The organism is Pseudomonas sp. PA1(2017) (assembly GCF_001945375.1).
GTDB lineage: Bacteria > Pseudomonadota > Gammaproteobacteria > Pseudomonadales > Pseudomonadaceae > Aquipseudomonas.
On sequence record NZ_MSXU01000009.1, the window covers coordinates 834,998 to 892,114 of the forward strand.

50 protein-coding genes, 3 tRNA genes and 1 pseudogene (1 of these 54 running past the window's edge) are annotated in these 57,117 nt (G+C 62.7%); 21 read left to right on the plus strand and 33 right to left on the minus strand.

Annotation, left to right across the window (positions count from 1 at the left end; genetic code table 11):
* Nucleotides 1–80: 80 nt before the first annotated feature.
* A complete protein-coding gene (locus BVH01_RS10960) occupies nt 81–728 on the minus strand; it encodes a hypothetical protein (RefSeq protein WP_075930345.1) in 648 nt (215 codons plus the stop codon).
* A gap of 98 nt (nt 729–826) precedes the next feature.
* Between BVH01_RS10960 and BVH01_RS10965 the strand changes: the two genes are divergently transcribed.
* Nucleotides 827–1,612 (plus strand): TSUP family transporter, encoded by a 786-nt coding sequence (locus BVH01_RS10965; protein WP_075930346.1) that lies wholly within the window; start codon nt 827–829, stop codon nt 1,610–1,612.
* A 215-nt stretch (nt 1,613–1,827) separates the two neighbouring features.
* Here BVH01_RS10965 and nudC read toward each other — a convergent pair whose 3' ends face one another.
* The 7 genes from nudC to BVH01_RS11000 all read right to left on the minus strand — a co-directional run bounded on the left by nudC (nt 1,828) and on the right by BVH01_RS11000 (nt 9,666).
* Nucleotides 1,828–2,640, minus strand: coding sequence for an NAD(+) diphosphatase (gene nudC, locus BVH01_RS10970; RefSeq protein ID WP_075930347.1), 813 nt, complete (start codon nt 2,638–2,640; stop codon nt 1,828–1,830).
* On the minus strand, nt 2,640–4,298 hold the full coding sequence (locus tag BVH01_RS10975) for a ferrous iron transporter B (RefSeq protein ID WP_075930348.1): 1,659 nt from the start codon (nt 4,296–4,298) through the stop codon (nt 2,640–2,642). The genes nudC and BVH01_RS10975 overlap by 1 nt, the downstream gene beginning before the upstream one ends.
* 38 nt (nt 4,299–4,336) lie before the next feature.
* Complete coding sequence (locus BVH01_RS10980; protein WP_075930349.1) at nt 4,337–5,149, minus strand: crotonase/enoyl-CoA hydratase family protein; 813 nt, start codon at nt 5,147–5,149, stop codon at nt 4,337–4,339.
* 133 nt (nt 5,150–5,282) lie between these two features.
* A complete protein-coding gene (locus BVH01_RS10985) occupies nt 5,283–7,547 on the minus strand; it encodes an arginine/lysine/ornithine decarboxylase (protein ID WP_075930350.1) in 2,265 nt (754 codons plus the stop codon).
* A gap of 115 nt (nt 7,548–7,662) precedes the next feature.
* Nucleotides 7,663–8,415: a DNA polymerase III subunit epsilon gene (gene dnaQ, locus BVH01_RS10990; protein WP_075930351.1), complete on the minus strand. Its 753-nt coding sequence runs from the start codon at nt 8,413–8,415 to the stop codon at nt 7,663–7,665.
* Nucleotides 8,408–8,860 carry a ribonuclease HI gene (gene rnhA, locus BVH01_RS10995; protein WP_075930352.1) on the minus strand — a complete coding sequence of 151 codons (453 nt, stop codon included), beginning with the start codon at nt 8,858–8,860 and terminating at the stop codon, nt 8,408–8,410. Before rnhA ends, dnaQ begins: the two co-directional genes overlap by 8 nt.
* Nucleotides 8,861–8,904: 44 nt before the next feature.
* A complete protein-coding gene (locus BVH01_RS11000) occupies nt 8,905–9,666 on the minus strand; it encodes a class I SAM-dependent methyltransferase (RefSeq protein ID WP_075930353.1) in 762 nt (253 codons plus the stop codon).
* A 419-nt stretch (nt 9,667–10,085) separates the two neighbouring features.
* Between BVH01_RS11000 and gloB the strand changes: the two genes are divergently transcribed.
* From gloB to BVH01_RS11035, 7 genes are all read left to right on the plus strand, one after another.
* Nucleotides 10,086–10,859 carry a hydroxyacylglutathione hydrolase gene (gene gloB, locus BVH01_RS11005; protein ID WP_075930354.1) on the plus strand — a complete coding sequence of 258 codons (774 nt, stop codon included), beginning with the start codon at nt 10,086–10,088 and terminating at the stop codon, nt 10,857–10,859.
* Nucleotides 10,860–10,958: 99 nt separating this feature from the next.
* The gene (locus BVH01_RS11010) at nt 10,959–12,500 is read left to right on the plus strand and encodes a LysM peptidoglycan-binding domain-containing protein (RefSeq protein WP_075930355.1); all 1,542 of its coding nucleotides are present in this window, start codon (nt 10,959–10,961) and stop codon (nt 12,498–12,500) included.
* Between the two features lie 106 nt (nt 12,501–12,606).
* On the plus strand, nt 12,607–14,439 hold the full coding sequence (locus BVH01_RS11015; protein WP_075930356.1) for an extracellular solute-binding protein: 1,833 nt from the start codon (nt 12,607–12,609) through the stop codon (nt 14,437–14,439).
* A complete protein-coding gene (locus BVH01_RS11020; RefSeq protein WP_075930357.1) occupies nt 14,436–16,286 on the plus strand; it encodes an extracellular solute-binding protein in 1,851 nt (616 codons plus the stop codon). Before BVH01_RS11015 ends, BVH01_RS11020 begins: the two co-directional genes overlap by 4 nt.
* Nucleotides 16,287–17,372 (plus strand): microcin C ABC transporter permease YejB, encoded by a 1,086-nt coding sequence (locus tag BVH01_RS11025; protein WP_075930358.1) that lies wholly within the window; start codon nt 16,287–16,289, stop codon nt 17,370–17,372.
* Nucleotides 17,373–17,375: 3 nt separating this feature from the next.
* Nucleotides 17,376–18,395 (plus strand): ABC transporter permease, encoded by a 1,020-nt coding sequence (locus BVH01_RS11030; protein ID WP_075930359.1) that lies wholly within the window; start codon nt 17,376–17,378, stop codon nt 18,393–18,395.
* A gap of 1 nt (nt 18,396) precedes the next feature.
* Nucleotides 18,397–20,016 (plus strand): ABC transporter ATP-binding protein, encoded by a 1,620-nt coding sequence (locus tag BVH01_RS11035; RefSeq protein WP_075930360.1) that lies wholly within the window; start codon nt 18,397–18,399, stop codon nt 20,014–20,016.
* A gap of 126 nt (nt 20,017–20,142) precedes the next feature.
* Here the strand turns inward: BVH01_RS11035 and BVH01_RS11040 are convergent, their stop codons facing one another.
* The 9 genes from BVH01_RS11040 to BVH01_RS11080 all read right to left on the minus strand — a co-directional run bounded on the left by BVH01_RS11040 (nt 20,143) and on the right by BVH01_RS11080 (nt 29,075).
* Nucleotides 20,143–22,002 (minus strand): SurA N-terminal domain-containing protein, encoded by a 1,860-nt coding sequence (locus BVH01_RS11040; protein WP_075930361.1) that lies wholly within the window; start codon nt 22,000–22,002, stop codon nt 20,143–20,145.
* Nucleotides 22,003–22,219: 217 nt separating this feature from the next.
* Nucleotides 22,220–22,492: a nucleoid-associated protein HU-beta gene (gene hupB, locus BVH01_RS11045; RefSeq protein ID WP_003239952.1), complete on the minus strand. Its 273-nt coding sequence runs from the start codon at nt 22,490–22,492 to the stop codon at nt 22,220–22,222.
* A 135-nt stretch (nt 22,493–22,627) separates the two neighbouring features.
* On the minus strand, nt 22,628–25,024 hold the full coding sequence (gene lon / locus BVH01_RS11050) for an endopeptidase La (protein WP_075930362.1): 2,397 nt from the start codon (nt 25,022–25,024) through the stop codon (nt 22,628–22,630).
* Nucleotides 25,025–25,173: 149 nt separating this feature from the next.
* Entirely contained in the window at nt 25,174–26,454 is a 1,281-nt protein-coding gene (gene clpX / locus BVH01_RS11055; RefSeq protein ID WP_075930363.1) for an ATP-dependent Clp protease ATP-binding subunit ClpX, read from the minus strand.
* Nucleotides 26,455–26,563: 109 nt separating this feature from the next.
* On the minus strand, nt 26,564–27,205 hold the full coding sequence (gene clpP / locus BVH01_RS11060; RefSeq protein ID WP_070887516.1) for an ATP-dependent Clp endopeptidase proteolytic subunit ClpP: 642 nt from the start codon (nt 27,203–27,205) through the stop codon (nt 26,564–26,566).
* Between the two features lie 94 nt (nt 27,206–27,299).
* Nucleotides 27,300–28,610, minus strand: coding sequence for a trigger factor (gene tig / locus BVH01_RS11065; RefSeq protein WP_075930364.1), 1,311 nt, complete (start codon nt 28,608–28,610; stop codon nt 27,300–27,302).
* Between the two features lie 125 nt (nt 28,611–28,735).
* A tRNA-Leu gene (locus BVH01_RS11070) sits at nt 28,736–28,820 on the minus strand.
* Nucleotides 28,821–28,881: 61 nt separating this feature from the next.
* A tRNA-His gene (locus BVH01_RS11075) sits at nt 28,882–28,957 on the minus strand.
* Between the two features lie 41 nt (nt 28,958–28,998).
* Nucleotides 28,999–29,075: transfer RNA gene (locus BVH01_RS11080), tRNA-Arg, on the minus strand.
* A 267-nt stretch (nt 29,076–29,342) separates the two neighbouring features.
* Between BVH01_RS11080 and folD the strand changes: the two genes are divergently transcribed.
* Complete coding sequence (folD, locus tag BVH01_RS11085; RefSeq protein WP_075930365.1) at nt 29,343–30,197, plus strand: bifunctional methylenetetrahydrofolate dehydrogenase/methenyltetrahydrofolate cyclohydrolase FolD; 855 nt, start codon at nt 29,343–29,345, stop codon at nt 30,195–30,197.
* A 48-nt stretch (nt 30,198–30,245) separates the two neighbouring features.
* Here folD and BVH01_RS11090 read toward each other — a convergent pair whose 3' ends face one another.
* The 3 genes from BVH01_RS11090 to BVH01_RS11100 all read right to left on the minus strand — a co-directional run bounded on the left by BVH01_RS11090 (nt 30,246) and on the right by BVH01_RS11100 (nt 35,435).
* Complete coding sequence (locus BVH01_RS11090) at nt 30,246–32,171, minus strand: UvrD-helicase domain-containing protein (protein WP_075930366.1); 1,926 nt, start codon at nt 32,169–32,171, stop codon at nt 30,246–30,248.
* 68 nt (nt 32,172–32,239) lie between these two features.
* Nucleotides 32,240–33,622, minus strand: a complete 1,383-nt coding sequence (gene cysS / locus BVH01_RS11095; protein ID WP_075930367.1) for a cysteine--tRNA ligase — start codon at nt 33,620–33,622, stop codon at nt 32,240–32,242.
* A 148-nt stretch (nt 33,623–33,770) separates the two neighbouring features.
* Nucleotides 33,771–35,435 (minus strand): glutamine--tRNA ligase/YqeY domain fusion protein, encoded by a 1,665-nt coding sequence (locus tag BVH01_RS11100; protein ID WP_075930368.1) that lies wholly within the window; start codon nt 35,433–35,435, stop codon nt 33,771–33,773.
* A gap of 179 nt (nt 35,436–35,614) precedes the next feature.
* Here BVH01_RS11100 and BVH01_RS11105 point away from each other — a divergent pair, with 179 nt between their 5' ends.
* Nucleotides 35,615–36,109 carry a peptidylprolyl isomerase gene (locus tag BVH01_RS11105; protein ID WP_075930369.1) on the plus strand — a complete coding sequence of 165 codons (495 nt, stop codon included), beginning with the start codon at nt 35,615–35,617 and terminating at the stop codon, nt 36,107–36,109.
* Nucleotides 36,106–36,828, plus strand: a complete 723-nt coding sequence (gene lpxH, locus BVH01_RS11110) for a UDP-2,3-diacylglucosamine diphosphatase (RefSeq protein ID WP_075930370.1) — start codon at nt 36,106–36,108, stop codon at nt 36,826–36,828. The genes BVH01_RS11105 and lpxH overlap by 4 nt, the downstream gene beginning before the upstream one ends.
* A gap of 46 nt (nt 36,829–36,874) precedes the next feature.
* On the opposite strand, the gene BVH01_RS11115 is transcribed toward lpxH, so the two are convergent.
* On the minus strand, nt 36,875–37,546 hold the full coding sequence (locus BVH01_RS11115) for a tRNA-(ms[2]io[6]A)-hydroxylase (protein ID WP_256562755.1): 672 nt from the start codon (nt 37,544–37,546) through the stop codon (nt 36,875–36,877).
* A 197-nt stretch (nt 37,547–37,743) separates the two neighbouring features.
* Here BVH01_RS11115 and BVH01_RS11120 point away from each other — a divergent pair, with 197 nt between their 5' ends.
* Nucleotides 37,744–38,607, plus strand: a complete 864-nt coding sequence (locus BVH01_RS11120; RefSeq protein ID WP_075930371.1) for a universal stress protein — start codon at nt 37,744–37,746, stop codon at nt 38,605–38,607.
* On the opposite strand, the gene BVH01_RS11125 is transcribed toward BVH01_RS11120, so the two are convergent.
* Nucleotides 38,608–38,841, minus strand: coding sequence for a DUF3820 family protein (locus BVH01_RS11125; protein ID WP_013791334.1), 234 nt, complete (start codon nt 38,839–38,841; stop codon nt 38,608–38,610).
* A 165-nt stretch (nt 38,842–39,006) separates the two neighbouring features.
* On the opposite strand from BVH01_RS11125, the gene BVH01_RS11130 reads away from it, so the two are divergent.
* Entirely contained in the window at nt 39,007–39,375 is a 369-nt protein-coding gene (locus tag BVH01_RS11130) for a glutaredoxin (RefSeq protein ID WP_013791333.1), read from the plus strand.
* A gap of 119 nt (nt 39,376–39,494) precedes the next feature.
* Here BVH01_RS11130 and BVH01_RS11135 read toward each other — a convergent pair whose 3' ends face one another.
* From BVH01_RS11135 to cadR, 3 genes are all read right to left on the minus strand, one after another.
* Nucleotides 39,495–39,995, minus strand: a complete 501-nt coding sequence (locus BVH01_RS11135; RefSeq protein WP_075931009.1) for a cupredoxin domain-containing protein — start codon at nt 39,993–39,995, stop codon at nt 39,495–39,497.
* A 103-nt stretch (nt 39,996–40,098) separates the two neighbouring features.
* Complete coding sequence (locus BVH01_RS24375; RefSeq protein WP_139315557.1) at nt 40,099–40,449, minus strand: hypothetical protein; 351 nt, start codon at nt 40,447–40,449, stop codon at nt 40,099–40,101.
* A 136-nt stretch (nt 40,450–40,585) separates the two neighbouring features.
* Nucleotides 40,586–41,032 (minus strand): Cd(II)/Pb(II)-responsive transcriptional regulator, encoded by a 447-nt coding sequence (gene cadR / locus BVH01_RS11145; RefSeq protein WP_075930373.1) that lies wholly within the window; start codon nt 41,030–41,032, stop codon nt 40,586–40,588.
* A gap of 418 nt (nt 41,033–41,450) precedes the next feature.
* Between cadR and BVH01_RS11150 the strand changes: the two genes are divergently transcribed.
* The gene (locus tag BVH01_RS11150) at nt 41,451–43,562 is read left to right on the plus strand and encodes a heavy metal translocating P-type ATPase (protein ID WP_256562770.1); all 2,112 of its coding nucleotides are present in this window, start codon (nt 41,451–41,453) and stop codon (nt 43,560–43,562) included.
* A 136-nt stretch (nt 43,563–43,698) separates the two neighbouring features.
* Here BVH01_RS11150 and BVH01_RS11155 read toward each other — a convergent pair whose 3' ends face one another.
* Together BVH01_RS11155 and BVH01_RS11160 are read right to left on the minus strand one after the other, a co-directional pair.
* A complete protein-coding gene (locus BVH01_RS11155; protein ID WP_075930374.1) occupies nt 43,699–44,301 on the minus strand; it encodes a glutathione S-transferase family protein in 603 nt (200 codons plus the stop codon).
* 23 nt (nt 44,302–44,324) lie between these two features.
* Nucleotides 44,325–45,491, minus strand: a complete 1,167-nt coding sequence (locus BVH01_RS11160; RefSeq protein ID WP_075930375.1) for a PLP-dependent aminotransferase family protein — start codon at nt 45,489–45,491, stop codon at nt 44,325–44,327.
* Nucleotides 45,492–45,836: 345 nt separating this feature from the next.
* Here BVH01_RS11160 and BVH01_RS11165 point away from each other — a divergent pair, with 345 nt between their 5' ends.
* The gene (locus tag BVH01_RS11165) at nt 45,837–46,283 is read left to right on the plus strand and encodes a MarR family winged helix-turn-helix transcriptional regulator (protein WP_075930376.1); all 447 of its coding nucleotides are present in this window, start codon (nt 45,837–45,839) and stop codon (nt 46,281–46,283) included.
* Between the two features lie 14 nt (nt 46,284–46,297).
* On the opposite strand, the gene BVH01_RS11170 is transcribed toward BVH01_RS11165, so the two are convergent.
* Complete coding sequence (locus tag BVH01_RS11170; protein WP_083659459.1) at nt 46,298–46,933, minus strand: hypothetical protein; 636 nt, start codon at nt 46,931–46,933, stop codon at nt 46,298–46,300.
* 169 nt (nt 46,934–47,102) lie between these two features.
* Here BVH01_RS11170 and BVH01_RS11175 point away from each other — a divergent pair, with 169 nt between their 5' ends.
* From BVH01_RS11175 to dapF, 3 genes and pseudogenes are all read left to right on the plus strand, one after another.
* Nucleotides 47,103–47,717 carry a LysE family translocator gene (locus BVH01_RS11175; protein WP_075930377.1) on the plus strand — a complete coding sequence of 205 codons (615 nt, stop codon included), beginning with the start codon at nt 47,103–47,105 and terminating at the stop codon, nt 47,715–47,717.
* The gene (locus BVH01_RS11180) at nt 47,717–48,910 is read left to right on the plus strand and encodes a benzoate/H(+) symporter BenE family transporter (protein WP_075930378.1); all 1,194 of its coding nucleotides are present in this window, start codon (nt 47,717–47,719) and stop codon (nt 48,908–48,910) included. Before BVH01_RS11175 ends, BVH01_RS11180 begins: the two co-directional genes overlap by 1 nt.
* Nucleotides 48,891–49,713: pseudogene (dapF, locus tag BVH01_RS11185) on the plus strand (diaminopimelate epimerase). Before BVH01_RS11180 ends, dapF begins: the two are co-directional and overlap by 20 nt.
* Nucleotides 49,714–49,746: 33 nt before the next feature.
* On the opposite strand, the gene BVH01_RS11190 reads toward dapF, so the two are convergent.
* A complete protein-coding gene (locus tag BVH01_RS11190; RefSeq protein WP_075930379.1) occupies nt 49,747–50,643 on the minus strand; it encodes a bile acid:sodium symporter family protein in 897 nt (298 codons plus the stop codon).
* 183 nt (nt 50,644–50,826) lie between these two features.
* Between BVH01_RS11190 and BVH01_RS11195 the strand changes: the two genes are divergently transcribed.
* The 3 genes from BVH01_RS11195 (at nt 50,827) to BVH01_RS11205 (ending at nt 54,226) form a co-directional block, all read left to right on the plus strand.
* On the plus strand, nt 50,827–51,831 hold the full coding sequence (locus tag BVH01_RS11195; protein WP_075930380.1) for an NADP-dependent oxidoreductase: 1,005 nt from the start codon (nt 50,827–50,829) through the stop codon (nt 51,829–51,831).
* Between the two features lie 183 nt (nt 51,832–52,014).
* On the plus strand, nt 52,015–52,422 hold the full coding sequence (locus BVH01_RS11200) for a hypothetical protein (RefSeq protein ID WP_075930381.1): 408 nt from the start codon (nt 52,015–52,017) through the stop codon (nt 52,420–52,422).
* A 667-nt stretch (nt 52,423–53,089) separates the two neighbouring features.
* On the plus strand, nt 53,090–54,226 hold the full coding sequence (locus BVH01_RS11205; protein WP_075930382.1) for a mechanosensitive ion channel family protein: 1,137 nt from the start codon (nt 53,090–53,092) through the stop codon (nt 54,224–54,226).
* Between the two features lie 18 nt (nt 54,227–54,244).
* On the opposite strand, the gene BVH01_RS11210 is transcribed toward BVH01_RS11205, so the two are convergent.
* The 4 genes in view from BVH01_RS11210 to BVH01_RS11225 are tightly spaced (at most 41 nt apart) and all read right to left on the minus strand, a layout consistent with a single transcriptional unit that may run on beyond the window.
* Entirely contained in the window at nt 54,245–54,658 is a 414-nt protein-coding gene (locus tag BVH01_RS11210; protein ID WP_075930383.1) for a hypothetical protein, read from the minus strand.
* Complete coding sequence (locus BVH01_RS11215) at nt 54,655–55,878, minus strand: MFS transporter (RefSeq protein ID WP_075930384.1); 1,224 nt, start codon at nt 55,876–55,878, stop codon at nt 54,655–54,657. Before BVH01_RS11215 ends, BVH01_RS11210 begins: the two co-directional genes overlap by 4 nt.
* Nucleotides 55,879–55,919: 41 nt before the next feature.
* Nucleotides 55,920–56,348, minus strand: a complete 429-nt coding sequence (locus tag BVH01_RS11220) for a pseudoazurin (protein WP_075930385.1) — start codon at nt 56,346–56,348, stop codon at nt 55,920–55,922.
* A gap of 14 nt (nt 56,349–56,362) precedes the next feature.
* Nucleotides 56,363–57,117 carry the 3' portion of an ABC transporter ATP-binding protein gene (locus tag BVH01_RS11225; protein ID WP_075930386.1) on the minus strand. It continues 13 nt past the right edge of the window, so the window shows 755 of its 768 coding nt (coding positions 14–768); its start codon lies off the right edge, out of view; it ends in the stop codon at nt 56,363–56,365.

Consider the following 57,117-nt stretch of genomic DNA (forward strand, 5'->3'; position numbering starts at 1 on the left):
ACTCCCACAGCGGATCGGCTAATGACCGCTCCCACCGCACTCCGGTCATTGCAGATGGGCCACATCCGAGCTGCAGCAACTCATTGCCAATCCTTGAGCGCCTGATGAGCCGCTTCGTTCATCGGCTCGGCCAGCAACCCGGTAGGCGTCAGGCTGACGTTGAACACCGCCTTATCAGCCATCGGCAGGTAGGTCACGCGGCGCGCCTGGGCGTCGAACATGAACAGATCGTGCTGGCCCAGGCGCAGCCAGCGCCACAGGTCCACGCCATACAGGCTGTGGGTCAGCTCGGCCTGGGTGTAACGCGCCTGGCTCTGCTGTTCGATGGACAGGAATCGACTGTTGAGTTTCTCCAGCCGGTAGCCCGGCTCCAGGCCGATCAGCGCGGCCAGCCCCTTCCATTGCAGCAGACGCACGTCGAGCTGCCACAGATCGCCCTCCAGATTGGCGCTGCGCTGCACGCCATCTTCGAGAATGTCGACCTGGTAGACGTTGGCCGTACGATGAAAGCTCAGGGTCAGCAGCGGCTTGTTGGCGGGCAACGGCTCGTAGCGACTCAGGTCGTAGGCCACCAGCCCCACCAGCACCGCGGCGGCGAAAAATACCAGGCCGCTGGTGCCACGCAACCAGGCGAGAAACCAGCGCCCGCCGAACAGAATGCGCAGGGCGATGAACAACACCAGCAATGCCAGCAGAGCCGTTGCCCAGGCGAGCGCGTTGTACTGCATCGAATCGATTCCTTGTAAGTGAAAATGTCGGCATTATGCGCAGCGCATTCGCCTGCGAATAGCGCCGTTGCCGCACAATCGGATACAGGTCGCCTTTTATGTCCCTCTCGCTCGAAATGGCCGTCGATCCCACGACGCTGCTGTTGCTCGCCCTGGTCGCCTTCATCGCCGGGTTCATCGATGCCATCGCCGGCGGCGGCGGTCTGCTGACCATCCCCGCCCTGCTCACCACCGGCCTGCCGCCGCACCTGGTGCTGGGCACCAGCAAGCTGTGCGCGACCTTCGGCTCGGGCACCGCGAGCTACACCTTCTACCGGCGCAAGCTGTTCAGCCCCGGCAAGTGGAAGAACGCGATGGCAGCCACTGCCATCGGCGCGATTGGTGGTGCGGTGCTGGTGCACTGGATGCCGGCCGAGTGGATCAACAAGATGCTGCCGGTGGTGGTGTTCGCCTGCGGCATTTACCTGCTGTTCGGCAAGACGCCCGACGCGCCGCTGGACGCCGACCTGCCCATCGCCAAACGGCGGCAATGGCCACAAGGCATCGGCCTGGGGCTCTATGACGGCGTGGCGGGCCCGGGAACCGGCGCATTCTGGACGGTCAGCACCCTGCTCATGTACCCACTGGACCTGGTACGAGCCAGCGGCGTGGCGCGTTCGATGAATTTCATCAGCAACGCCTGCGCCCTGGCGGTGTTCATCGTTGCCGGTCAGGTGGCCTGGGTGCTGGGGCTGTGCATGGGGTTCTCGCTGATGGCAGGCGCCTTTCTCGGCGCGCGTACGGCGATTGGCGGTGGCTCGAAGTTCATCCGCCCGGTGTTCATTCTGGTGGTGCTGGGGCTGACGACGCGCCTAGTCTGGCAGCACTGGTTCAGCGGTGCCTAACAGGCCTTTGAAAAACGTAGGCGAGGAAGTCAGTGCAAGGCCTGGGCGGCCCCACAAAAACAGCCTAAACGTAGCGCAGCGGAGTAACAGCCGAAGGCTGGCCCGCAGGGTGAACGAAGTGAGTCAGAAAGCACTGGGCCCGCACTCGGGTTTACGTGCTGTAAATGAGCATTTTTAGGCTGTTTTTAACGCAGCAATGGCAACGTAGGTAGTTTTCAAGGGCCTGCCAGGCGGCTGGCCACGTAGGAATCGATCAGGTAACGGGCGATCGAGCGCGAAGCCGGCAGGGGCGGCAGCGCATGGATCGAGAACCAGCGGGCGTCCTCGATCTCCTCTTCCTGCATGACGATCTCGCCACCGGCGTAGTCGGCATGAAAGCCGAGCATCAGCGAGTGCGGAAACGGCCAGTTCTGGCTGCCCTGGTAGCGAATGTTGCAGACTTCGACGCCCACCTCTTCGCGCACCTCGCGGGCGACGCACTGCTCTACCGATTCGCCCGCTTCGACGAAACCGGCCAGGGTGCTGTACACCCCGCTGACGAAGCGCGGTGACCGCGCCAGCAGCACGTCGTCACCGCGGGTGACCAACACGATCATGCTCGGCGACAGGCGCGGATAGTGGCGCAAACTACACGCCGGGCACTGCATGGCACGCTCGCCAGGCACCTGCAGCATCGCCGTGGCACAACTGCCACAGAAGCGGTTGTCGCTGGCCCAGGTGCCGATCTGCGCGGCAAAACCGAGCATCTGGAACAGCTCGGCGTCGCCTTCGAGCATCGCCTGGCGCAATGATTGCCAATGGCAGCCCGGCAGCTCGGCCTTGCCCTGCAACTCGAGCAGGTAGACCGGCTCCCCGCGAAAATGCCCGAGGCCATGCTCGGCGATTACCGGCAGCTCCTGCTTCTTCAACCATTCGCGGGGAAACAACAGGCCATTGGCGTCACCCAGAAAATGCTGGCGATGGTGGGCCAGCGCCAGGCCACCAGGCTGCTCGCGGTCGAGCAGTTCGGGTTGCCAGTGCGCGACCATCAGGCGGCCACCTCTTGGCCCAAAGCGCGCACACTTTCTTCAGCCAGATCCAGCACGCTCGGCTGGGCGAGGCCAGCGTCGGCTTCCAGGTAGTATTCCAGGCTGCTCAGGGCATCGGCGAGCACTTCCAGGCGCGCTTCGGCGGGCATCTGCTCGGTGTCGAGCATCTGCGTCTGGATGTAATCGGCGCAGGCGCCCACCAGCGTTGCCGCGCGCTCTTGCCCGAGAAACCACAGGCCACCGCGCACGGCCTGCAGGCTGAACGGCACGTTGGACAGGTGCATGCGGTCGCCGGACGACTCCAGGTACGCGGTAATCGCCCGCTTGGCCAGCGCCAGGCCAGCACGGGCTTCGTCGAGCACCACGATGCGCGCTTCGAACAGCTGGTGCTGGGCGAAAGTGCAGACCTCCGGCTCGACCCGCGGCGTGGTCACGCGCTCACCGCGCTCGAGAGTCGCCACCATGCCTTCGACATACAGCACGGCGTCGGCCAGGGCGATCAGTTGCTCGGACTCCACCGGTGCGCCTTCGCACCAGGCACTGACGACCGGCAACTGATTGGCCAGCGAATTGCCTGCAGAGCTCAGGCCGACCATGGCCAACGTCTTGCTCAGCTTGCCGAGCAGCGCATGCAGGCTGGTCAGGCCGTCGTCCTGAAGAGTGCCGCGCTCGCTCAGGTCGAGCAGGTCCTTGACGCTGGCCAGCTCCTCGCGAATCGCCGAGCTCAGCGAACGCATCACCGCCTTGCCGGGGCCGGAGAGTCGTTGGTATTCCTCTTCGAGCAGGTGATCGGTAAAGGGCAGCGCGGTGATACCGAACAGTTCGCGCACCTCGCCGGCCAGCGGGCCGCGGCCGGCGGACAGCGCGACCAGATACAACAACTCCTTGAGCAGGCTGCGCGGCGGCTCGTAGGAGCCGTTGACCAGCATCTGCCGCAGCTCGCGGTCGATGCGCGAGAACAGCTGCTTGCGAGACTTGCGCGGCAGCAGCTGGCCATCGTTCAGCGCCTCCACGGCCGCCGCGCCGAGCCAGCACAGGCGCCCGCGAGGCTCGTTGGCGAACAGGCCGTCGAGGCGGCTCATGGCCCGCCCCATCAGTTTCATGCTGGCCGCCGGGTTCTGCTCGCGGATGTAACCCAGCAGGCCGACCTGATACATCTGCCGCAAACGGCGGCCTTCGCTTTCCTTGGCGGCGGCGTCCAGTGCCGGCGGCACCATGCGCGGGCGGGCCTGGTCGAGGCGCACACTGAAGAAGAAGCTCTCGGGCAACGGCGGCTGCTTGCACGCCTGGCGCAGGTCGTTGATCGCCGGCAGCAGCAGTTCGGGCATTTCCTGGCGATGGGCATCCAGCCCTTCGAGGTAGCGGCGCAGCACGTGCAGCGCATTGCTGAGCGCCGCCAGCTGCGCATCGCGTTCGTTGCCGACGCCAGCAGGGATATCGGTGGCCTGGTCGAGCACTTCCTGGGCGAGCAATTCGGCGCCGGTCAGTTCGATCAGGTTGAGCGTGCCGCGCACCTGCTGCAGGTTATCGACGGCCTGCTGCAGCAGGCTGCCGTTATTGCGCTCGACGATGAACTGCTCCAGGCTCGCCTCGGCCTCTTCGATCGTGGCGAACAGTTCGTCGCGAACCAGCCCCAGTGACGATGCTCCAGAAACCATTCGCTAGTGTGCCTCCCGCACAGGTGATGAAACCGCGCTCAATCAGCGAACTCGGGATTCTGCTTGTTCATATGGGCCATCATCGCGACACGCAGGTCGGCCGACTGCAGCATGGCGGCGTTCCAGGTGGCGACGTATTCGAGGCCGTCGTCGACCCGATGATCGCGCATGTAGCGGATCATTTCCTTGGTGCCACGCACGGCAACCGGCGATTTTGCGGCGATCGCTCGCGCAATGTCCATCACACCGGCCAGCAATGTGTCGTAAGTCTCGAATACGCGGTTCACCAGGCCGATTTCTCTTGCTTCGGCCGCCTCCACGACGCGGCCCGTATAGGCCAGCTCGCGCAGCATGCCGTCGCCGATCAGGCGCGGCAGCCGCTGCAGGGTGCCAACGTCGGCGGCCATGCCAATGTCGATTTCCTTGATGGCGAACTGCACGTCTGCACTGCAGTAACGCATGTCGCAGGCGCTGATCAGGTCGATGGCGCCGCCCAGGCAGTAACCCTGGATAGCGGCCAGCACTGGCTTGCTGCAGTGATCCACGGCGTTGAACGAGGCCTGCAGCTCGAGAATCTTGCGGCGCAGCGTTTGCGCATTGCGGCCGACATCCTTGCCCAGCTGGGTGCTGACCTGAGCCAGCAGGTTGAGGTCGATACCGGAAGAAAAGTGCTTGCCGGCGCCCGAGAGCACCACGACGCGCACTTCATCGGTCTCGTCGGCCCAGCGGAAGATATCGATGATTTCCGTCCAGAAGGCGGCGTTCATCGCATTGATCTTGTCGGGCCGGTCAATCACCACATGGGCGATTTTTTCCTGCAGTTCAACGCGAAAAGCCTGATATTGCCCCATGAAAGTCATCCTTTTTGAGGGAGGCCGGACGGCCTTCGACACATGCCGAAAAATAACCGCGCCACTATAGCAAGCGGCGCTGGAAAGTCGATCATGGCCGGCGTGACGCGCCGCAGGTCACGCCGACGGTGGCTTATCTCTCGACGATGCAATCCACCGTGTAGTAGCTGCCCTGCTCGCCTTCATGGCGTTGCAGGCCGTGCACGTCGGCGTCGAAACCCGGGAAGCGCTGCTCGAAGGCCTGGGCGAAACGCAGGTAATCGATGATCGAGCGCGTCGCGGCGGTGAAACGCTCGCCCGGCATGATCAGCGGAATGCCCGGCGGATACGGCACCAGCATCACCGCGGCGATGCGCCCCTCGACCTCATCGACCAAAACCTCCTCCACTTCACCGCGCACCAACTGATCGTAGGCATCGGCTGGCTTCAGGGCGATTTCCGGCAGTACCGTGTACATGCGCTTGAGGGACTTGGCCGTGGCGTTCTCGCGGTAGCAGTCGTGCAGCGCATCGCACAGGTCGCGCAGGCCCATGCCCTGGTAGCGCAGCGCGCCTTCGCGGGCCACCGAAGGCAGCACCGAACTCAACGGCAGGTTGGCGTCGTAGCTGCGCTTGAATTCCAAGAGTTCGGTAAGCAGCGTGCTCCACTTGCCCTTGGTGATGCCCATGGAGAACAGCACCAGGAACGAATACAGGCCGGTCTTCTCGACCACCAGGCCGCGCTCCCAGAGAAACTTGCTGACCACCGCAGCGGGAATGCCGCGCTCGTCGAGTCGGCCGCCGGCGGTCAGGCCGGGCATCACCAGGGTCACTTTGATCGGGTCGAGCAGCACGTAGTCTTCGGCGACGTCACCGAAACCGTGCCAGTCGGCCTCCGGCTGCAGCAGCCAGTCCGGCGTGGCCACGTCGTCGGCGCCCTCGGTCTGTGGCGGCTGCCAGATGCTGAACCACCAGTCCTCGCTGCTCAGGCTCTGCCCCAGGTTAGCCAGGGCGCGGCGGAAACTCAGCGCTTCGTCGAAGGTTTCCTGAATCAGCGAGCGCCCGGCCGGGCCTTCCATCATCGCCGAGGCCACGTCCAGCGAGGCGATGATGCCGTACTGAGGCGAGGTGGAAATGTGCATCATGAAAGCTTCATTGAAGCGGTCGCGATCAAGCTGACGCCCGCCGTTGCCCCCATCCTGCACATGGATCATCGATGCCTGGCTGAAGGCGGCGAGCAGCTTGTGGGTCGAATGGGTGGTAAACACCATCGGGCCGCCGGCCTCGCGGCTGGTGCCCATGCCGTAGCGGCCGGCGTAGAACTCGTGGAACGCGGCGTAGGCGTACCAGGCTTCGTCGAAGTGCAGCACCTCGACCGAATCACCGAGGGTGCGTTTGATCAGCTCGGCGTTGTAGCACAGCCCGTCGTAGGTGGAGTTGGTCACCACCGCCAGCTTGACCTTGGGCTCGCGGCCACGGGCCAGCGGGCTAGCGTCGATCTTGGCTTGGATCGACTCGCGGGTGAATTCACTCAGCGGAATAGGCCCGATGATGCCCAGTTCGTTGCGCTCCGGCGACAGGTACAGGGGAATCGCGCCGGTCATGATGATGGCGTGGAGGATCGACTTGTGGCAGTTGCGATCGACCAGCACCAGGTCGTCACGGGCGACCATCGAATGCCAGACGATCTTGTTGGCGGTCGAGGTGCCGTTGATCACGAAGTAGGTATGGTCGGCGCCGAAATTGCGCGCGGCGCGCTCCTCGGCAGCGGCCAGTGGGCCGGTGTGGTCGAGCAGCGAGCCGAGTTCCGGTACCGAGACCGACAGGTCGGAGCGCAGCGTGTTCTCACCGAAGAATTGGTGGAACGCCTGGCCCACGGGGCTTTTGCGGTAAGCCACGCCGCCGCCGTGGCCCGGTGTGTGCCAGGAGTAGTTGGATTGCGCGGTGTGCTGCACCAGCGCCTTGAAGAACGGCGGCAGCAGGCCATCGAGATAATTACGTGCAGCGCGGGCCACCTGGCGGGCCAGGAACGGCACGGTATCTTCGAACAGGTAGAGAATGCCGCGCAGCTGATTGAGGTCAGCCATGGCCTCGGCTGGGGCGTTCTCGATGGTAACCTGCTCGCCGAGGGCGAAGATCGGCAGCTGCGGCGCGCGGCGTCGGGCAATGCGGATCAGCTCGACCATGTCTTGCAGCAGGTGGCGGTTTTCACCGGCGCCCTCGGCAGCGACCAGGATGCAGGCCAGCCCGTGATGGGTCGAGGCGACGATATGGCCTTCCGCAGAACTCGCGGTGGACAGAATGGTGAAACCATCCTGCTCCAGCTCGGCAGCGATGGCCCGCACCCGCTCGCCGGCCACGGTATCGGCCTTGATGTCACGATGAACGATGAGAACCGGGAACTTGAGGTCTTTGTACATCAGCTACACCTGAGGTCATGCGGGATGAACCCGCTATGCCCTCAGGGTAGAGACTCGCCGCAAAGGACGGAACCCCTCACGCAGAGCGCTATACGAAAAGGTCGCAATTGACCGATCAGGAGGCCGATGTGCCCTGCTCGGCCGCGTCCATCTGCACCCACAGGGCCGGCGCACCGGCGGCCTTTTCGATCACCGCCAGACGCGCGGCATGGGCGGCCAGCTCGTCGGCGCTGGCGGTGATCACCACGCCGCGTGGGCGGTCGGCCGGCAGGCGGCGAATCGGCGTAGCCTGCTGGCGACCGCTGCCATCGCCATCGGCGCCTTCACCGGCCAGCGACAGGTTGGTCTGCCCACCGGTCATCGCCAGGTAAACGTCGGCGAGGATCTCGGAGTCGAGCAAGGCGCCGTGCAGCTCACGGCCGGAGTTGTCGACACCGTAGCGTTTGCAAAGGGCATCGAGGCTGTTGCGCTGGCCCGGGTGACGCTCGCGCGCCATCTGCAGGGTGTCGAGTACGTCGCAATAGGCCGCGATGTCCGCACGCTCGTGCTGGCCGATCAGGGCGAATTCGTTGTTCAGGAAGCCGATGTCGAACGGCGCGTTGTGGATGATCAGCTGCGCGCCCTTGACGAACTCGTAGAACTCGTCGGCGACGTCCTTGAAGCGCGGCTTGTCCTTGAGATCCTCGTTGGTGATGCCGTGCACCGCGATGGCGCCTTCATCGATCTCACGATCCGGCTGCAGGTAGATGTGGAAATGCCGCCCGGTCAGGCGCCGCCCCTCGACCTCTACGCAACCGATCTCGATGACCCGGTGGCCATCGTTTACCGGCATACCGGTCGTTTCAGTATCGAGTACGACTCTACGCACGCTTCATGCTCCTGATATCTTCGACGCCACGGTTGGCCAACTGGTCGGCCCGTTCGTTGCCGGGGTGGCCGATATGGCCGCGCACCCATTGCCAGGTCACGTTGTGGCGGTTGACCTGCTCGTCCAGCTGCTGCCAGAGGTCGGCATTCTTCACCGGCTCCTTCGCGGCGGTCTTCCAGCCGCGCTTCTTCCAGTTGGGCATCCATTCCTTGATGCCCTTCATGACGTATTGCGAATCGGTGACCAGGCGCACGTCGCACGGACGCTTGAGCTCGGCCAGGCCACGAATCGCGCCCATCAGCTCCATGCGGTTGTTGGTGGTCACGGCTTCGCCGCCCCACAATTCCTTCTCGACACCCTGGAACACCAGCAATGCACCCCAGCCACCGACGCCCGGATTGCCCTTGCAGGCACCGTCGGTGTAAAGCTCAACTTGATCGGACATGCAGCGCCTTTATCTATGGTCTGATTTCGATGTGCGGGGCCAGCTCAGACGCCGTCGCGGTCGCGGCGACTGATCTTGGCAACCGGCATGGGCACCAACTTGCCCATCGGCTCGCGACGGGACTGGCGCAGCGGGCGCAGGCCGACCACCAGCTTGCGCGCCACCAATACGTAAAACCCGCCACCCGGCGACTGCCAGGCGCCGCCCCAGCGTTCCAGCGCAGCCAACCGAGCCTGCCAGGCCGCCGAAGCAAGCGGCGGACGATAACATCCGAAGCGCCGTTTCTCCAGCGCGAAGCCCAGCAGGTTGAGCCAATCACCGAGGCGCCCCGGGGCGATGCAACGAGCATCGTGCAACACGTCGTGGGCGAACAGGTGGCGCACGCCCCAGGCGCTCATCGGGTTGATACCGACGATCAACAGGTGCCCGCCCGGGCGCACGCTGCGCGCCGCCTCCCGCAGCAATCCGTGGGGCGACTGGCTGAAGTCCAGGCCATGCTGCAGCACCACCACGTCGGCCGCGTGCTCGACCAACGGCCAGGACTGCTCCTCGCAGACGATCTCCACGCCTGCGAACGGCGCGCCCAGGCGCACGCTGCGCTGGATCTGCTGGGTTTCGAGCGAGGTTTCGGCGCAAGGGCCGTAATGCACCAGGTAGCCGCCGAAGAACCGCGCCAATTCCTCGTCGAGCAGGCGCTGCTCCTGCTCGAGCAACAGGCGGCCCAAGGGGCTGGTGAACCACTGGCGGGCTGCACCGATCAGTTGCAACCAGTCGGCATCGGCCTGGGCGAAGGGATTGTCGGTCATGGACGCGTGCTCATTGAAAGTACCTGCATAGCCATCTCTAAGAGCCTGTTCAAAGTCTTATATGCGCATGAAGCGGCAACTACAAGGCAGAGGCGGACATCGTTGCGTCACCTGTGGGAACGGGCGGGGGCGCCCAGTCCATGCCCGTGATTTTTCGCGGGCATGGCCCGCTCCCACAGATAATCACCAGTCCATCCTACGAGAACGATCGACCGCTCCCGCCGGCGCGACTCCGACCGGTCCTCGCCTGTTTTTGCGGGGCCGCCTAGGCCTTGCATTGCTCTAGCTCGCGATACTTTGAACAGGCTCTAACAATGACACCCGGAGCCCGTTGACGTTGCAAAGACGGGAACACGGCTCGCGCTGCAGCGTCAACAGACCCTAAGATGCACTTTTGTCCCCAGCTTGGCGACCACCTGATGATCAAGATCGAAGCCCTCAGCGCATTCTCCGACAACTACATCTGGCTGCTGCAGGACGCGCAGCACAAACGCGTCGCGGTGGTCGACCCCGGCGACGCCGCGCCAGTGCAGGCCTGGCTGCAGGAGCATGGCGACTGGACGCTGAGCGACATTCTGATCACCCATCACCACAACGACCACGTCGGCGGCGTCGAGCAGCTGCGTCACGACACCGGCGCACGGGTTTATGGCCCGGCCAACGAAAAGATTCCAGGCCGTGACCAGGCGCTGGTCGATGGTGATCGTATAAACGTACTGGGCCTGGCCCTGCAGGTCTTCGAGGTGCCCGGCCATACCCTGGGGCATATCGCCTTCTATCAACCCGATCAACACTGGCTGTTCTGCGGCGACACCCTGTTCGCCGCTGGCTGCGGTCGCCTGTTCGAAGGCACGCCCCTGCAGATGCACCAGTCGCTGCAACGCCTGGCGGCCCTGCCGGACGACACGCTGATATATTGCGCCCACGAATACACCCTGAGCAACCTGCGCTTCGCCAAGGCCGTCGAGCCGGGTAACGCGGACATCGCCAGACGTTTCGAGCAGGTCCAGAGATGGCGGCAGAATGGGCAGATCAGCCTGCCATCCAACCTGAAACTCGAGCGGGCTACCAACCCGTTTCTGCGCGCCGCTGAAACATCGGTTAAAGAAATGATCGCCAACCGTGAGGGTCGCACCCTGGCCAGCGAGAGCGAGATTTTTGCCGCACTGCGCGCCTGGAAAGATCGCTTCTGAAGCGCCGACTGGCCCGCAAAATTCTGGTCAAAACTTGACCACCCCTGGATCGGTTTCTAGAATCGCCCGACTTTCGATCCAGGATACCCCCCATCACCAATGCCTTCCTCCCTACCTAACTCATTGAATTCCAAGGCATTGGCTCTGCGCTATCCAGCGCTTGCCCTGGCTGTTTGTGCCGTGCTCAGCGGCTGCCAGAGCCTCGATCAACAGCAGGTGGGGAACGGCCCGACGGTGGACTTGAGCGGCAGAACGCCGCATCAGCCGTTGTGGATCGAGAGCACGACCAAGGCCGAGCATCCCAAGGACATCTGGGAGCGCGTGCGCGCTGGCTACAAACTGCAGGACGCCATCGGCGTCAACCCGCGCATCGAGCAGCAGCGCCTGTGGTTCTCCAGCAACCCGTCGTTCGTCGAGAAGGCCGGGGAACGCAGCAACCCCTACATTCATTACATCGTCGAGCGTCTCGAAGAGCGCAACATGCCGATGGAGCTGGCGCTCCTGCCGATGATCGAGAGTGCCTACAATCCCTTCGCCTACTCGCCGGCCGATGCCGTAGGCCTGTGGCAGTTCATCCCGTCCACGGGGCGCAACTTCAACCTGCGCCAGACCCGCTGGTACGACGGCCGCCGCGATGTCACGGCATCCACTCAGGCGGCAATGGATTACCTGGCGCGCCTGCATGAGATGTTCAACGGCGACTGGCTGCTGGCCCTGGCGGCCTACAACGCCGGCGAAGGTCGGGTCAGCCGCGCCATCGAACGCAACCAGAAGCTCGGCCTGCCGACCGACTACTGGAACCTGTCGCTGCCCCAGGAAACCCAGAACTACGTGCCCAAGCTGCTGGCCTTGTCCCAGGTGGTCATGGCCCCGGACGCCTACGGCGTGAGCCTGGCACCGATCGCCAACGAGCCCTACTTCGAGGAAGTGGAGCTCAAGCAGCGCATGGATCTGGCCCGCGTTGCCGCCCTGGCCGAGGTCGACGAAGACGAGCTGTACCTGCTCAACCCCGCATTCAAGAAGCGCGTGACCATGGACGGCCCCCAGCATCTGCTGGTACCGACCCAGAAAGTGGAGCTGCTGACAGCCAACCTGTCGACGCTCAAGCCCGAAGATCGCGGCATGCAGGAATACGTGGTGCGTGCCGGTGACAACCTGCACGGCATCGCCAATCGCTACGAACTAAGCGTTGCCAGCATCAAGGAGCTCAACCAGCTCACCGGCAACACCCTGGCCGTGGGCCAGCACCTGAGTCTGCCGACCAGCCTGCAAGCGGTGCCCGACGAGACGCCGCAGCGCGCCGTCAACACCGCCGTGGCCTCGCGCAATTACACCATTCGCAATGGCGACAACCTCTGGCAGATCGCCAAGGCACACAATGTGTCGGTCAACGATATCCAGCGCTGGAACGCCCTGAAGGGCAACTCGTTGCGCGCTGGGCAGACCATCAAGCTGCAAGGCAGCAACGCCAGCGCGAAAGCCGTCGCCGACGTCACCTACTACAAGGTGCGCAAGGGCGATTCCCTGCACCTGATCGCCAAGCGTTTCAACGTGCAGATGAAGAACCTGCAGAGCTGGAACCCGCGTACCGGCAAGGCGCTGAAACCGGGCCAGGTACTGACCCTGCGCCTGCCCAACTGACGCGCACTGCAATACTCTTGACGCGTGCCGCCGGGGCCGCTCTTTTTCCTGTACAGACAAGCTGTTACTGTACGGAAACCTTGCTGCCCCGGATCGGATATTGCTCTTGAGACGCCCCCTCCTCTCGCTGTTTTTTGGCCTGGCCACCAGCTCCCCGGCCTTGGCAACGCTCAGCGAAAGCCACGGCTATGCGCAGTTCGGTGCGCTCAAGTATCCCGCCAGCTTCACCCACTTCGACTGGGTCAACCCCGAAGCCCCCAAGGGCGGCACTCTGCGCATCATGGCCGCTGGCAGCTTCGACACGCTCAATCCCTATACCTTGAAGGGCACCAGCCCGGTGGCCACCGCCAACTTCCTGCAATATGGCGTGACCGAGCTGAACGAGCCATTGATGGTCGGCACCGGCCAGTACGACCCCTCCGGCGACGAGCCGGCGTCCAGCTACGGGCTGATCGCCAGCTCCGTGGAATACATCGAAGACCGCAGCTGGGTGGTGTTCAACCTGCGCCCCGAGGCGCGCTTCCACGATGGCAAGCCCATCACCGCCTACGACGTGGCGTTTTCCTACCGGCTGCTGCTCAAGGAAGGCCACCCGCAGTACCGCACCAGCCTGCAGGAAGTGAAACGGGTCGATATTCTCAACAGGCACCGCGTGCGTTTCGTCCTCAAGCGCGCCGACAACCCGTTGCTGATCCTGCGCCTGGGCGAGCTGCCGGTATTGCCGCAGCACTACTGGAAAGGTCGTGATTTCAAGGCCACCACCTTCGAGCCGCCGCTGGGCAGCGGCCCCTATCGCATCACCCAGGTCAACCCCGGGCGCAGCCTGAGCTTCGAGCGGGTCAAGGACTGGTGGGGCGCATCCCTGCCGGCCAACCGCGGCAAGTACAACTTCGACCGGGTCGAGGTGGACTTCTACCGCGACAGCCATGTCGCCTTCGAGGCTTTCAAGGCCGGCGAATTCGATTTCTATATCGAGCAGCAGGCCAAGAACTGGGCCAATAACTACCGTTTTCCGGCGGCTACACGCGGTGAGGTGGTGCGGGCGGAAATCCCTCATCAGATTCCCACCCAGACCCAGGCGCTGTTCATGAACACCCGCCGCGCCACCTTCGAAGATGCACGCGTGCGCGAAGCGCTGGGCCTGATGTTCGACTTCGAGTGGACCAACCGCACGCTGTTCAACAGCTCCTACACCCGCGCCGCCAGCTACTATCCGAACAGCGAGTTCTCTGCCAAGGGTAAACCCGAAGGCGCCGAGTGGCTGCTGCTGTCGCCGTTTCGTGGGCAATTGCCGGCAAAGCTGTTTACCGAACCGTTCAAGATGCCGGTGACCGACGGGCGCGGCATTCCACGCGAAACCATGCGCCGTGCACTCGGTCTACTCGCCGAGGCCGGCTGGAAACCCTCGGGCCAGCGCCTTACCAACGGCCAAGGCCAGCCGCTGAGTTTCGAAATCCTGCTGGTCAACCCCAATCTGGAGCGCATTCTCCAGCCATTCACCGAGAACCTGGCCAGCATCGGCATCCAGGCCAACCTGAGAACCGTGGATCGCGCCCAATACAAGCAACGTCTGGACCGCTTCGAGTTCGATATGATCCTGCTGACCCTGCCGCAAACCCTCAGTCCAGGCCTGGAGCAATCGCTGTACTTTCACTCCAGCCAGGCCAGCGTGAAAGGCGGCAAGAATTACGCCGGCATCAACGACCCGGTCGTCGATGCCCTGCTCGAAAAGCTGCTCTCTGCCCGCACCCGTGATGAACAAGTGGCCGCGACCCGCGCCCTGGACCGCGTGATGCTCTGGCAGTACTACACCATTCCCAACTGGTACATCGACTATCACCGCCTGGCGTACCGCAACCGCTTTGCCTTCGTCGCCACGCCGCCCTACACGCTGGGGCTGCGCAGTTGGTGGCTGAAACCCACGGAGACCGCACGATGACGCACCCACTGCGTGCATTTCTCATGCACGGCAGCGCCTTGCTGCTGCTTGGCCTCGCCAGCCTCGCCCAGGCCGCGCCGCAACACGCCCTGACGCTGTACGGCGAAGCGCCCAAATACCCGGCCAACTTCAAGCACTTCGATTACGTGAACCCGGACGCGCCCAAGGGCGGCGTGCTGCGCCTGCCAGGTCTCAACGGTTTCGACAGCTTCAACCCGTTCATTCCCAAGGGCAACGCGGCCGACCGCATCGGGCTGATCTACGACACCCTCACCTATCATTCGCCGGATGAACCCTTCACCGAATACGGCTTGCTCGCCGAAAAGGTCGAGAAAGGCTCCGACGACAGTTACGTACGCTTTTACCTCAACCCCAAGGCGCGTTTTCACGACGGCGAACCGGTTACCGCCGAGGACGTGATCTTCACCTTCAATGCTTTGCTCGAGCACGGCGACCCGCTGTACCGCCACTACTACGCCGACGTCGCCGAGGTGGTCGCCGAAAACGAGCGCACCGTGCGTTTCAACTTCAAGCATGCCGGCAATCGCGAGCTGCCGTTGATTCTCGGCCAATTGCAGGTGCTGCCCAAGCACTGGTGGCAAGGCCGCGATTTCTCCCGCGGCAGCCTGGAGCCGCCCCTGGGTAGCGGCCCCTACCGGATCGCCGACTTCTCGCCGAACAGCTCGATCCGTTTCGAGCGCGTCAAGGACTGGTGGGCCAAGGACCTGCCGGTGGCACGCGGTATGTACAACTTCGACCAGATCCGCATTGAGTACTTTCGCGACATGGCCGTCGCCCTGGAGGCCTTCAAGGCCGGCCAGTTCGACGTCAACCTCGAGTACTCGGCCAAGGACTGGGCAACTGGTTATAACTCGCCGGCGCTGCGCGCTGGCCGATTCGTCCAGGAAGCGTTCCCCAACCGCAACCCGGCCGGCATGCAGGGCTTCGTGTTCAACACCCGCAAGCCGATGTTCCAGGACCCACGGGTACGTGAGGCGATCGCCCAGCTGTTCGATTTCGAGTGGGCCAACAAGCAGTTGTTCTACGGCGCCTACAAGCGCACCCACAGCTACTTCGAGAACTCGGAAATGGCCGCCAAGGGCCTGCCCAGCCCAGCCGAGCTGAAGCTGTTGGAGCCGCTGCGCGGGCAGATTCCCGACCGTGTGTTCACCGAAGCCTTCGCACCACCAGTCAGCGACGGCAGCGGCATCATCCGCGACCAGGCCCGCCGCGCTTACCAGTTGCTCACCGAGGCCGGCTACCGGATCGAGAACGACAAGATGGTCGACGCCAACGGCAATCAACTGGCCTTCGAATTCCTCAACACCCAGGCCAATCTGGAGCGGGTGATCCTGCCGTTCAAACGCAACCTGGCCGAGTTGGGCATCGACCTGCAGATCCGCCGTGTCGACGTTTCCCAGTACATCAACCGCGTGCGTTCGCGGGACTTCGACATGACGTCGTCGATCTGGCCGCAATCGAGCTCGCCCGGCAACGAACAGCGCGAGTTCTGGCACTCCAGCAGCGCCGACAATCCGGGCAGCCGCAACCTCATCGGCCTGCGCGATCCGGCGATCGACAAGCTGGTCGAGGGGTTGATCCAGGCCGATTCCCGAGAATCGCTGATCACCCACACCCGCGCCCTGGATCGTGTGCTGTTGTGGGGCAACTACGTGGTGCCCAATTACTACGTGGATGCCTACCGCGTCGCTTACTGGAAGCGCTTCGGCCATCCCGAGAAGTCGCCGCTGTACGACTACGGCCTGATGACCTGGTGGCAGGAAAAGCCGGTTGGCGAAGTAGTCAGCAGCGAAGACGCCCAATCCGCCGATCAGGAAGAACGCTAGATGCTGGCCTATATCCTGCGGCGCTTGCTGCTGATCATTCCGACCGTATTCGGCATTCTGGTCATCAACTTCGCGATCATCCAGGCCGCGCCCGGCGGCCCGGTCGAACAGATGATCGCCAAGCTCGAAGGCTTCGACGCGGCGGCCGGTGGCGCCACGGGGCGCATCTCCGGTGGCGGCGGCGAAGTGTCCACTGCCGGCTCCAATTACCGCGGCGCCCAGGGCCTGGATCCGGAGCTGATCGCCGAGATCGAGAAGATGTACGGTTTCGACAAATCGGCCCCCGAACGCTTCTGGATCATGGTCAAGAACTACGCCCAGCTGGACTTCGGCGAAAGCTTCTTTCGCGATGCCAAGGTCATCGACCTGATCATGGAAAAGATGCCGGTGTCCATCTCCCTCGGGCTGTGGAGCACGCTGATCATGTACCTGGTGTCCATTCCGCTGGGGATCGCCAAGGCCACCCGGCACGGCAGCGCCTTCGACGTATGGACCAGCTCGGCGATCATCGTCGGCTACGCCATTCCCGCGTTCCTGTTCGCCATCCTGCTGATCGTGCTGTTCGCCGGTGGCAGCTATTGGGACTTCTTCCCACTACGCGGCCTGACGTCCAGCAACTTCGACGAGTTGAGCCTGGGCGGCAAGATTCTCGACTACTTCTGGCACCTGGCCCTGCCGGTTACCGCCCTGGTGATCGGCAACTTCGCCACCCTCACCTTGCTGACCAAGAACAGCTTTCTCGACGAGATCAACAAGCAGTACGTGACCACCGCCCGTGCCAAGGGCCTGAGCAACGCCCGCGTGCTCTACGGCCACGTGTTCCGCAACGCCATGCTGCTGATCATCGCCGGCTTCCCGGCGGCCTTCATCGGCATCTTCTTCACCGGTTCCTTGCTCATCGAAGTGATCTTCTCCCTCGACGGCCTGGGCCTGTTGAGTTTCGAGGCGGCGATCAACCGCGATTACCCGGTGGTCTTCGGCACCCTGTTCATCTTCACCTTGCTGGGGCTGGTCGTGAAACTGATCGGTGACATCACCTACACCCTGGTCGATCCACGCATCGACTTCGAAAGCAGGGAGGCCTGAACCATGGCACTTTCCCCGCTCAATCAACGCCGTTTCGAACGCTTCAAGGCCCACAAGCGCGGCTGGTGGTCGCTGTGGATTTTTCTCGCTCTGTTCTTCGTGACCCTGGGCGCCGAGTTGATCGCCAACGACAAGCCGCTGGTGGTCAGCTATGACGGCGAGCTTTACTACCCCGTACTCAAGCGCTACCCGGAAACCACCTTTGGCGGTGAATTTCCCCTGCAAGCCAACTACAAGAGCCCGTATATCCGCGAGCTGATCGAGCAGAAGGACGGCTGGATGGTCTGGCCGCCGATCCCGTTCAGCTATTCGAGCATCAACTACGACCTCAAGGTGCCCGCCCCGGCACCGCCCTCGGCGGCCAACTGGCTGGGCACCGACGATCAGGGCCGCGACGTACTGGCGCGGGTCATCTACGGCTTCCGGATTTCCGTACTGTTCGCCCTGGCGCTGACCCTGGCCAGCTCGGTGATCGGCGTTGCCGCCGGCGCGCTGCAGGGCTTCTACGGCGGCTGGGTGGATCTCGCCGGGCAGCGTTTCCTGGAGATCTGGTCGGGTTTGCCGGTGCTCTACCTGCTGATCATCCTGGCCAGTTTCGTGCAGCCCAATTTCTGGTGGCTGCTCGGCCTGATGCTGCTGTTTTCCTGGATGAGCCTGGTCGACGTGGTGCGCGCCGAGTTCCTGCGTGGCCGCAACCTCGAATACGTGCGTGCAGCCCGAGCCCTGGGAATGCGTAACGGCGCGATCATGTTTCGCCACATCCTGCCCAACGCCATGGTCTCGACCATGACCTTCCTGCCGTTCATCGTCACTGGCGCCATCGGCACTCTCACCGCCCTGGATTTCCTGGGTTTTGGCCTACCGGCAGGTTCACCGTCGCTCGGCGAGCTGGTAGCCCAGGGCAAGTCCAACCTGCAGGCGCCATGGCTGGGTATCAGCGCTTTTGCCGTACTGGCCATCATGCTGAGCCTGCTGGTGTTCATCGGCGAAGCGGCCCGCGATGCCTTCGACCCGAGGAAGTAAGATGAGCCATCCTGATAACCTCGTCGAAATCCGCGACCTCTCCGTCGCCTTCGTCAACGGCGACAGCAGCCGAAGTGTGGTCAACCACATCAGCTTTGACATTCGCCGTAGCGAGACCCTGGCCCTGGTCGGCGAAAGCGGCTCCGGCAAATCGGTCACCGCCCACTCGATCCTGCGCCTGTTGCCCTACCCGCTCGCCCAGCATCCCAGCGGCAGCATCAACTATGCAGGCGAAGACCTGCTCAAGCTGCCCGAACGCAAGTTGCGCGGCATCCGTGGCAACCGTATCGCCATGGTGTTCCAGGAGCCGATGACTTCGCTGAACCCGCTGCACAGCATCGAAAAACAGATCAACGAGGTGCTTGCCCTGCACAAGGGGCTGCGCGGCAAGGCCGCCACCCAGCGCACTCTGGAGCTGCTGGAACTGGTCGGCATTCCCGAGCCGCACAAGCGCCTCAAGGCCCTGCCCCACGAGCTGTCGGGTGGCCAACGCCAGCGCGTGATGATCGCCATGGCCCTGGCCAACGAGCCTGAGCTGCTGATCGCCGACGAGCCGACCACGGCCCTGGACGTAACTGTACAGCTGAAGATCCTCGAGCTGCTCAAGGACCTGCAGGCGCGCCTGGGCATGGCCATGCTGATCATCACCCACGACCTCAAGCTGGTGCGGCGCATCGCCCAGCGCGTATGCGTGATGCAGAACGGTGAGCTGGTCGAGCAGGCGGATTGCGAAACGCTGTTCACCACGCCGCAGCATCCCTACACCTGTGAATTGCTGGCGGCCGAGCCGGACGGCGACCCTGTCGCCAGCGAAGATGCCGACACCTTGCTGCAGGTGGAAGATCTGCGGGTCTGGTTCCCGATCAAGAAGGGCCTGCTGCGCCGCACGGTCGATCACGTCAAGGCCGTTGACGGCATCAACTTCAGCCTGCAGCGCGGCCAGACCCTGGGCATCGTCGGCGAGAGCGGCTCGGGCAAATCGACCCTGGGCCTGGCGATCCTGCGCCTGATCGGCAGCCAGGGCGGCATTCGTGTCGGCGAGCATCACCTGGGCGGTTTGTCGCAGCGCGAGGTACGGCCGCTGCGCCGGGAAATGCAGGTGGTGTTCCAGGACCCGTTCGGCAGCCTCAGCCCGCGTATGACGGTGGGTATGATCATCGGTGAAGGGCTGCGCATCCATCGCATCGGCACGCCAGCCGAACAGGAACAGGCAATCATCGATGCCCTGCTGGAGGTCGGCCTGGATCCCGAAAGCCGGCACCGCTACCCCCACGAGTTTTCCGGTGGGCAACGTCAGCGCATCGCCATCGCCCGCGCCCTGGTGCTCAAACCGGCATTGATTCTGCTCGACGAGCCGACATCGGCGTTGGATCGCACCGTGCAACGCCAGGTGATCGACCTGCTGCGCTCGCTGCAGGCCAAGTACAACCTGAGCTACCTGTTCATCAGCCATGACCTGGCGGTGGTACGCGCGATCAGCCATCAACTGATGGTGGTGAAACAGGGCCAGGTCGTCGAGCAAGGCGACGCCAGGCAAGTCTTCCAGGCGCCTCAGCATCCCTATACCCAGCAGCTCCTGGAAGCGGCGTTCCTGACCAAGGTCAAACCCGAGACAGCTTGAGCCTGTCCTGAATCTGCAGTGCCTGTCGCTGCAGACTCGCCATGACGCTGCCGCACCAAAGCCTGCAAAACCTGCAGATACACAAAGGCCCCGAAATCGGGGCCTTTGTCTTTGTGGCGGCAAGCCTTAGAAGCGCTCGATATCCGCCTTGCTTTCCAGCAGCTTGCGATACGCCGCGAAGTCTTCCTGGCCACTGCGCGAAGCGAGGAAGCGGCGGTACATGGCCTTCTCCTCGTCACTCAGCGCCTGCTCGGGCTCGCTGACGCCCTTCAGGCGGATCACCACGAAGTCGCCGTTGCCCAGGGCAATACCACTGAACTCGGACTTCTCACCGGCCGGCTTGGGCATACGGAACAGCGCCTGCAGCACGGCCGGATCGACGCCATCCTGATTGCGGGTGGCCGCCTCGACGACTTGCCACTCGGCACCTTCAGGCTTGACCTTGCCATCATGCAGGTCGGTAACCATCTGCTCACCAGCAGCCTTGGCCGCCTCACTGGCGCGGGTTTTGGTCAGCTGAGCACGAATGCTGTCGCTTACCTGATCGAGCTCCAGTTGCTGTGGCTTGCGGTGCTCCTTGACGCGGATGACCACCAGGGTATTCGGGTCGAGTTCAATGGCACTGCTGTTGCTGCCATCTTCCATCACTTCCTGGCTGAAAGCGGCCTGCAGAACCTGACGGTTCGCGGCGATGCCTTCACCGCCCTGGCGACCGAACGGCTCGCTGGTCTGCACCTTCAGGCCCAGTTCCTGGGCAGGCTGCGCCAGGTCCGAGGATTCGAAGGCCGCGTCTTCGAGCTGCTTGGTGGCCTCGACGAAACGCTGCTCGACACGCTGGGTCTTCAGGTCGGTCTCGAGCTTTTCCTTCAGGCTGGCGAACGTCGGCACTTCAGGTGCCTGGACACCCAGCAGCTTGATCAGATGCCAGCCGAACTCGGTGCGCACCGGAGCCGATACTTCATCCTGCTTCAGGGCGTAGAGCGCGTCCTCGAAGGCCGGGTCGTAAACGCCCTTGCCCGCATAGCCCAGGTCACCGCCCTCGCTGGCAGAACCTGGATCCTGGGAGAACTCCTTGGCCAGCGCGGCGAAGTCTTCGCCGGCCTGCAGACGCTTCTGAACCTCGTCGATCTTGGCCTTGGCCTGCTCGTCACTGACGTCGCCGCCTACTTCGATCAGGATGTGAGCAGCCTGACGCTGCTCGGCCAGATTGGCGATTTCCGACTCGTAGGCGACTTTCATTTCATCGTCGCTGACGGAAACCTGCGAGAAGAATGCGTCCTTCTTCAGCTCGACGTATTCGATGACCACCTGTTCGGGGCTCATGAACTGGGACTGCTGAGCGTCGTAATAGGCCTTCACGTCGTCATCGCTGACCTTAACCGCGGCGCTGTCAGCCTTGATGGTGCGGGTCGCGAAATCGCGGGTCTGCTTTTCGAGGCGCGCGAAGGCGGCCACTTCTTCATCGGTGACGAAACCGCTACCGGAGAGACCTGCGCGTAGCTGGCCGATCAGCATTTCCTGCTCGAGCATCTGACGGAACTGCATACGGGTGTAGCCGAGCTGACGAATCACCTGGTCGAAGCGGTCGGCATTGAAGCGACCTTCCACCTGGAACTCGGGCGTCTGCACGATCACTTGGTCGAGAGCGGCTTGAGAAAAGGCGAAATTGGAATCCTTGGCGCCCTGCAGCAGCAGCGAGCGCTCGATCAGCCCTTTGAGAGAGGCTTCGCGCAGCAGGCGCTCATCGAGCATGGAAGCGTCGAAATCCTTGCCCAGTTGCTGCAGCAACTGGCGGCGCTGCATCTCCACAGCCTGGTTGAGCTCGTTCTGGCTGATTTTCTCGCCATTCACGTCGGCAGCGTTCTGGCTGTTGCCCGTACCGGTAATGATCGCGTCAACGCCCGTCAGCGCCATGAGAACGACGATCAGGCCGATGATGGTTTTGGCAATCCAACCCTGTGAATTGTCCCTGATATTTTGCAGCATGCTTCCCCCAGAACGGCCACATACAAAGAATGGCCGCGCAGCGTGGGTAAAATCCGGATAGAAGAAAGGCGCATCCTGGGATGCGCCTTCTCGTAACGTGCGAAGCGGATCGGGATCAGAACTCTACAATCCCCGGCGTGACAGACCGCTTGGTCTTATTGCCGCCCCACAACCGAGCCGGGATTAGCCGACCCGGCGGGCAAAGGCCCGAAGACGCTTAGTTGACGGCGTCTTTCAGCGCTTTACCAGCTTTGAAACCTGGGATCTTGGCAGCAGCGATGCTGATCGGCTTGCCAGTCTGCGGGTTGCGGCCAGTGCGAGCAGCGCGCTCTTTGACAGCGAAAGTACCGAAACCAACCAGTACAACGGAATCACCAGCCTTCAGAGCGCCAGTAACGGATTCAATCACTGCGTCCAGCGCACGGCCAGCAACAGCTTTCGGGATATCAGCAGATGCGGCGATGGCATCGATCAGTTCCGACTTGTTCACTCTAAGTCCCCTTAATTTCGGTTTAGGTTGTTTCTTGATTTTAATGGAAGCGAATCGGGTGCTGGATGGCCTACCGACACGGTAAGAGCCGCTTTATATCAAGGGCTCCAAAAAAGTGTCAAGGAAGGCATCCGGCTAATGCGTGCTGATTCGCTCCTTGGAATCAGACTCGCGTTTTTCATCCTTTGCAACCAACTCCGGAGCCGCGTCTGGCAAGGGCTCCGGCGCGTATTGCAGCGCAATTTGCAGGACCTCGTCAATCCATTTAACCGGTTTAATCTGCAGGTCCTGCTTGATGTTCTCGGGAATTTCCTTGAGATCGCGAACATTCTCCTGGGGAATGATCACGGTTTTGATTCCACCACGATGCGCCGCCAGCAGTTTTTCCTTGAGACCGCCAATGGCCAGCACCTGACCACGCAGGGTGATTTCCCCGGTCATGGCAACATCGGCACGCACCGGAATCTGCGTCAGCGCCGACACCAGCGCGGTGCACATACCGACGCCAGCACTTGGGCCATCCTTGGGCGTAGCGCCCTCTGGCATATGGATGTGGATATCGCGTTTTTCATAGAAATCCGGGGCCACGCCAAGGCTCTGGGCACGGCTGCGGACCACGGTTTGCGCGGCGGTGATCGATTCGACCATGACATCGCCCAGCGAGCCGGTCTTGATCAGATTGCCCTTGCCAGGCACTACGGCCGCCTCGATGGTAAGCAATTCGCCGCCCACCTGGGTCCAGGCCAAACCGGTCACCTGACCGATCTGATCCTGCTGTTCGGCAAGGCCATAACGGTGCTTGCGTACGCCCAGGAAATCTTCGAGCGAATCGGCGGTGACAACGACATGGAAGCGTTTGTCCTTGGCGTGCTTCTTCACCGCGCGCCGGCAGACCTTGGCGATTTGCCGCTCGAGACTACGTACACCCGCCTCCCGCGTGTAGTAACGAATGATGTCACGGATCGCCGCTTCCTCGAATTCCAGCTCGGTTTTCTTCAAACCGTTGGCCTGAATCTGCTTCGGCGCGAGGTATTTGGTGGCGATATTGACCTTTTCGTCCTCGGTGTAGCCCGGCAGGCGAATCACCTCCATGCGATCCAGCAGCGCGGCCGGGATATTCATGGAGTTGGCGGTGCACAGGAACATCACGTCGGACAGGTCGTAGTCGACTTCCAGGTAGTGATCGTTGAAGTTGTGATTCTGCTCCGGGTCGAGCACCTCGAGCAGCGCCGAGGCGGGATCACCGCGCATGTCCTGGCCCATCTTGTCGATTTCATCGAGCAGGAACAGCGGGTTGCGCACGCCGACCTTGGTCATCTTCTGGATCAGGCGACCGGGCATGGAACCGATATAGGTACGACGGTGACCGCGGATCTCCGCTTCGTCACGCACGCCGCCGAGCGCCATGCGCACGAACTTGCGATTGGTCGCGCTGGCGATCGACTCTGCCAGCGAGGTCTTGCCCACGCCAGGCGGGCCGACCAGGCACAGTACCGGGCCCTTGAGCTTCTTCACGCGCTTCTGCACGGCGAGGTACTCGAGGATGCGCTCCTTGACCTCCTCGAGGCCATAGTGATCGGCATCGAGGATGTTCTCGGCACGCGCCAGGTCCAGGCGCACCTTGCTCTGGGCCTTCCACGGCACGTTCACCAGCCAGTCGATATAGGAGCGCACCACGGTGGCCTCGGCGGACATCGGCGACATCTGCTTGAGCTTGTTCAGCTCGGCCTGGGCCTTGCCGTAGGCTTCCTTGGTCAGCCCGGCGTTCTCGATGCGGCGCTTGAGTTCGTCGAGCTCGTTATGGCCCTCTTCGCTGTCGCCGAGTTCTTTCTGAATAGCCTTCATCTGCTCATTCAGGTAGTACTCACGCTGGCTGCGCTCCATCTGCTTCTTGACGCGGCCACGAATGCGTTTCTCGACCTGCAGCAGGTCGATCTCCGCGTCCAGCAGGGCAAGCACGTGCTCGACCCGGGTCGGCAGATCGACGATTTCAAGAATTTCCTGCTTCTGTTCGATCTTGAGCACCATGTGTGCGGCCATGGTATCGACCAGGCGGCTAGGCTCATCGATGCTGTTCAGCGAGGACAGCACCTCGGCCGGCACTTTCTTGCCCAACTGCACGTACTGCTCGAACTGGCTGAGCAGGCTGCGAGTGAACACTTCGCTCTCGCGCTCGGGCGCTTCGATTTCGTCGAGCAGTTGCACTTCAGCAGCGCTGTAGCCGTCGGCTTCGATGAACTGCTCGATCTCGCCGCGCTGCTCGCCCTCGACCAGCACCTTGACAGTGCCATCGGGCAACTTGAGCAGTTGCAGCACCGTGGCGACGGTGCCGACGCGGTAGAGCCCTTCTTCACTCGGTTCATCGTCCGCAGGGTCTTTCTGGGCGAGCAGCAGAATCTGCTTCTCACCATTCATCGCTGCTTCGAGCGCTTCGATGGATTTCTCCCGACCCACGAAAAGCGGGATGACCATGTGCGGATAGACCACGACATCGCGCAAAGGCAGGAGAGGCAATTCGATGGTTGTCTTCATGATTTTGAGCTCTACGGCGGCCTTGCGGCCGTAAACGGTGGGATTACCCTTGGCCCTAAGATGGGGGCAGCCCCACGAAAAAACAAGCTTTGCCGGCTGTAAAAGCAAAGGGGCCCGCAGGCCCCTTGCTTACAACAGATGACAACGCGTTACGCGTCTGGCGCCGCCTTGGCAGGCGGTTCGCTGTTTTCGTAGATCAGTAGCGGCTTGGAGCTGCCATCGATCACGCTTTCATCGATGACCACCTTGCTGACGTCCGATTGCGACGGTATGTCGTACATGGTGTCGAGCAGCACGCCCTCGAGAATCGAACGCAGGCCGCGTGCACCGGTTTTGCGCTCCAACGCCTTCTGGGCAACCGCCTTGAGCGCGTCGGGGCGGAACTCGAGGTCCACGCCTTCCATCTCGAACAGCTTGCCGTACTGCTTGGTCAGCGCGTTCTTCGGCTCGGTGAGGATCTGTACCAGCGCAGCCTCGTCGAGCTCCTCCAGGGTCGCGATGACCGGCAGGCGGCCCACGAACTCCGGAATCAGGCCGAATTTGACCAGATCATCCGGCTCGATTTCACGCAGCGACTCGCCGATCTTCTTCTCGACGTCCTTGGTGCGTACCTCGGCGCTGAAGCCGATGCCGCCCTTGGTAGAACGGCCCTGAATCACCTTCTCGATGCCCGCGAACGCGCCACCGCAGATGAACAGAATGTTGCGCGTATCGACCTGCAGAAATTCCTGCTGCGGGTGCTTGCGACCACCTTGAGGCGGAACGGAGGCAACGGTGCCTTCGATCAGTTTCAGCAGCGCCTGCTGAACACCCTCGCCCGACACGTCACGGGTAATCGACGGGTTGTCGGACTTGCGGGAGATCTTGTCGATCTCGTCGATGTAGACGATGCCCATCTGGGCTTTCTCGACATCGTAATCGCACTTCTGCAGCAGCTTCTGGATGATGTTCTCGACGTCTTCACCCACGTAGCCAGCCTCGGTAAGGGTGGTCGCATCGGCGATGGTGAACGGGACGTTGAGCAGGCGCGCCAGAGTTTCGGCCAAAAGCGTCTTACCCGAACCCGTCGGCCCGAGCAGCAGGATGTTGCTCTTGCCGAGCTCGACGTCATCCTTCTTCTCGCGCTGGTTGAGGCGCTTGTAGTGGTTATAGACCGCGACCGCCAGGATCTTCTTGGCGCGTTCCTGCCCGATCACGTACTGATCGAGGATCGCGCTGATCTCCCGGGGAGCCGGCAGCTTGTGCGCGCTGCTCTCGGCCTGGGCTTCCTGCACCTCCTCACGGATGATGTCGTTGCACAGGTCGACGCACTCGTCGCAGATAAATACCGAGGGGCCAGCAATCAATTTGCGTACTTCATGCTGGCTTTTGCCGCAGAAGGAGCAATAGAGCAGCTTGCCGTTGTCCTCGCCGTTGCGGGTGTCAGTCATTCGATCAATCCAATACCGTAGGCTTAAAACACAAGATGGAGCCAAACCGGGGCATTTTCAAGCCCGATGTGCCGCTGACCGACTATCGTCGGCCAGCGAGCGTGATGCTTCAGCCGATTTGCTCGCGACGGCTGTGTACCTTGTCGATCAGGCCGTAGTTGACCGCTTCTTCACCGCTCATGAAACGGTCACGGTCGGTATCACGGGCGATCACTTCGATCGGCTGGCCAGTGTGGTTGGCCAGAACCTGATTCAGACGCTCGCGAATGAACAGGATTTCCTTGGCATGGATCTCGATGTCCGAAGCCTGACCCTGGAAACCGCCCAGCGGCTGGTGGATCATCATGCGCGAATGCGGCAGGCAGTAACGCTTGCCCGCAGCGCCGCCAGCCAGCAGCAATGCACCCATGCTGCACGCCTGACCTATACAGGTGGTCGACACGTCCGGCTTGATGAACTGCATGGTGTCGTAGATCGACATGCCGGCAGTTACCGAACCACCTGGCGAGTTGATGTACAGGTGGATGTCCTTGTCCGGGTTCTCGGCCTCGAGGAACAGGAGCTGCGCGGCAACCAGATTGGCCATGTAGTCTTCGACCGGGCCGATCAGGAAGATCACGCGCTCTTTGAGCAGACGCGAATAGATGTCGTAGGCGCGCTCGCCACGAGCGGACTGCTCGACGACCATGGGAACCAGACCGCCAGCGGCCTGGATATCGGACATTTGCTGCATGAAAGGATTGTGCGACATTTCCAGCATTCGCTCCCTAATAAAAGTCATGTCTCGAATACGCATAAGCCAGCACTGAGGCTGGCTTATGGTGTTCTCGAACGAGGCGAAGAAATCAGGCGGCTTGTGGAGCTTCTGCCGGCTTGACTGCTTCTTCGTAAGAGACCGATTTGTCAGTCACATTGGCCTTCTGCAAAACAGTATCTACAACTTGCTCTTCCAGTACAACCGAACGAACTTCGTTCAGCTGCTGGTCGTTCTTGTAGTACCACGCCACGACCTGCTCAGGCTCCTGGTAGGCCGAGGCCATTTCCTGGATCAGCTCGCGCACGCGGGCGTCGTCTGGCTTGAGCTCGAACTGCTTGACCACTTCGGCGACGATCAGGCCCAGGGACACACGGCGCTTAGCCTGCTCTTCGAACAGTTCGGCCGGCAGTTGATCCGGCTTGATGTTGCCGCCGAACTGCTGAACGGCCTGCACACGCAGGTTGTTCACTTCGCTGGCGATCAGGGCCTTGGGCACTTCGACCGGGTTGGCGGCCAGCAGACCTTCCATGACCTGGTTCTTGATCTTGGATTTGATGGCCTGACGCAGTTCGCGCTCCATGTTCTTGCGAACTTCGGCGCGGAAACCTTCCAGACCACCTTCCTTGATGCCGAACAGGGCGAAGAACTCGTCGTTCAGCTCCGGCAGTTGCGGGGCGGAAACGCTGTTGACCTTGACGGTGAATTCAGCGGTTTTGCCAGCTAGGTCGAGGTTCTGGTAGTCCTCGGGGAAGGTCGGGTTGATCACGCGCTCTTCGCCGGCCTTGGCGCCGATCAGGGCATCTTCGAAGCCCGGGATCATGCGGCCGGAGCCCAGTACGAGTTGAGTGCCGGTGGCCGAACCGCCCGCGAAGGCTTCGCCGTCGATCTTGCCGACGAAGTCGATGTTCAGCTGGTCGTCTTTCTCGGCAGCACGCTCTACGGCTTCGAAACGGGTGTTCTGCTTGCGCAGGATGTCCAGCATGTTGTCGACGTCGGAGTCGGCCACTTCAGCCTGCTGACGCTCGATGGCGATGCCCTCGAGGCCGCTGACCTTGATTTCCGGGAACACTTCGAAGGTCGCGACGAACTCCAGGTCCTTGCCCTTCTCCAGTACTTTCGGCTCTACCGAAGGCTGACCGGCAGGGGCGAGTTTCTGTTCGGCCACCGCCTCATAGAAGGAAGACTGAATGACGTCGCCTACCGCTTCCTGGCGTGCGTCGGCTTCGAAACGCTGGCGAATCACGCTCATCGGCACCTTGCCGGGACGGAAACCAGGGATCTTGGCTTTCTGGGCAGTCTGCTGCAGACGCTTGTTGACCTGGGTCTCGATGCGCTCGGCCGGCACAGTGATGCTCATGCGGCGCTCGAGAGCGGAAGTGCTTTCAACAGAAACTTGCATGGATATTCCTCGTTGCACAGACGTATGCCGGCCGCTTACCGGCCCCATTCAAGGGCATGCATTCTAGAGGGAGGTGTTGCAGAAGTCACCCTAGATGCAGGTGGCAAACGGGAGGGGCGTAAAGATGGTGCGGACGGAGAGACTCGAACTCTCACGCCTTGCGGCGCTGGAACCTAAATCCAGTGTGTCTACCAATTCCACCACGTCCGCGTGGTAATACTTTTTACAAACAAAAACGCCAGGCTTTTAAGGGCCTGGCGCTTTCAGAATATGGGGTGGACGAAGGGGATCGAACCCTCGACACCAGGAGCCACAATCCTGTGCTCTACCAACTGAGCTACGCCCACCATATTGCTTTGCTGCTATTCACTTGTGCCGACACACCTAGTGGCGCACCCGGCAGGACTCGAACCTGCGACCATCCGCTTAGAAGGCGGATGCTCTATCCAGCTGAGCTACGGGCACTTATCCATCCACCAGAGCAGACTTCAAGCTTCGGCTAGAGCGGCTACTTTCGTTGCTGCCGTTGCCGCTTTACCCTGTCACTTGCTGTGCTCGCCAAGTGGTGCGCATCTTATAGAGGCGCCCTTGGGGCGTCAACACCCAAATCGAAAAAAATTCAGTTAGATAAAGGAGTTACACCAAATCTGCGTTCTGCCGCCTTTGCCCTTCCTTAATGCCATGCGAGAATGCGCGTCCTTTTTTCTCCCTTTCGATGGTTAACCAAGCGCAATGACCGCACAACTGATAGATGGCAAAGCGATTGCCGCCAATATCCGCCAGCAGATCGCCCAGCGCGTCGCCGAACGACGCGAGCAGGGGCAGCGCGCCCCCGGCCTGGCAGTGATCCTGGTCGGCAGCGACCCCGCCTCTCAGGTTTACGTCGCGCACAAGCGCAAGGACTGCGAAGAAGTCGGTTTCATTTCCCGTGCTTATGACCTGGGCGCCGAAACCAATCAGGACGAGCTGCGCGACCTGATCGACACGCTCAACGAAGACGCCGGCATCGATGGCATCTTGCTGCAACTGCCACTGCCAGCTCACCTGGACGCGTCGCTGCTGCTCGAGCGCATTCGCCCGGACAAGGACGTGGACGGCTTCCACCCTTACAACATCGGTCGCCTGGCGCAGCGCATGCCACTGCTGCGCCCCTGCACCCCGAAGGGCATCATGACCCTGCTGGCCAGTACCGGCCAGGATCTGTACGGCATGCACGCCGTGGTGGTCGGCGCCTCGAACATCGTCGGCCGGCCGATGGCACTGGAACTGCTGCTCGGCGGCTGTACCGTGACCATCACCCACCGTTTCACCAAGGATCTGGCTGGCCATGTGGCGCAAGCCGATATCGTCGTGGTCGCCGCCGGCAAGCCGGGCCTGGTCAAGGGCGAGTGGGTCAAGGAAGGCGCGATCGTCATCGACGTTGGCATCAACCGTCAGGCCGATGGCAAGCTGATCGGCGACGTGGTCTATGAAACCGCCCTGCCCCGCGCCGGCTGGATCACCCCGGTGCCCGGCGGCGTTGGCCCGATGACCCGCGCCTGCCTGCTGGAGAACACCCTGCACGCCGCGGAGCACCTGCACGCCTGACGCTTTGCCAGCGGCAGGAACGGCGCCCAGGTGGCGCCGTTTTTCGTTTCAGCCCAGCGAACGCGTGGCACCCTGGGGTTTGCGCACGAACCACAGCACCCGACTGACGCCTCGGGTGACGGCCACATAGCCCAGGCGCAGGCTTTCGTCCGCCATCGCCTGGTCGTAGCTGTTGGCGAAGAAGCCACAGTAGGCGTACAGCGCATTACGCAGTGGATGAGGCGTAGGCGGCAGGCAGTCGTCGACGATGATCGCCACCTCGGCCTGCAACCCCTTGGCGCGGTGAATGGTATAGGCCTTTACCGGCAACGTGCGGTCCAGCCCGGCCTGAACGTCCTTCAGGGTGTCGTTGCGGCGCCCCAGCAGCAGCACCGCGGTGCGCTCCCTGGAACCGATGTCACGCGCATAGTCGCACTGCGCTGCGATGGCCTGCTGCAGCTCACCCATGTCACGGGCCAGGTCGAACGGCGTCATCAACTTCACGCCATGGCCGCCCGCCGGCGTGGGGCGAATCGGCGTGGTCATCTTGTCCTGCTTGAAGGCCACGGCGTCGAGTATGGACTCGGCGTCGCGAATCACCGGCTCGATGGAGCGATAGTTGGCTTGCAGCATCAGCACCGCGCTCTTGCCCTTGCCTTTGCTCGGAAAGTGCCGATCGAAGGCCATGAACAGCTCCGGGGAACTGCCCCGCCAACCATAGATCGACTGCCAGTCATCGCCGATGGCCATCAGGCTGACAGCCGTGGCCGTGCCGGCCAGGCGCCGGTGCAGTGCCTGCAGCCATTGCACGATCTGCGGCGAGATGTCCTGGAACTCATCGATCAGTAGATGGGAAAAACCCTGCAGCGCATCCGCACTCAAACGCCCATCAGCCTTATCGAGCATGTGCGTCAGTTGCTGGAAGGCGTCATTGAAGGTCATCAGACCTTGCTGGCTCAGTTGCTGGCCAAAGGCCTTCCAGAATGCCTGCAACGCCAAAAGAAAGGTTCGCTCGGCGGGCGAGCAGGCCAGCGCGGCTGCAGCCATCCGCTCGATGGGAATGCCGATGCTCTCGATGAAACCGGCTTGGGCGTAGAACACCTCGAACAGCGGCGCGGCATGCAGCTCACCCGCCAGCCGAAACGGCTGCATGGGCGCCTTCGGCAACGCCTTTTGCGGATCGGGCAGTGGGGAGCCGAGCAGCTCGTGAACCCGGCCGCGAAACGCTGGGTCATCGGTATAACAGGCCTGATAAGCATCCTTGAGCAGGCGTGTTTGTGCAGACCCCAGACGCCCTCCCCCCAATGGGTTGTCCGGCTCGCTCGCCGACGCGCGTTTATCACCCAACTGCTCGAACCAGGCTGGATTGCCCAGAACCTGGCGCGCCAGCACGCCCATCGCGGAATGAAAGGTACGCACGCACGGACCAACATCCGCCGAGAACTGCCAGAAGCCGAGCACGCTCGCCAGTCGTTCACGCAGCTCGGCGCAGGAAGCATTGGTAAAGGAAATCACCGTCAATCGTTCAGGCTCGACGTTCAGGTGACAGAGCATGAACACCACGCGCAGCACCAGGGTGGTCGACTTGCCTGAGCCCGCTCCAGCGAAGATGCGGGCCAACGGTTGGCGACAGAGAATCATCGCCCACTGCTCGTCGGAAGGCGCACCGATGACACCAGCCGCGACGGCCCGCGCCACGGTTTCGCGCATCGCCTGCTCCTGGGCTGCGGTTACCTTGGTTGCCGCTGACGAGTAGATGCCGGCGCTAGCGCGCCTTACCGGCTTTTTTGTGGCCGGCTCTCCTTTGCCTTTGCCGGCATTCGGGCCCTTGGCAGCGCGCTTTGTGGCGGCGGTCTTGTTCTGCGCCAGCGGTTTCTTCGCCGCGACCTTTGCGCGCTCGGCAGCAGCCTGCTTCTCGGCTTCGAGGTAGGCGGCGGTACGCGGGAAGTAGCGAGTCAGGGCATTGGAGAGCAGCAGCTTGTAGCGGGTCAGCATGGGGTTTCCGTGGCGAGTGTCTAGAAATGAAAAGGCCGCGTTAGCGGCCTTTTGGGTACATCGGGCGATTACTCGGCGAGGCGCCAGGTGGTGCCGCCCTTGCTATCTTCGAGCACTACGCCAAGCGCAGTGATCTGGTCACGGATGCGGTCACTCTCTGCCCAGTTCTTGTCGGCACGGGCCTGCAGGCGCGCGGCGATCAGCGCCTCGACCTCGGCGGCGTCGACCTTGCCTTCGGCGCCGGCCTTGAGGAAAGCATCCGGCTCCAGTTGCAACACACCGAGCAGACCAGCCAGCGCCTTGAGCTGCGCCGCCAAGCCAGCAGCGGCCTGCACATCCGATTCGCGTAGGCGATTGACCTCGCGAATCATCTCGAACAGCACGGCGCAGGCTTCGGGCGAGTTGAAATCATCGTCCATTGCCGCGACAAAGCGCTCGACGAAGGCCTCGCCACCGGCAGGCTGAGCCTGCGGCAGACCCTTGAGGCCATTGTAGAAACGCTCCAGGGCGCCCTTGGCTTCGCGCAGGCTCTCTTCCGAATAGTTGATCGGGCTGCGGTAGTGGCTGGATACCAGCAGGTAGCGCACCACTTCGGGGTGGTACTTCTCCAGCACCTCGCGGATGGTGAAGAAGTTGCCCAGACTCTTGGACATCTTCTCGCCGTCCACGCGCACCGCACCGGCGTGCATCCAGGCATTGGCGTATTGCTTGCCGGTGGCCGCCTCGCTCTGGGCGATTTCGTTCTCATGGTGCGGGAACACCAGGTCAGGACCGCCGCCGTGAATGTCGAAGGTGTCACCCAGGCAGCAGGTGGACATCACCGAGCACTCGATGTGCCAGCCCGGCCGGCCCTTGCCCCACGGCGACTCCCAGCTCGGCTCGCCCGGTTTGGCGGCTTTCCACAGCACGAAGTCCAGCGGGTCTTCCTTGACTTCGTCGACCTCGATGCGCGCACCGATCTTCAGTTCGTCGATCTTGCGACGCGACAGTTTGCCGTAGGTTTCGAACTTGGTGACGCGGTAATACACGTCGCCATTGCCCGGCGCGTAGGCGTAGCCCTTGTCGATCAGGGTCTGGATCATCTGGTGCATGCCGGCTATATGCCCGGTGGCGCGCGGCTCGATGTCCGGGCGCAGCACGTTCAGGCGGCCTTCGTCCTCGTGCATCGCCGCGATCATGCGTTCAACCAGCGCCTCGAACGGTTCACCGTTCTCATTGGCGCGTTTGATGATCTTGTCGTCGATGTCGGTGATGTTGCGCACGTAGGTCACGTCATAGCCGCGATGGCGCAGCCAGCGAGTGACCACGTCAAAGGCGACCATCACCCGGGCGTGGCCGATGTGGCAGAAGTCGTACACGGTCATGCCGCACACGTACATGCGCACGCTGTTGCCTTCAAGCGGCTTGAAGGGTTCCTTGGCCTTGCTGAGCGTGTTGTAGATTGACAGCATCTTAAAATTCCTCAAGAACGGCTTTCAAAGCAGCGAGCGAAGATCAGGCAAGGCGGAGCGAGGGGAGGACGCGGAGTGTACTCGAGTACATGAGCAGTCCGATCCACGCTCCAACGCAGCCTGATCGAGCGCAGCAATTTGACAGTCGTTATTGCCCCCACGAGTCGCGCAGCGTGACGGTCCGGTTGAACACCAGCGCATCGGCGGTCGAATCCTTGTCGAGGCAGAAGTAGCCCTCACGCTCGAACTGGAAACGGTCGTCAGCGGCGGCCTTGGCCAGCGACGGCTCGGCGCGGCAGCCGCTGAGCACCACCAGCGAATCCGGGTTGATGTTGTCGAGGAAGCTACCGCCCTCTTCGGCCTTCTCAGGGTTGGCCGAGCGGAACAGACGATCGTAAAGGCGCACTTCGCACTCCACGCTTTCGGCCGCCGGCACCCAGTGGATCACGCCCTTGACCTTGCGGCCTTCCGGGTTCTTGCCCAGGGTGTTCTCGTCATAGGAGCAACGCAGCTCGACGATGTTGCCGGCTGCGTCCTTGATGGCTTCGTCGGCGCGGATCACGTAACTGCCGCGCAGGCGCACTTCACCACCAGGGATCAGGCGCTTGTAGCCATCCGGCGGGGTTTCTTCGAAGTCGCTGGCGTCGATGTAGATCTCACGGGAGAACGGCAGCACGCGGGTGCCCATGTCCTGCTTGGGATGGCGCGGCAATTCGAGACTCTCGACCTGGCCTTGCGGATAGTTGCTGATCACCACCTTGAGCGGTTTGAGCACGCACATGGCGCGCGAGGCGTTGGCATCCAGGTCTTCGCGGATAGCGAATTCCAGCATGCCGATATCCACCAGGCCGCCGGCGCGGTTGACGCCGATCATGTCGCAGAAGGTGCGGATCGATGCCGGCGTATAGCCGCGGCGGCGGTAGCCCGAGAGCGTCGACATGCGCGGGTCGTCCCAGCCGTTGACGTGCTTCTCGTCGACCAGCTGCTTGAGCTTGCGCTTGCTGGTGATGGTGTAGTTCAGGTTCAGCCGGGCGAATTCGTACTGACGCGGCTGCGCCGGCACCGGCAGGTTGGCCAGGAACCATTCGTACAGCGGGCGGTGATCCTCGAATTCCAGGGTGCAGATCGAGTGGGTCACGCCTTCGATGGCATCGGACTGGCCATGGGTGAAGTCGTAGCTCGGGTAGATGCACCACTTGTCACCAGTCTGGTGATGATGGGCATGGCGAATGCGATAGAGGATCGGGTCGCGCAGATTCATGTTGCGCGAGGCCATGTCGATCTTGGCGCGCAGCGAACGGGCGCCGTCCGGGAACTCGCCGGCCTTCATACGGGCGAACAGGTCGAGGTTCTCTTCCACACTGCGCTCGCGGTACGGGCTGTCCTTGCCGGGGGTGTTCAGGGTGCCGCGGTACTCGCGCGCTTCGTCCGGGGTCAGGTCGTCGACATAGGCCTTGCCGGCCTTGATCAGCTCGACGGCCCAGTCGTGCAACTGGTCGAAGTAGTTGGACGCGTAGCGCTCCTCACCGGCCCACTCGAAGCCCAGCCAGCGGACGTCGTCCTTGATGGCGTCGATGTATTCCTGGTCTTCCTTGGCCGGATTGGTGTCGTCGAAGCGCAGGTTGCACGCGCCACCGAATTCCTGGGCCAGGCCGAAGTTCAGACAGATCGACTTGGCGTGGCCGATGTGCAGGTAGCCGTTGGGCTCCGGCGGGAAACGGGTGATGATCTTGGCGTGCTTGCCGGCGTCCAGGTCGGCCTGAACGATGGGCAGCAGGAAGTTGGCGGCTTTTTCGACGGTGGGCTTGCTCATGGTGTCCTTAGCGCGTGGATTGCGGCACAGGGTAGGCCGACTAAAACAAAGCGCTTATCATAGCCCAAGCTGTCAACCCCCTGACAGGCCTTGGTGCCTGCTCACTGACCTTCGGGCAGCTTTAAAGCCCCGGTCAGCCTGAAGCGGCCCGCGTTTTTCTCGACAGAGCGATTAAGCACATGATCAAGCTGCACACCAACCACGGCGTCATCACCCTCAAACTGTTCGAAGACAAGGCGCCGGAAACCGTCGCCAACTTCAAGGAATACGTGAAGAGCGGCCACTACGACGGCACCGTGTTCCATCGCGTGATCGGCAACTTCATGATCCAGGGCGGCGGTTTCGAGCCAGGCATGAAGCAGAAGCCGACTCGCTCGCCGATCAAGAACGAAGCCAACAACGGCCTCTCCAACAAGACCGGCACCGTGGCCATGGCCCGCACCATGGAACCGCACTCGGCCAGCGCGCAGTTCTTCATCAACGTTGCCGACAACACCTTCCTCGACCACAGCGCACCGACCGTACAGGGCTGGGGCTATGCCGTATTCGGTGAAGTGGTCGAAGGCCTGGACGTGGTCGAAGCCATCAAGGGCGTGTCCACCACCATGAAGTCCGGCCACCAGGACGTTCCGGCAGACGACGTGATCATCGAGAAGGCCGAGATCGTCGAGTGATCCTGCTGATCTCCGACCTGCATCTTGAAGAGGAGCGCCCGGACATCAGCCGGGCGTTCTTGCATTTTCTCGACACCCGGGCGCGCCAGGCCGAGGCGCTGTACATCCTCGGTGATTTTTTCGAAGTGTGGATCGGCGACGACGCCATGACGCCGTTCCAGCGAAGCATCGCCGAAGCCCTGAGGCGCCTGAGCGACAGCGGCACGCGCATCTACCTGATGCACGGCAATCGCGACTTTCTGCTCGGCAAGGGATTCTGCCGCGAAGCGGGCTGCACCTTGCTCGGCGATCCCCATGTGGTGAACCTGAATGGCGAAAAGGCCCTGCTGATGCATGGCGACAGCCTGTGCACCCTGGATGTGGGCTACCAGAAGATGCGCCGCCTGCTGCGCAACCCGCTGAGCTTGTTCATCCTGCGCAACCTGCCGCTCAACACCCGCCACAAGCTGGCGCGCAAACTGCGTTCGGAAAGCCGCTCGCAGACACGCATGAAAGCCAGCGACATCGTCGACGTCACGCCCGAGGAAGTACAGCGGGTGATGGCGCAATACGGCGTGAAGACGCTGATCCACGGTCATACCCACCGCCCTGCCGTGCATGACCTACAGGTCGATGGTCAGCCGGCCAGGCGCATCGTGCTCGGCGACTGGGACAAACAGGGCTGGGCGCTGCAGATCGACGAGAACGGTTTCGACCAGCGCCCTTTCGCCCTGGACTGAACACCGGAGCAGTGCGGCGCATGGAAAGCCCCGCGCCGAACCTCGCCTACGCCTGCGGCACGCCGCTGTGGAAGCGAAACTCGCTGTCGGGCGACTCGATCAGTTCCTGCTCCACCGCCCTCACCCGCTCGATCACCTGTTCAACGTCGGCGGCATCGCCATACTGGTACGCCAGCTTCAGGTAGCCCTGAAAATGCCGGGCCTCGCTTTTAAGCAGGCCGTAGTAGAACTTGCCCAGTTCTTCGTCCAGATGCGGCACGATCGCCTCGAAGCGCTCGCAGCTACGCGCCTCGATGAAGGCGCCGACCACCAAGGTGTCGACCAGCTTCTGCGGCTCATGATTACGCGTCACCTTGCGCAGCCCCGAAGCGTAGCGTGCCGCGGATACCGGACGCAGGCCGATCTTGCGGCGCTTCATGATGCGCAGCACCTGCTCGTGATGTACCAGCTCCTCACGGGCCAGGCGCGACATCATGTTGATCAGATCGACATGGCAGCTGTACTTGGCCATCAGGCTCAGCGCCGTACTAGCCGCCTTGAATTCGCAGTTCTTGTGGTCGATCAGCATGATGTCCTGATTGGCCAGCGCTGCTTCGACCCAGGCCTGGGGCGTGCGGCAGCCGAGGAATTCATGGATTTCCGGCAAGCTCGGCGTGGCGCTGCGGCGGCCGGTAGCGGGTGAATGATCTGAAACTGTGACGGGAGATGACACGTGCATGGCCCATGAGCAACGAAAAGAGAAAAGCCCGAAACGCCTGCCCACCAGGAGGCGGTACAGCCAGCGCCAGGCATCAAGCCGGCCATTATAAGGCCGCCGACGGCAACCACCAGCCGCCGGGTTTGATACCGATCAAGAACTTGCTGCGAAAGCACCCTCTATATTGATAACCATCGCCGCACGCAGAGGAACACGCCATGCAAGCCATCCGCAGCATTCTCGTGGTCATCGAGCCGGAACACGCCGACACCCTGGCGCTCAAGCGCGCCAAACTGATCGCCGGGGTTACGCAATCCCACTTGCATCTGCTGATCTGCGACGAGTCGGTGGATCACAGCGGGCATCTGCGTCAGCTATGCAATGCGTTGCAGCAGGATGGTTACAGTGTCAGCGCCCAGCAGGCCTGGCGCGGCAGCCTGCACGACACCATCGCCCATGCCCAGCAGACCGAAGGTTGTGGCCTGGTGATCAAGCAGCATCGCCCTGACAATCCCCTCAAGAAAGCGCTGCTGACGCCCGATGACTGGAAGCTGCTGCGCTATTGCCCCTGCCCGGTGCTACTGGTGAAAACCCTGACGCCCTGGAGCGGCGGCACTGTGCTGGCGGCGGTCGACGTGGGCAACATCGACGGCGAGCACCGCGCGCTGCACACCCTGATCATCGAGCATGGCTACGACATCGCCAAGCTGGCCAAGGCCGAGCTGCACGTGCTCAGCGCTCATCCATCGCCCATGCTGACCGCCGCGGATCCGACCTTCCAGTTGCGCGATACCGTGGAGGAGCGCTATCGCCAGGAATGCCAGGCGTTTCAGAACACCTACGATATCGATGACGAGCACCTGCATATCGCCGAAGGCCCGGCCGATGTGCTGATCCCCAAACTCGCCCACGAGCTGCACGCAGCGGTGACGGTGATTGGCACGGTGGCGCGCACCGGTTTCAGCGGCGCGCTGATCGGCAATACCGCCGAGGTGATTCTCGACACACTGGAGAGCGACGTGCTGGTGCTAAAGCCCGACAGCATCGTCGAGCATCTCGAGCAGCGCCTCGTCGAAGGCTGATCAGCCGCGCGGTGGCTGGCGCGGTTTGCTGCGCAGGGGGTCGAGCAGTGCCGACAGGCCGTTGTGGTCGATCTCCTGCATCAAGGCCAACAACTGGCCGATCTCGCCTTTCGGAAAGCCTTCCCGGGCGAACCAGTTGAGGTAGTGGCCCGGCAGGTCGGCAATCAGCCGCCCCTTGTACTTGCCGAAGGGCATCTCGCGGCTTACCAACAATTTCAGGTCTTCGGGTTTCATCGCATCGGCCGTGAGGATCAACTGGGCGCAACATTATGCCGCAAGCGCTGGGGTCTGTTACTGCTTCACGCACGGCCGCGCTGAAACGGCAACAGGCCCTTGCCGGTTGGGCCGATGGCTCAACTCGGGTAAGCTGCGCGCCGTTCACTTCTGCAGGTACTCATCATGATTATCAAGGCACTGCGCCTGGGCCTCGGCCAACTGATCGTCCTCGGCGACATCGCCACCCGCCCGGCCAAGATGAAGCGCGCGCCCGAGGCGCAGGCTGCGGTCGAACAGGCCGCCGGCAACCTGGCGCTGTATCAGTTCAAGGCCTGCCCATTCTGCGTGAAGATTCGCCGCAAGCTGCATGCCCTCAACGTGCCCGTAGCGCTGCGCGATGCCAAGAACGATGCCGCAGCCCGCAGCGATCTGGAGAGCCAGGGTGGCAAGATCCAGGTGCCTTGCTTGCGCATCGAAGAAAACGGCCAGAGCACCTGGCTGTACGAATCCAAGGCCATTGCAGCCTATCTGGAACAGCGCTTCGCGGCGTAACGCCGGTAGCCCGGCGTTACGCCGCGAAGCGAAAGCCGGGGAAGCCCCGCAAGCGTCGCGGCGACATTGATCGGAAAGACAAAGGCGCAGCCGGAAACCACTCCAGCCGCGCCTTGCTCTTACTGCATTACCGCAACCTTGCCGACCATGCCGGCCTGGTAATGCCCGGCGATCAGGCAAGCGAAGTCGAAGGTGCCCGCCCGGTCGAACGTCCAGGTCACCTCGCCCTCCTCACCTGGCTGCACGTGCAGCATGTCCATGCCGGTATGCGCCATGTTCGGCTGCCGCAACATCATGGCAGCGTGCTCGTCTAGTTGCGCCTTGTCGCCCAGCACGAACTCGTGCAGCAGTTGCCCGTCGTTGTGCAGCACCAGCCGCACCGTCTCCCCGGCCTTGACCTCCAGCCGATCTGGTACGAAACGCATCTGATCGTTCATGCGGATATGCACGGTGCGCGTCGCTTCGGCGGCATCACCAGGAATGCCCCAGGGTTTCTGTTCGGCGTTTTGCGTGGCGTGTCCGGCGCCATGGCCGGCACCATGTTCATGCTCGGCGGCATCGAGTATTGACGCTTGGAGCAGCGCGGCAAGCGCCAGGGTGCTGACTAGGGCTGTGTTGATTCGCATGTTGTTTGCCTCGTTGACTCATCATCGGCGTGCACGAAAGCACGCGGGTCACCTGGCGGGCCTTTACTGCCGCCAGGTGTCGTTTCGCGGACATGATTCAGCCGATGAAAGCGCGAGGGGGCCGATCCGGGGTGTCGGCAATGTGCTCGAGGAAATGTTGATGCCAGAAAGCCTGCGGTCGATCCAGCGGCAACTGCGTGGCCGAGAGCAATCCAGGGCTCAAGGCGACCACGCCTACGCAGAACACGCAGAGGCTGCAGGCCGCATGCCCGGGCGCCTTCTGCTTGGCGGGGTATTGATGATGAGCACAGTCCGCCTCGCACGAATGCGTAACACCCGAGAGATGCATGGCATGACCGTGACCGCCGATCGAAAGCGCCATGCCCGCCTGCATGCCGACCGCGGCGATGCCCTGGGCGGGCAAGGCCAGCGCCAGCAGGCAGAGCAACAGGACGCGAAGCGGACGGCAAGACATCGGATACCGGGCAGGCAATGACAGACAGAGCCCGATTATGCCCAACTTGCAGCCGCGCGACTAACAGGTCGTTGAAAAACGTAGGCGAGGCAAGTTTTCCAACAGCCTGCTAGTGCCGATGAGCCCGGCCGACATGGGACACATCCTTCTCGGCGTGCAGCGTGTCACTGGTACTGAGTTGCCGGATGATCTCGCAAGGCGACGATTGCTGATCCGCCAGGCAGCTATTGCGCAGCTCGACCAGTTGCTCCTGCAGCGACTGCAGGCTGGCGATCCGCGCGTTGACGTGCTCGATATGCTCGTCGATCAGGCTGTTGATGGCCTCGCAGTTTTCCGCTGGCCGGCCGCGCAGGCTGAGCAGCTCACGAATTTCGTCGAGCGTCATGTCCAGGGTGCGGCAATTGCGGATGAAGGTCAGCCGCTCGACGTGCTCCGGCAGGTAAAGACGGTAGTTGCCTTCGCTACGCTGGGGCGCGGGCAGCAATCCTTCACGCTCGTAATAGCGGATGGTTTCCACCTGACAACCGGTAACCGTCGCCAATTCGCCAATTTTCATGATCACTTTCCTCCCGATGCTTGACCCTATAGTGGCTACAGGGTGTTCACTCTGCAACAGGATAGTTGGGAGAGCCCCCATGTCGAATTGCTGTGATCATGACCATGCTCCAAAACCCGTACACCCTCAGGCAGGCTGCTGCGCGAGCGATACGAAGCCTGCGTGCTGCACGCCGGGCAGCCAATTGGTCGCGGGAATCAGTGAGCCTGCAGGCAGCCAGGCAGATCTCGCCACGGAGAGCAGTGCACTGCGCATCGAACAGATGTGCTGCCCGACCGAGGAGAGCCTGATCCGCGGCAAGCTGCAGCCCATGCCCGAGGTGCACGACCTGCAGTTCAACCTGCTCAACCGCAGCCTTGTCGTCGAGCATCAGGCCGGCGCCGCGCCGCAGGTGATCGCGGCGATCGCCAGCCTGGGCATGCAGGCGCTACCCCTGGCCGCCGAGACCCGCGTGCGTATCGAGCAGATGGACTGCCCGACCGAGGAACGCCTGATCAGCGACAAGCTGGCCCGTCAGCCCGGCATCGAGGCGCTGCAGTTCAACCTGATGCAGCGGGTGCTGACCATTCGCCACCGCCCGGACGCCCTGGAGCCCGCCCTGCTGGCGATCCGCGGGCTCGGCTTCACCCCACAACTCGAAAGCGAAACCCAGGCCGCGCCCGCCGAGCCTGTGGCCAGCGGCTTGCCGTGGCGGCTGATCGGTGCTGGCGTGGCCGCCTTCATCGCCGAACTGGTGCACTTCACCGACAGCGCGCCGGAGTGGGTGGTCGCACTGATCGCCCTGGGCGCCATCCTCACGGCTGGGCTCGACGTCTACAAGAAGGGCTGGATCGCCCTGAAAAACTTCAACCTGAACATCAATGCGCTGATGAGCATCGCCGTGACCGGCGCCGTGCTGATCGGGCAGTGGCCCGAGGCGGCCATGGTCATGGTGCTGTTCGCCATCGCCGAGCGGATCGAGGCGAAATCCCTGGATCGCGCCCGCAACGCTATTCGCGGCCTGATGGCCCTGACCCCGGAACAGGCGACGGTACGCCAGGCCGACGGCAGCTGGCAGGCGCTCGACGTCGCCCAGGTGGCCATCGGCAGCGTGGTGAGGGTGCGACCGGGTGAGCGCATCGGCCTCGACGGCCAGGTGCTCGACGGGCACTCGACGGTGGACCAGTCGCCAATCACCGGGGAAAGCCTGCCCATCGAGAAAACCGTGGGCGATACCCTGTTCGCCGGCACCATCAACCAGGGCGGCGCACTGGAATACCAGGTCAGCGCCGCAGCCAGCAACAGCGCGTTGTCACGCATCATCAAGGCCGTCGAGGAGGCTCAAGGCGCACGCGCACCGACGCAGCGCTTCGTCGACCGTTTCGCGCGCATCTACACGCCGCTGGTGTTCCTGCTCTCCCTGGCGGTGGCCGTGGTGCCGCCATTGTTGCTGGGTGGCAGCTGGTTCGACTGGGTGTATCGCGCCCTGGTCCTGCTGGTGGTCGCCTGCCCTTGTGCTCTGGTGATTTCCACGCCGGTAAGCATCGTCAGCGGCCTCGCCGCAGCGGCGCGCAAGGGCATTCTGGTCAAGGGCGGCGTGTACCTGGAACACGGCCGACACATCACTCACCTGGCGCTGGACAAGACCGGCACCCTCACCCACGGCAAGCCGGTGCAGACCGACTACCAGGCACTGGGCGAGGATGCCGCCCGTTACCACATACTCGCCGCCAGCCTGGCTGCTCGCTCCGACCACCCGGTTTCCCTGGCGGTGGCCAGTGCAGCCCGGCAACAGGGTATCGAGCTGGCCGAGGTACAGGCATTCGAAGCCCTGGCCGGGCGCGGCGTGCGCGGCGTGATCGATGGCCAGCGCTACCAATTGGGCAACCATCGCCTGCTCGAGGAGCTGGGCCTGTGTTCGGCGGCGCTCGAAACCCGACTCGATGAACTCGAGCGCCAGGGCAAGACGGTGATCGTGCTCAGCGACGAAACCCGCCCCCTGGCCCTGTTCGCCGTCGCCGACACCTTGAAGGACAGCAGCCGCGAGGCCATCGCCAGCCTCCACGCCATGGGCATCAAGACCGTCATGCTGACCGGCGACAACCAGCACACCGCTCAGGCCATCGCCGCCCAGGTTGGCATCGACGAGGCCCGCGGCGACCTGCTGCCCACCGACAAACTGGCAACCGTCGAAACCCTGCTCGCACAGAAAGGCGTGGTGGCCATGGTCGGTGACGGCATCAACGACGCCCCGGCCCTGGCACGCGCCGATGTCGGTTTCGCCATGGCCGCGATCGGCACCGACACGGCCATCGAAACCGCCGACGTGGCGATCATGGACGACGACCTGCGCAAGATCCCGGCGTTCATCCGCCTGTCTCAGCAGACCGCGGCGATCCTCAAGCAGAACATCGTGCTGGCCCTGGGCATCAAGGCAGTCTTCCTGGCCATGACCGTCACCGGCCACGCCACCATGTGGATGGCGGTGTTCGCCGATGTCGGCGTGAGCCTGCTGGTGGTGTTCAATGGGTTGCGGTTGTTGCGAAAGTAGTCATTTGCGTCTGTAGCCCGTCACTGAGCGAAGCGATGTGCGGGGAGCGGTTTCGCTATCGGCATGTGTAAGCAGCGAAAACCGATCCCTGGGTTTCGCTGCGCTCTACGCCAGGCTACAAGAGCGGACGCGGCTATCAGCCCAGCATGGTCACGTGTTTCGGGTGGCTGGCGATGCGATCCAGCCAGGCATTGATGGCCGGGTAAGCGCTGAGGTCGAAGCCGCCCTCGTGAGCCACATGGGTGTAGGCGTACAGGGCGATGTCGGCGATGGTGTAGCGATCGCCAACCAGATACGGCGTCTGCTGCAGTTGCCGCTCCATCACCCGCAGCGCCTTGTGGCCGCGAACCTGGCAGACCTTGTATTCCTCCTGACGGTCAGCCGGCATGCCCTGGTACAGCTGAATGAACCGCGCCACCGCCACATACGGCTCATGGCTGTACTGCTCGAAGAACTGCCACTGCAACACCTGGGTACGCAGGCGTGGCTCGGTCTCGAGGAATTCGCTGCCATCGGCCAGGAAGTTGAGGATGGCGTTGGACTCCCACAGACAGGTGCCGTCTTCCAGTTCGAGCACCGGAATCTTGCCGTTGGGGTTCTTGGCCAGGAACTCGGGCCGCTGGGTATCGCCATTGAGAATATCGATAGGCACCCACTCGAACGGTTTGCCCAACAGGCTGAGCATCAGCTTGACCTTGTAGCAGTTGCCCGAGCGGTAATCGCCATACACCTTGTACATGTTCATCCCCCCTTTGCCGATAATCACGCCGCGTCCGCGGCCAATCCCTGACGTACCACGCCAGCCAACCGGCGTAGCCCTTCACCCAGGCGTTCCGGTGCCACGTGGCTGAAGTTCAACCGCAGGTAACCGGGCTCACGATCCGGGTCGATGAAGAACGGCTCACCCGGCATGAACGCCACGTTCTGCGCCAGCGCTGCATCGAGCAGCAGGCGCGTGTCCTGGGGCTGCTTGAGCTTCAACCAGAAGAACAGCCCACCCTGGGGAACCTGCCACTCGGCCAGCTCACTGAAGTGTTCGACGAGCGCCGCCTGCATCGCATCACGGCGCAGGCGATAAAAATCTCGCAGCTCGGCCAGGTGCTCTCGGTATTGCTCGGTACCCAGCCATTGCAGCGCCTGCCATTGACCGACACGGTTGGTGTGCAGATCCGCCGACTGCTTGAGGCGCAGCAGATGGGGAAACAGATCCGGCGTCGCGATCAGGTAACCGACACGTAGCCCGGGCAGTAGCGTCTTGGAAACGGTACCGGTATAGATCCAGCTGGCCTTGCGCAGGCGGCTGACGATGGGCGTGGCACTGCCGGCGTCGAACACCAGCTCGCGGTATGGCTCATCCTCGATCAGCGTGACCTGATAACGATCCAGCAGGGCCGCCACGGCGTCGCGCTTGGCTTCGCTGTAGCGCACCGCACTGGGATTCTGGAAGGTTGGAATCAGGTAAGCGAACGCCGGGCGCTGGCGCTCCAGCTGCGCTTCGAGCGCTTGCAGCTGCGGGCCGTCGGCCTCCTGGGGCACGGCCACGCAATCGGCACCGAACAGCTGAAACGCCTGCAAGGCCGCCAGGTAGGTTGGCGCTTCGAGCAGCACCTTGGTGCCTGGGTCGATGAACAGCTTGCTGGCCAGGTCCAGGGTCTGCTGCGAGCCACTGACGATAAGCACCTGGCTGGCCTCACAGGGCACACCCAGCAGGCGGGCCTCTGCGGCGATGGCTTCACGCAATGCCGGCTCGCCCTCGCTCATGCCGTATTGCCCCATGCTGGTGGGCATCTGCGACCAGTCGAGCACCGGTAGCATCTCCTCGGCCGGCAGGCCACCGGCGAACGACATCACTTCCGGGCGCTGGGCGGCAGCGAGGATTTCGCGAATCAGGGAGCTTTTAAGGCGGGAGATGCGTTCGGAGAAGGCCATGAGGTCACCAGGTGATAAGTCATGAAACGAGGGTCTGTTGACGTTTCACGCACGGCCGCGCCGGAGCCCGTTTTGCCGCGAGGCAAGGCACGAGCCGCGAAGTTTAGCGGGCTAAATGAGCCGGCGAGAAACGCAGCATCGCGGCAAAACGTGCCCGGCCCTACGGGTTGCGCGAGAAATCTCGCCATGCGTCGTTGGAGGACTTGAAAAGGGAACGCCATTCCCTGCGTCCTCCGCCTCGCCTGGCGAGATTTCTCGCGGCAACGCGGCTCGCGTTGAAATGTCAACAGACCCTAGGTCAAACTGCTTGACCGAAAGTACGACGCCCGGGACATATACGTCAATATGATTGACCTTAAAAATTCAACCGATCAGCAAACCGCGATGGAAGCCTTTTTCTTCGGCTATCAGGCGTTCACCGCCAAGGCGGACGAGATGCTCGCGCGCCGCGGCCTGTCGCGGGTGCATCAGCGCATCCTGTTTTTCGTCGCCAAGTACCCTGGCCTGAGCGTGAAGGAACTGCTCGGTTACCTGAAGGTGAGCAAGCAGGCGTTGAACACGCCGCTGCGACAATTGCAGGAGATGCAGCTGGTGCAGAGCGAGACGGCCACGGATGACAGGCGCAAACGCTTGCTGGTGTTCACCACGGAAGGTGCCAAGCTGGAAGCTGGCCTGCGCCGCGAGCAGGCCAAGCTGTTGCGCAAAGCATTCGCCGAGGCGGGAGAAGCTGCAGTGACTGGCTGGCTGACCGTCAACCAGACACTGGGCAAGGGGCTGGAGGAGCGCGCCTGAGCACTCTCGCAGAATCAGGCAGAAGCCTTTAGCTCCCTGGCAGCCTTGAAGAATACGAAGGCCATGGCCACAGCGGTTCCCAGCAAGGGAGCGATGGCCAGCACGATCAGGATTACCGTGGCTACCATCAGGCCGCCGACGATGTTCATCCAGGCCAGCATGGTGAAGGCTGGGTAGGCGTTCTGTACCTTGCGCATGCGTATGCCCATCCAGACCAGCAACCCGCCGTAGACCCACATCAAGCCAAAATAGATGAGCATCGGCGTACCGGGCTCACTGGTGGCCTCTCCCAATACCAGCTCCATGCAGCTGAGCAGCATCCCGAGCACCGCCACCGCCATTACCGGGCTGGTGAGATTTTCGGCCTGGAACCGCTGCTCCGCGAATCGCTTCAGACGCAACAGCAGGTAGACGCCCAGCAGCTCGAGCGCTGGGCTGAGCCACTGGCTAACCTGCGCCAGCCAACGGTCAGCGAAATACCCGCTGGCACCAGCGACGCCAATGGATACCAGTGCGCCTACTGCCGACAGCAGGCTCAACCAGCCGAGCAGGCGCAACTGAGTGACGCTCCAACCATCCTGTGGTCGAACGGGCGCCTCTTCGACGAGCGTGACTTGAGGGGCAGCGTAGGGATTGATTTCGCTGGGCATCGCAAATTCCTTATGCGCGGATTGATCAAGGCGCCGAAACTACTCGTTGGCGCCGGGTTCGCCAATCGACTGTATCGTGTTTTACGCAAGTCTCTGTACGGCGACGTGTTGCGGCCCACGACATAGTCTTGCTGGCACTTCTGCCGATATCGCTCCCGAGTGCCTGATAATGACCCTGGAACTGCTACTCGCCTTCGTCGCCTTCGCTTTCGTCACCTCGATCACGCCAGGCCCCAACAACATGATGCTGCTCGCCTCCGGGGTAAACTTCGGGTTGCGCCGCAGTCTGCCGCACATGCTGGGCATCAGCCTTGGTTTCATGGTGCTGATCATCTGCGTAGGGCTGGGCCTGGGTCAGCTGTTCGAGCAGCTTCCGGTGCTGTACACCTTGCTGCGTTACCTGGGCGCCGCATACCTGCTCTACCTGGCCTGGAAAATCGCCCGCTCCGGCGCGCCGGACAGCACCGGTGGCGAGCGTGGCAAGCCTTTCACGTTTCTGCAGGCAGCGGCGTTCCAGTGGGTCAATCCCAAGGCCTGGGTCATGGCCATCGGCGCCATCGCCACCTACACCCCGCAGGAAAACTTCCTGGTCAACGTGCTGCTGATCGCCGCCCTGTTCGCTGTGGTTGGCGGGCCCTGCGTGGGCCTGTGGACGGTGGCCGGCAGCCTGCTGCGCAACTGGCTGCGCAATGCCACGGTGCTGCGCGTTTTCAATGTCGGCATGGCCGTGCTGCTGGTGATCTCGCTGTACCCGATTCTCGCCGACCTCAAAGGAGTACTGTAATGCTCGAGAGCAGCCAACCGCGCCTGCGCCCGCTGGCCGATACCTCCACCGCTGCCGTGGTGGCCGGCTTCATCGGCATGCTCACCGGCTATACCAGCTCCCTGGTGCTGATGTTCCAGGCGGGCCAGGCAGCCGGGCTGAGCAGCGGGCAGATTTCCTCATGGATCTGGGCGCTGTCGATCGGCATGGCGGTGACCTGCATCGGCCTGTCGCTGCGCTACCGCGCCCCGGTGATGGTCGCCTGGTCGACGCCTGGAGCGGCGCTGTTGATCACCAGCCTGCCCGGCGTGCCGTACAGTGAAGCGATCGGCGCCTACATCGTTTGCTCGGCACTGATTCTGGTCTGCGGCCTGACCGGCAGTTTCGACCGCATCATGCGCCGTATCCCCGGTTCCATTGCTGCGGCGCTGCTGGCCGGCGTACTGTTCAAGATCGCCCTGGAAATCTGCGTGGCCGCCGAGCAGCAACCGCTGCTGGTGATCGCCATGCTGTTCACCTATCTGCTGGGCAAGCGCCTGCAGCCGCGTTACGCCGTGCTGGGTGCGCTGGTGGTCGGCTGCGTGCTGGCCGGCGCGCTGGGGCTGCTGAACTTCTCCCAGTTCGAACTGCAACTGGCGACGCCGGAGTGGACAACGCCGAGCTTCTCCATCGCCGCGGCGATCAGCATCGGCATTCCGCTGTTCATCGTCGCCATGGCCTCGCAGAACCTGCCGGGCATGGCCGTACTGCGCGCCAACGGCTACGACGTACCGGCCTCGCCGCTGCTCAACACCACCAGCCTGGTATCGATCCTGATGGCGCCTTTCGGCTCCCACGGCATCCACATGGCGGCCATCAGCGCAGCGATCTGCGCCGGCCCGGAAGCTCACGAAGATCCGCGCAAGCGTTATACCGCCGCGGTCTGGTGCGGGATTTTCTACGGGATCGCCGGGCTGTTCGGCGCCACCCTCGCCGCCCTGTTCGCCGCCCTGCCCAAGGCGCTGATCCTCTCGGTAGCGGCGCTGGCGCTGTTCGCCTCGATCATCGGCGGGCTGACTCAGGCCATGGGCGAGCCAAAAGAACGCGAAGCAGCGCTGATCACCTTTCTGGTCACCGCTTCGGGCATGACGCTGTTCGGCGTCGGCTCGGCGTTCTGGGGCATCGTCGCCGGGTTGCTGACGCTGGTGCTGCTCAATGCAGGGAAGCGTACCTGAATTGCGCTTTCACAAAATGCATGCCAACGGAGACGACTTCGTAGTGGTCGACTCCAGAGACAAGCACAACCCCGTGACGAGCGATCTGGTTCGATACCTCGCTGACCGAAACCGTGGAATTGGCTTCAATCAGTTGGCAGTGCTACTCGCATGCGATGACGCCGATGCGCACCTGCTGTTCTGGAACGCAGATGGCAGCGTACTCAATGCCTGCGGCAGCGCGACGCGTGGGGCGGCTGACCTGTTGATGAACGAATCGAATGCCACTCGGGTTACGGTTCGCACCGCGCGCGGCTTGCTGACCTGCAAACCGGACCAGCAGCGCTGCCATTACCGTGGACATGGGCGAACCACTGCTTGGATGGGCGGACGTACCCCTGGCACAGGCTCAAGACACGCTCGCCCTGTCACTTGCGGGTAACCCCGTGGCTTGCAGCATGGGCAATCCGCATTGCACCTATTTCGTCGATGATCTGGCCCACCTCGATGTTGCAGCCCGAGGAACGGTGATCGAGACTCACCCGTTGTTTCCCCGCAAGACCAACGTCCACTTTGTCCAGATCATCAACCGGCGGCATATTCGGTTGCGCATCTGGGAGCGCGGTGGCGGCGTCCCTCTCGGCTCAGGCTCCTGCTCATGCGCAGCGGCAGTCAATGGAATCAGGCGCGGCCTGCTGGACAGCACCGTCGAGGTCGAATGCGACGGGGGAATCGTGACGGTTCAATGGGACGGCATCGGCCCAGTCTTTCTCACCGGGCCGGTAACGCGCAGCTTTTCAGGCATCCTTACAGGCGGCAACTGAAACGCCGCAGGCGATTTCAACAACGCTGCGAAATCAGGCGGGAGGCTGGGCCTCGGCCTTCAGCTGCTTGCCATGCGCCGCATTCACCCACCAGCCGAAGGCCGCGGCGGTGAAGAACATGATGATGCTGTACAGCGCCGCCGGAATCGCCATGGTGCTGTTGTTGAGCAGCACCGGGCTGAGCGCCAGGGCGATGGCCAGGGTGCCGTTGTGGATGCCGATTTCCATGCCGATGGCGATGGCCTGGCGCAGGCTCAGCTTGAGCAGGCGCGGCACGAAGTAGCCGACCGCCAGGCTCAGCAGGTTGAAGGCCAGGGCCGCTGCGCCGACTACCGGCGCGTAGTCGAGTACCGTCTGCCAGTCCTTGACCAGCGCCAGCACGATGATCAGCAGCAGAAACAGCGCCGAGATGATCTTCACCGGGTTTTCCATGCGCATCGCGAAACCGGGGAAGCGGCTGCGCAGGAACATGCCGATGGCCACCGGCCCCAGCACGATGGCGAACACCTGCACCACCTTGGCGAACTGCAACGGAATGGCCTGGTCGCCCTCCATGAAGTAGGCCAGCGACAGGTTGACGATAAAAGGCATGGTCAGCACCGCGACCACCGAATTCACCGCCGTGAGGGTGATGTTCAGCGCTACGTCACCATGGGCCAGGTGGCTATACAAGTTGGCGGAAGTGCCTCCAGGCGAGGCGGCAAGCAGCATCATGCCGACGGCCAGTGCAGGCGCCAGGCCAAACGCCTGAACCATGAAGAAGCAGGCCACCGGCAACAGCAGCAGCTGGCAGAACAGCCCGACCAGCACCGGCTTCGGGTACTTCACCACACGGGTGAAATCCGCCACGGTCAACGACAGGCCAAGGCCGAGCATGATGATGCCCAGCGCCAGGGGGAGAAACACACTCAGCAAGGGACTTGCAGTCATCGCTACCTCGGCGTGGTCTGACTTCCGTGATCGTGATCCACACTGTAGCGGGCAATCGTCAGCGTGCGTGCGGGCGACGGCCACATCAGTTCGATGGATCGGCATACATTCGGCCACTGCGACATGCTTGTCCAATCATGATCCGAGGATTATCACCACAGCTTATTTCAACGGAGGCTCTCCATGTCCACTCAACTCAACCGTCAGTTTCTGCTCGCCAAACGCCCCAGCGGCATGGTCAGCCGCGATACGTTCGATTACGTGGAAAAACCGGTCGGCGAACCGAGCAATGGGCAGATTCTGGTCAAGAACCTCTACCTGTCGCTGGACCCGGCCATGCGCGGCTGGATGAACGAAGGCAAGTCCTATATCGCGCCAGTGGGCCTGGGCGATGTGATGCGCGCCCTGGGCGTTGGTGAAGTGGTGGCGTCCAATCACCCGGACTACGCCGTAGGCGATTACGTCAATGGCGCCCTTGGCGTACAGGACTATTTCCTCGGTGAGCCACGCGGTTTCTACAAGGTCGACCCCAAGCGCGCGCCACTGCCGGTGTATCTGTCGGCCCTCGGCATGACCGGCATGACCGCCTATTTCGCGCTGCTCGATGTCGGCGCGCCGAAGAGCGGCGATACCGTTGTGCTGTCCGGCGCGGCGGGCGCCGTGGGCAGCATTGCCGGGCAGATCGCCAAGCTAAAGGGCTGCCGGGTCATCGGCATCGCCGGTGGCAAGGAGAAATGCACCTACCTGACCGATGAACTGGGCTTCGATGGGGCCATCGACTACAAGAGCGAAGACCTGCACGAAGCGCTCAAGCGTGAATGCCCGAAGGGCGTCGACGTGTACTTCGACAACGTAGGCGGCGAAACACTCGATGCCGTGCTGGGCCGCTTGGCGCTCAAGGCACGCATCGTCATCTGCGGCGCGATCAGCCAGTACAACAACAAGGACGCGGTAAAAGGCCCGGCCAACTACCTGTCGCTGCTGGTCAATCGTGCGCGCATGGAAGGCTTCGTGGTCATGGATCACGCGGCCAATTTCGCCAGCGCGGCGGCAGAAATCGGTGGCTGGCTGGCCGAAGGCAAGATCAAGTCCAAGGAGCATATCGTCGAGGGGCTGGAAACCTTCCCGGAAACCCTGCTGAAGCTGTTCAAGGGCGAGAACTTCGGCAAGCTGGTACTCAAGGTCTGATGCCCGGCCGGGCGACCAGCAGGTCGCCCGGCCTCCAATCATCGCCCCTCCCCCTCTCCGTTCAATTCTTGCAACGCAAAGATGGCCACTAGCCATTAAATTGCTTGAGCCGGCATGACCGTTCGGTTAGTTTCGCCGCCACGCAGCCCACCGGGCTGACCGTTGCCACGCGCCGGAGCCAGGATGGAACTGTTTTTCACTGCCACAACCCTCGTGCTGGTCGTCGCGACCTACTTCCTGGTGCAACGCGTGCGTAGCCCGGCAGCGCACTGCCGAAAGCAGATGAGTGACTGGCTGTCGCGCTTCGACGCGGCCACACCGGTCGAGCAGCACGAGATGGCCGAAGTGCTGCTGCAGCAATCGGCCGAACTGGCGGCGCAGATGGGCGTCGAGGTCTATCTCGACGAACTGCTGCCAGAAGGTGCCGATCCCATCGAGCTGATCCGCACCTGGCAAGCGCAGCTTCCCATCGCCATTCCCGCCCACGCCCTGCCCAATACGCCCGCACGCACGGTGGGCGCCCTGTTGCTGATTCGCGACGTGGAGCCGGAAAGCTTCCGCGCATTACTGGGGCAAGCCGTCGCCGGTTGAGGGGCTAGGGTCTGTTGACGTTTCAGCGCAAGCCGCGTTGCAGCGAGAAATCTCGCCAGGCCGGGCGGCGATCCGCGAGGCGGAGGACGCAGGGAATGGTGTCCCCTTTTCAAGTCCTCCAACGAAGCATGGCGAGATTTCCCGCGCAACCCAGGGGCCGGGCCAGTTTTAGCGCGATGCTGCGTTTCTCGGTGGCTCATTTGGCCGGCCAAACCTCGCACCTCGTGCCTTGCCTCGCGCTAAAACTGGCTCCGGCGCGGTAGTGCTGAAACGTCAACAGACCCTATAGGCTGCGCATCAGGATGATCGGCAAGGCCGTGAACAACAATGTAACCAGGAAAAGAATCAGCAGCAGATCAAGGCTATAGAAGGTCACGTCACTCTCCAGGCGGACAGGCGTAGTGCCCGCATCAGGGTTACCCACGCCGCATCGGTTGCGGCGACAGAGGCCTGTGATCACTGCCCGGCGGTGCGCTGCAACATCTGAGCACAAGCCTTCAGATCACCCATCCACCATAGCTCAGCTATTGGCAACTGACATGCCGGCATGCGACAGCCTGCCGCATGCAAACGACTCCCTCGCCCTACCCCCGACGGGCCATTGACCTGAACTTCTTCGTCCTGAGGCCTACAGAAAACTGTATTGGCTTTCTCGGGAGATTTACCTATGGAACAGTGGAACATCTGGCTCGACCGCGACCTGTGGATCGGCGTGGCCATCGTGCTGGTCGCAACGGCGGTGATCTACACGATCCTGCGCGCAGTGGTCGGCATCCTGCACAAGCGCCTCACCGCCTGGTCCAAGGGCCAGGACGGCAACTGGCCGCATTTTCTCGCCGTGGTCATCGGCCGTACCAGCCGCTTGCTGCTGCTGGCCTTTTCCCTGCTGCTGGCGCTGCGCCTGCCGGATTTGCCCGGAAGCTGGCAGGCCGCGCTCAGCCATACCTGGTTCGTGGCGCTGGCTCTGCAGATCGCCCTCTGGGTGGATACCGGCGTGCGCCTGTGGTCGCGCAGCCTGGTGGTCGGCAAGCACGGCGGCAGCGGCTACAACCCGGTGATGACCACCATCATCAGCATCATGGTGCTGATCGTCGTCTGGTCGGTGATGCTGCTGTCGATCCTCGCCAACCTGGGCGTGGACATCACCGCACTGGTGGCCAGCCTCGGGGTCGGCGGTATCGCCGTGGCATTGGCGGTGCAGACGGTGCTGGGCGATGTGTTCGCCTCGTTGTCGATCGGTGTCGACAAGCCCTTCGAGATCGGCGATTTCGTGGTGTTCGGCGAGGTGGCCGGCAGCATCGAGCATATCGGTCTGAAAACCACACGAATCCGCAGCCTCAGTGGCGAGCAGGTGGTCTGCGCCAACGCCGACCTGCTGCGCCAGATCGTGCACAACTACAAGCGCATGGACACCCGGCGCATCGTATTCAAGTTCGGTATCAGCTACGACACGCCGAGCGACAAGGTGCGCCAGGTTTCGGAGCGGGTCGGCGAGATCATTCGCGCCACGCCGAAAACCAAGTTCGACCGCGCCCATTTCCTGGGTTTCGACGAGAGCCAGCTGACATTCGAAGTGGTGTATATCGTGCAGAGCTCGGACTACAACCAGTACATGGACATCCAGCAGGAGATCAACCTGCAACTGCTCGATGCACTACGCGAGCTGGATGTGCGCTTCGCCCTGCCGCGCCGCGACTTGCGCCTGGTCGGCGAGCGCATGCCGACGCTGAAGGTTGCGGGTTTGCCTCAGCAGGCCGAGCCTGAAGCGGACGATCATGGGCAGCGCCTGCCGCGCTTCAGCTGACCGTGCTCACGCGACGAGTCAGCGGCAACCGCTCAAGCGATTGCAGTTGACTCGGTCGCGCTCCCCCTTGGAGCTGGACAGCCGGCTCACCACGTTCCAGCCGATTCGCCGACTGGAACCGAACCACACCTGCCCGTCCGCACTCACGCCGGTGAACAGTTGCAGCCGACCATAGGTGGTGCTGGTCTGCGACCAGCTCAGGCCGCTGATCACGTCATAGCCGCGCATCAAGGTGTCATTGCCCTGCTGAGCGATGCCGTAGTGGTTGCCGAAACGGTCCGTACAGTTGAGCAGCGTCGCGCTGCGGGTGCAGCGCATGGCGTCACCCGGCAACGTGAACGCCGCTTGAGCCGGCAAAGCCAGCGCTACGAACAGCAAGCTGATCGCTGAGGCAATGCCAGGCGTGGCGCGAAGCCGTCGTAGCGAAATCATGTACGCACCTCGGGTTCGCTCAAACGAGCCATATGCCGGGTGAGCCCGATTCCGGCGCCCACACCGATGGCACACAATGCCCACCACAAGAGTTGCGGCGGCGCCTGATCGGCCGGCAGGAAGCGGCCGATCAGCACGTTACTGACCAGCGCGACCAAACCGCCTACCCCGGCGAAGAACCCGTAATAGGCGGCCAGCTGACCACGCCTGGCGTAATGGGGCACGTGGGCCGACAGCAGCGGCAGCACCAGCAGGCTACCAAGGCTGAACACCACGGCCATCACCTGCACCGCCAACTGGGCGCCGAACAGGCTGACCAGCGGCTCGGCCAACAGGCCGTAGCTGGCTGCCATCAGCGCCAAACCCATGCCCATGCTCTGCCCTTCGCTCATCCAGCGCTGGCGCAGGGTGCTGACCGGCATCTGCAGCAGCACGCCGACCAGTGCGGTGATCACGAACACCTGGGTGATCCACTCCTGGCCACCGCCATAGGCGTGGCTGTAGGCCGGCACCGCCAGGTAAAGCGGATGAAACAGCAAAGGATAGGCAGCCGCCAACAAGGCGAAGCGCAGGAACGGCCATTGCTGGAGCATGTCCAGGCACTGGCGCAGCATGGTTACCGGCTCCTCGCCCGAGACCAGATCCTTGAGCGGCAGGAAGCGCCATTGCACCAGCGTCATCACCAGGAACAGTGCCGCCGATACGCTACCGGTCACCGAGAAGTCGACGCTGATGAACAGCAGGCCGGCCAACGGGCCAAGCAGCATGCCGGCGGTGCTCGCCATGTTGTGCAGGGCGAACGCCTGCTTGCGCAGCTGGGCGTCCTGGCATTCGTCCGCCAGGTAGGCCTGGGCGCAGGGCGTGAACAGTGCGCCGGCGAAGCCGCTCAGGCAGGCGGCCAGCAGCAGCACCGTGAGGCTCTCGGAAAACCCGAATACCGCAAAGCCAACGCAGCGCACCCCGCAGCCGATCAGAATGGCGCGGCGGTAGCCGATGCGATCTCCCAGCAGGCCGCCGAGCAGGAACAAACCCTGCTGGCTGAACACACGGATGCCGAGCACCAGACCCACGGCCCAGCCGGCCAGGCCGAGATTCTCGCTCAGATGCCCGGCCAGGTACGGCATCAACATGTAGAAGCCGAAGTTGAAGCTCAGCCCATTGAGGATCAGCACACGCGCCGCAGGCGAAAGTGACGTCAGGGTGGTGAGGACACGGCGCATCAGGGCACGACACTCATCGCAGGAAATGGCCCTCAGTATGCCTAATTCGCCCGCTCGACGATCTGCTCGAAACGCTGTTTGGCACGCGCAGGCAGGGATGCGGGAATCTGCACGTCGCTGAGCGGGGTTTCGCCGACCTGAATCAGCATCACCATGCCCATGGCCAGGTGCGGAATGCACTGGATGCCATAGAAGCCCGGCACGTCGAATTTCACTTCGACTTCTTCGTTGATCCTGCCCTTGAACGGTTCGGCGCCATCGGGCAAGAAACCTGGCAGGCTCGCGGCATTGTGGCTCGGCTGGGTGGCGATGAACTTCACCGTGTCACCTGGCGCGATGGCCAGGTAATCCGGCTCGTAGACCATGGCCCCGCTAGCGCCACGGTTGAGCATTTTCACTTCGTGCACCTCGGCCAGGGCCGCGGTGCAGAACAGGGTCGCCAGCAAGGCGATTGCGTAACGAATGGGCATGGGAACCGTCCGTGTCAGGCAGGATGAAAGCGCAGGACCCGGGCGCCGTCTTCCGGGTCGGTCAGGTAGCGAGCGCGCACGCCGAAGGTGTCGCGCAGGCGTTCGCTGGTCAGCACCTCATCGGGCTCGCCCAGTGCCACCAGCCGGCCACGTTCCATGACCCCGAGGCGGTCGCATTCCAGCGCCTGGTTGAGGTCATGCAGGGCGATCAGCGTGGTGACCGGCAGCGCCCGCACCAGGTTGAGAATCGACAGTTGGTGCTGGATGTCCAGATGGTTGGTCGGCTCGTCGAGCAGCAGGATTTGCGGCTGCTGGGCCAGCGCCCGGGCGATGTGTACGCGCTGGCGCTCGCCCCCGGACAGAGTGCTCCAGGCATGCTCGCGCATGTGGGCCATGTCCACGTCGGCCAGGGCCTGCATGACGATGCGCTCGTCACTGACGGACCAGGGCTGCAGCGCCGACAACCACGGCGTACGTCCCAGTTCGACGGCATCGCGCACCGTCACCGCATCACTGGTATCGGCCTGCTGCTCGACGAAAGCCAGTTGCCGGGCCACGTCGCGGCGGCTCAGGCTCGTCAATGGCTTGCCATGCAACTGCACCTGGCCACTGCCTGGCGCACGAATGCCGGAAAGCAGCTTGAGCAGGGTCGATTTGCCCGAACCGTTGGGCCCGATCAGCCCCAGGGTTTCGCCCTGGCGAATCTGCAGATCGACGCCGGCCACGATCGCCCGGCCCTTCACCGACCAGCCAAGGTCGCTGCATTGCA

Coding starts and splice junctions, on each gene's coding strand:
- BVH01_RS11180 (WP_075930378.1), top strand. CDS start 47,717: ATGCTCGAGAGCAGCCAACCGCGCCTGCGCCCGCTGGCCGATACCTCC.
- BVH01_RS11000 (WP_075930353.1), bottom strand. CDS start 9,666: ATGACCGACAATCCCTTCGCCCAGGCCGATGCCGACTGGTTGCAACTG.
- BVH01_RS11105 (WP_075930369.1), top strand. CDS start 35,615: ATGATCAAGCTGCACACCAACCACGGCGTCATCACCCTCAAACTGTTC.
- BVH01_RS10980 (WP_075930349.1), bottom strand. CDS start 5,149: ATGGGGCAATATCAGGCTTTTCGCGTTGAACTGCAGGAAAAAATCGCC.
- folD (WP_075930365.1), top strand. CDS start 29,343: ATGACCGCACAACTGATAGATGGCAAAGCGATTGCCGCCAATATCCGC.
- cadR (WP_075930373.1), bottom strand. CDS start 41,032: ATGAAAATTGGCGAATTGGCGACGGTTACCGGTTGTCAGGTGGAAACC.
- BVH01_RS11170 (WP_083659459.1), bottom strand. CDS start 46,933: ATGCCCAGCGAAATCAATCCCTACGCTGCCCCTCAAGTCACGCTCGTC.
- BVH01_RS11210 (WP_075930383.1), bottom strand. CDS start 54,658: ATGATTTCGCTACGACGGCTTCGCGCCACGCCTGGCATTGCCTCAGCG.
- BVH01_RS11150 (WP_256562770.1), top strand. CDS start 41,451: ATGCAGGCGCTACCCCTGGCCGCCGAGACCCGCGTGCGTATCGAGCAG.
- BVH01_RS11165 (WP_075930376.1), top strand. CDS start 45,837: ATGATTGACCTTAAAAATTCAACCGATCAGCAAACCGCGATGGAAGCC.
- clpP (WP_070887516.1), bottom strand. CDS start 27,205: ATGTCGCACAATCCTTTCATGCAGCAAATGTCCGATATCCAGGCCGCT.
- BVH01_RS11160 (WP_075930375.1), bottom strand. CDS start 45,491: ATGGCCTTCTCCGAACGCATCTCCCGCCTTAAAAGCTCCCTGATTCGC.
- tig (WP_075930364.1), bottom strand. CDS start 28,610: ATGCAAGTTTCTGTTGAAAGCACTTCCGCTCTCGAGCGCCGCATGAGC.
- cysS (WP_075930367.1), bottom strand. CDS start 33,622: ATGCTGTCAATCTACAACACGCTCAGCAAGGCCAAGGAACCCTTCAAG.
- nudC (WP_075930347.1), bottom strand. CDS start 2,640: ATGGTCGCGCACTGGCAACCCGAACTGCTCGACCGCGAGCAGCCTGGT.
- BVH01_RS11155 (WP_075930374.1), bottom strand. CDS start 44,301: ATGTACAAGGTGTATGGCGATTACCGCTCGGGCAACTGCTACAAGGTC.
- BVH01_RS11200 (WP_075930381.1), top strand. CDS start 52,015: ATGGAACTGTTTTTCACTGCCACAACCCTCGTGCTGGTCGTCGCGACC.
- BVH01_RS11100 (WP_075930368.1), bottom strand. CDS start 35,435: ATGAGCAAGCCCACCGTCGAAAAAGCCGCCAACTTCCTGCTGCCCATC.
- BVH01_RS11040 (WP_075930361.1), bottom strand. CDS start 22,002: ATGCTGCAAAATATCAGGGACAATTCACAGGGTTGGATTGCCAAAACC.
- BVH01_RS11035 (WP_075930360.1), top strand. CDS start 18,397: ATGAGCCATCCTGATAACCTCGTCGAAATCCGCGACCTCTCCGTCGCC.
- BVH01_RS11010 (WP_075930355.1), top strand. CDS start 10,959: ATGCCTTCCTCCCTACCTAACTCATTGAATTCCAAGGCATTGGCTCTG.
- BVH01_RS11215 (WP_075930384.1), bottom strand. CDS start 55,878: ATGCGCCGTGTCCTCACCACCCTGACGTCACTTTCGCCTGCGGCGCGT.
- rnhA (WP_075930352.1), bottom strand. CDS start 8,860: ATGTCCGATCAAGTTGAGCTTTACACCGACGGTGCCTGCAAGGGCAAT.
- clpX (WP_075930363.1), bottom strand. CDS start 26,454: ATGACTGACACCCGCAACGGCGAGGACAACGGCAAGCTGCTCTATTGC.
- BVH01_RS11175 (WP_075930377.1), top strand. CDS start 47,103: ATGACCCTGGAACTGCTACTCGCCTTCGTCGCCTTCGCTTTCGTCACC.
- BVH01_RS11130 (WP_013791333.1), top strand. CDS start 39,007: ATGATTATCAAGGCACTGCGCCTGGGCCTCGGCCAACTGATCGTCCTC.
- BVH01_RS11090 (WP_075930366.1), bottom strand. CDS start 32,171: ATGCTGACCCGCTACAAGCTGCTGCTCTCCAATGCCCTGACTCGCTAC.
- BVH01_RS11205 (WP_075930382.1), top strand. CDS start 53,090: ATGGAACAGTGGAACATCTGGCTCGACCGCGACCTGTGGATCGGCGTG.
- BVH01_RS11195 (WP_075930380.1), top strand. CDS start 50,827: ATGTCCACTCAACTCAACCGTCAGTTTCTGCTCGCCAAACGCCCCAGC.
- BVH01_RS11120 (WP_075930371.1), top strand. CDS start 37,744: ATGCAAGCCATCCGCAGCATTCTCGTGGTCATCGAGCCGGAACACGCC.
- BVH01_RS10985 (WP_075930350.1), bottom strand. CDS start 7,547: ATGTACAAAGACCTCAAGTTCCCGGTTCTCATCGTTCATCGTGACATC.
- gloB (WP_075930354.1), top strand. CDS start 10,086: ATGATCAAGATCGAAGCCCTCAGCGCATTCTCCGACAACTACATCTGG.
- BVH01_RS11220 (WP_075930385.1), bottom strand. CDS start 56,348: ATGCCCATTCGTTACGCAATCGCCTTGCTGGCGACCCTGTTCTGCACC.
- BVH01_RS11190 (WP_075930379.1), bottom strand. CDS start 50,643: ATGACTGCAAGTCCCTTGCTGAGTGTGTTTCTCCCCCTGGCGCTGGGC.
- BVH01_RS11030 (WP_075930359.1), top strand. CDS start 17,376: ATGGCACTTTCCCCGCTCAATCAACGCCGTTTCGAACGCTTCAAGGCC.
- BVH01_RS10975 (WP_075930348.1), bottom strand. CDS start 4,298: ATGGTTTCTGGAGCATCGTCACTGGGGCTGGTTCGCGACGAACTGTTC.
- lon (WP_075930362.1), bottom strand. CDS start 25,024: ATGAAGACAACCATCGAATTGCCTCTCCTGCCTTTGCGCGATGTCGTG.
- BVH01_RS11020 (WP_075930357.1), top strand. CDS start 14,436: ATGACGCACCCACTGCGTGCATTTCTCATGCACGGCAGCGCCTTGCTG.
- BVH01_RS11115 (WP_256562755.1), bottom strand. CDS start 37,546: ATGCACGTGTCATCTCCCGTCACAGTTTCAGATCATTCACCCGCTACC.
- BVH01_RS11125 (WP_013791334.1), bottom strand. CDS start 38,841: ATGAAACCCGAAGACCTGAAATTGTTGGTAAGCCGCGAGATGCCCTTC.
- BVH01_RS10965 (WP_075930346.1), top strand. CDS start 827: ATGTCCCTCTCGCTCGAAATGGCCGTCGATCCCACGACGCTGCTGTTG.
- BVH01_RS10960 (WP_075930345.1), bottom strand. CDS start 728: ATGCAGTACAACGCGCTCGCCTGGGCAACGGCTCTGCTGGCATTGCTG.
- BVH01_RS11025 (WP_075930358.1), top strand. CDS start 16,287: ATGCTGGCCTATATCCTGCGGCGCTTGCTGCTGATCATTCCGACCGTA.